The sequence below is a fragment of the Bradyrhizobium sp. genome (assembly GCF_052389815.1).
In the GTDB taxonomy this organism is placed as follows: domain Bacteria; phylum Pseudomonadota; class Alphaproteobacteria; order Rhizobiales; family Xanthobacteraceae; genus Bradyrhizobium.
In genome coordinates this window covers 1-49,914 of the sequence record NZ_JBQTHN010000098.1, presented here as the reverse complement: position 1 = coordinate 49,914, position 49,914 = coordinate 1, and the positions used below count along the sequence as shown (strand labels likewise).

Below are 49,914 nucleotides of genomic sequence, written 5' to 3'. Positions count from 1 at the left end.
AGCACGGGAATGTCGAGGCTTGCGCCGAGCGCCAGCACCGTGCGCACGATGGCGGCAGCCGCGGCATCCTCCGGCAGGCGCTTCACAAAGGACTGGTCGAGCTTGATCTTGTCGAACGGAAAGGCGTGCAGCGTCGCCAGCGACGAATAGCCGGTGCCGAAATCGTCCATCGCCACCGAAATTCCCCTCGCCTTCAGCTTGCGCAGGATGTGCAGGCCGCGGGTCTGGTCCGACATCACCGTGGATTCGGTGACCTCCACCTCGAGCCGCTTCGGTGACAGCCCGGTCTCCAGCAGGATGGCGTGAATGGTCTCGGCGAGGTCGTCGCGGGCGAATTGCAGCGGCGAAAGGTTGACGGCGACCGTGCCGGGGATATGGCCCCCGGCGGCGTCACGGCAAGCGGTGCGCAGCGCCCATTCGCCCATGCCGACGATGGCCTCGGTTTCCTCCGCGAGCGGGATGAACTCGGCCGGCGAGATCATGCCGCGCTTCGGATGATGCCAGCGCATCAGCGCCTCAGTGCCGCAGATTCTGCCGTCGTGCAGCGTGGTCTGCAACTGGTAGTGCAGCAGCAGCTCGCCGCGCCCGGCAGCACCCTGCAGGTCGCGCGCCAGCGCGCGGCGGGCGCGGGCCTTGTCGTCCATTTCCTTGACATAGCGGGTGATCAGACCGCGCTGCTTGCTCTTGCCGCGGTGCATGGCGAGCTTGGCATTGCTCAGCGCATGGTCGCGATCCCGGGTGTCGATCGGGAAGATCGAGTAGCCGATCGAGGCGGTCAGGCTGACAGGCTGGTCCTGCACGGTGAACGGGGCGACGAACACCGCCGCGATGCGCTCGGCAAAGGCCTGCGCGTCCTGCGAATGGTTGCCGGACATCTGCAGGCCAAGGAATTCGTCGCCGCTTTGCCGCGCCAGAAACTCGCCCGCGCGAAGTGCGCCACGCATCCGGTTCGCAGCTTCGATCAGCAGCAGGTCGCCGGCAGCGTGGCCGAACAAATCGTTGACGTCCTTGAAGCCGTCGATGTCGATGGAGAAGGCGGCAAGCTTGTGCGCCTTCTCGTGCGCTTCGGCGGCGTCGAAGGCGAGCCGTTCGTTGAAGGCGATGCGGTTCGGCAGCCCCGTCATGCTGTCGTTGAACGCGAGCTGGTGGATGCGGTCGGCCGATTCCGTGCGCGAGCGCAGGTCGATGACATAGGTCGAGAAGCCCGAGCCCATCACCAGCAGCACCGCGACGATCACGGCGACGCCGAGCGTCGATGCCGGGATCAGCCAGTGCGGCACCGTTACAGCCATGTCCGGCGTGACGGTGGCGGAGGCGATCATTGTGTAGTGCAGGGTGCAGACCATGAAGGCGAGCACGATCGCCGCGCCATGGCGGCACCAGCGCGTCACCGGGCGGTTGGCGCGGTTGACGGCCAGCGCACTGAGGCCGAGGCCGAACAGGAAGGTCAGCACCAGCCCGTAGGCATTCCAGCTCACGGTGCCGGCGACATGCCAGCCGCGCACCGCGACGAAATGCATGGCGAGGATGCCGGCGCCCATCACGAGGCCGCCGGCTTCCGGCGCCAGCGTGAAATGCCGGCTGCCGATCGTAAAGCCGATCAGGCAGGAGACGATGGCGATGACGAGCACGATAGCGGTGGCGACCGGCTCGAAGCCGCTGATAAGCTGCGGATCGAGCGCAAGAATGGAGATGAAGATGGCGGCCCACAGCGCTGCGCCGGTGCCGACGGAGGCCATGAACAGCCAGCCCGTGCGGGTCACCCCTTCGGTGGCGCGGGCACGGGCGAAATGGCGCATGCCGACCCAGGTGCCGAACAGGCAGACGCTACCCGCCACCGCCACCAGCAGCTGGTGATAGATGAAGGCGTAGGAGCCGATCTCACGCATGACGCTTCCCCCCGCGGACGTGGAAAGCTACGCGGGCGCGGTTAAAAGGGTTGTGCGGCGGCCCGTTTGCAAGCTGAAATGACGCAGGGCTTTGCCTGTTAGCGTTGAAATTGATTGAATGCGGCGATGGCCCGGCCGCGCCGGTTGCGCTGTTGTCGGTTTGTTAACGCTGTCAGAGCGGGAAAACGCCCATGAAATATGCGCTCTACTACTGGCCGATGATCCAGGGACGCGGCGAATATGTCCGCCTGGCGCTGGAAGATGCCGGCGCCGCCTATGACGACGTCGCCCGCCGTGGCGATGGCATGGCGGCGATGATGCGGATGACGGAGGCGCGCAAGGGCACGCCGCCCTTTGCTCCGCCGTTCCTGAAAGCAGGCAAGCTCGTGATCGGGCAGACCGCCAATATCCTGCTCTATCTGGGCAGCCGCCATGGCCTGGCTCCGAAGGCGGAGGGCGGGAAGTTGTGGGTGCACCAGCTGCAGCTCACCATCGCCGACTTCGTGCTGGAGATCCACGACACCCACCATCCGCTCGGGCCTTCGCTTTACTATGAGGACCAGCGGCAGCCGGCGAAGAAGCGCACCGAGGAATTCTGGAAGGAGCGGGTGCCGAAATATCTCGGCTATTTCGAGGGGCTGATGGAGGAGGGCGGCGGGTCCTACATCACCGGGCGCAGGGCGACCTATGTCGACCTCTCGCTGTTCCAGATCGTCGCCGGATTGCGCTACGCGTTTCCGAAGCGCATGAAGGCGTTCGAGCGCGAGGTGCCGCGGCTCGTCGAGTTGCACGACCGCGTCGCCGCGCGGCCGAACATCAAGGCGTATCTGGCAAGCGAGCGGCGGATTCCCTTCAATGAGGAGGGGATATTCCGGAGGTACAAGGAGCTGGATGGTTAAGCGTCATTGCGAGGAGCGAAGCGACGAAGCAATCCATAGTTCCGCAAGCGGAGATATGGATTGCTTCGCTGCGCTCGCAATGACGGTGGTTATCACCGGCTCCGTCCATCCACCGGCGTCATCTTGATCTTCGACAGATCGACGCCGTCGAAGCAGCTGACGTTCACCGCCACCACTTCTGTGCCGTCGGGCTTGCTGCCGCGCGCGAACACCTCGACGCCGCAGTCGATGCAGATCTGGTGACGGATGGCGTGCTTGTTGAAGAGATATTCCTTCAGATTCTCCTCGCCGGCGCGGAGCTGAAAGCTCTTCGGCGATATGAAGGTGAAGTGCAGGCCCTTCTTGGTGCAGATCGAGCAGTTGCAGGCGGTGACCATGGCAAGGTCGCTGGTGCACTCGAACCGCACCTGGCCGCAATGGCATCCGCCGGTGAACGTCTTGCTGTCGGCCATCGTCTTTCCTCATCACACTCCGGGCGGCGGACGATAGCGCACACGCACCGGATAGTCAGCATGGCCGCATAGGCGGGCGGCCAGGGCAAGCTCTTCGAGGCCGCGGTGGAACTCGCGGCTACTCGTCCTTGCCGCGGGTGATCGCGATCGAGGCCTCGGTCTTGGTGCGCTGGCATTCCATGTTGAGGCGGCGGTAGCGCATGGTGACCTTGTCGCCGCGCAAGATGCCCATGCGCTTGAGGCAGCGCGAGGAACCGGTCATGGCGTCGTCCTTGGGGATGGTGAAGACCACCGCGGCCATGGATCCCACAAGGGTGAAGAATTCCGGCTTCGGCTTGCGCTCGCCCTTGGCGTAGAGCTCGATCGAATATTTGTCGCCGCGGCAGGCGACCGACAGCTCCTTGGCGAGCGGATGGCTCATGTAGACGGTGTTGCGGGCCTTGAAAGCGACCTTGAGCTTGTCGACGTTGTTGGTCAGCTCCTTCGCGCTGTCGTCGCAGCGGTCGGCGCGGGCGGGGGAGGCAGCCAATGTCGCCAGCAGCGCCAGCGCCGCGGCAAGAAAGATCGGTCGGCGAAACGGTCGTCGTGAAGTCATGTGATGATGCCCCTTTGGGCCTATTGAAGCGTCGGAAAAGGGTGGGCGCAAGCTGTTGATCTTGGCTACAACGGCGCAGCTTTTGTCAAGGCAAAGGGATGATTTGTGGCGTGCGAACTGTTATATTGTTTTCCGAAGGACACGATGTAAGCGTGAATCCAACAATGCTGGATGAAAAGAAAATACGAGATATCGCCCGGCAGGTCGCCACGGCAAATTTGACCAGCGCCAATATCTCGTCGGTCTCAAGCAGTGCCGCCGTTGATTCGGAGGGGCATGATGCGCTTCGAATTACGATTGTGATCACGCCCGGCGCCGAGACAAAGATCACGGGCGACGCGGCCTTGGATACCCTTGTCGGGATAAAGGAGCGCCTGCGCCGAGAAGGCGAGGAGCGTTTCCCGATCGTGGAATACGCAACCCAGGAAGAGCTTGAGGCAGGTGGCGATCCTTAATCCAGATCACCTGTTTGAGCAGGCTGACAAATTGATAACCCCTCAAATAGGACGTCCGCGTCAAGTGGACATCAGACGAGCGATCTTGGCAGCGTATTACGCAATCTTTCACGCAGCCGTCGCGGCGGCGGCCGATTAGTTTGTCGGAAGCTCCAATCGTGACGAAAGCAGGTATGGTCTGGCCTATCGCAGTGTGGATCATGGCTGGCTTCGGAAGTTGTGCGAGGAGGTCCAGAAGCCGACACCGTCTAGCAAGTTCAAACGCTACACTCCCGCCGCAGGATTTGGCCCAAATATCACTTCGTTCGCCGCGGCCGTCGAGGATTTGCAAGAAAAGCGGCATTCCGCCGATTACGATGTCATGATCCGTATGAACAGATCGGATGCTGTGCTCGCGATATCCAAGGCCCGAGCGGCCTGGGGCCGGTTCAACAGCGCCACTCAGCCAGAGCGACTGGCATTTCTAAGTCTCCTGCTATTTCAGCCGCGGGGCTAGAGATCACTCGAGGGGAAGCCCGGACGTTGCTTTAGGGTCCATATCCCTTCCTTTTGTGACAAAAATGCTTAGAACGGCTCTATCCCCGGGGCCGGCTTTCGGTCCGCTCCGGCCCCAAAACCCCGAGAAGCCGCCATGAACGCCCCGACCGCCTTTCCCGACCAGTCCAAGCCCGTACCGCCGTATAAGCACACCCCGCTGTTCCCGCTCGGCAAGGATGAGACGCCCTACAAGAAGATCACCGGCGAGGGCGTGCGGGTGGAAAAAGTGCTCGGCCGCGACATGGTCGTGGTGTCGCGCGAGGCGCTGCGGGCGCTGTCGGAAGCGGCCTTCGGCGAGATCAACCATTATCTGCGGCCGGGCCATCTGAAGCAGCTGCGCGCCATCCTCGACGACAAGGAAGCCAGCGACAACGACAAGTTCGTTGCCTTCGACTTCCTGAAGAACGCCAATATCGCGGCCGGCGGCGTGCTGCCGATGTGCCAGGACACCGGCACCGCGATCATCATGGGCAAGAAGGGCTGCAACGTCATCACCGACGGCGACGACGAGGCCGCGCTGTCGCAAGGCGCCCGCGATGCCTATCTGCGCCGCAATCTGCGCTACTCGCAGGTGGCGCCGCTGTCGATGTATGAGGAGAGGAACACGGCCAACAACATGCCGGCGCAGTGCGAGATCTATGCCGAGGGCGATGATGCCTACAAGTTCATGTTCATGGCCAAGGGCGGCGGGTCCGCCAACAAGAGCTTTCTGTTCCAGGCAACGCCCTCGGTGCTGACCAGGGATCGCATGCTGGCGTTCCTGAAGGAGAAGATCCTCACCCTCGGCACCGCGGCGTGCCCGCCCTATCATCTGGCGATCGTGATCGGCGGCACTTCGGCCGAGCTCTGCATGAAGACGGTGAAGCTCGCTTCCGCGCGATATCTCGATGCGCTGCCGACCCAGGGCTCGCCCGACGGCAACGCCTTCCGCGACGTCGAGATGGAGCAGGAGATCCACAAGATGACGCAGTCGCTCGGCGTCGGCGCGCAGTTCGGCGGAAAATACTTCTGCCACGACGTGCGCGTGATCCGCATGCCGCGCCATGGCGCATCGCTGCCGATCGGGCTTGGCGTGTCCTGCTCGGCCGACCGTCAGGTGCTCGGAAAGATCACCAAGGACGGCGTCTATCTCGAAGAGCTCGAGCACAACCCGGCACAATATCTCCCCGCCGTGGAGCAGACGCTGGGCGGCGAGGTGGTCAAGATCGACCTCAACAGGCCGATGCAGGAAATCCTGGCGACGCTGTCAAATCATCCGATCAAGACGCGGGTCTCGATGACCGGCACCATGATCGTCGCGCGCGACTCCGCGCATTCCAAGCTGCGCGAGCGGCTGGAGAAGGGCGAGTCGCTGCCGGATTATTTCAAGAACCATCCGGTCTATTACGCCGGTCCCGCCAAGACGCCGGAAGGCTACGCCTCCGGCGCGTTCGGCCCGACCACGGCGGGCCGCATGGATTCCTTCGTCGACCAGTTCCAGGCCGCCGGCGGCTCGATGGTGATGGTCGCGAAGGGCAATCGCGCGCCTGCGGTGCGCGAGGCCTGCAAGAAGTATGGCGGCTTCTATCTCGGCTCGATCGGCGGGGCTGCGGCGAACCTCGCCGAGCACTGCATCAAGAAGGTCGATGTGGTGGAATATACAGAGATCGGCATGGAAGCGATCTGGCGCATCGAGGTGGAGGATTTTCCGGCCTTCATCATCGTCGACGACAAGGGCAACGATTTCTTCAAGGAATTGAACCTGGGGTGATGCGTTCCCCGGATGCTGCGCAACATGACATGTTGCGCTGCTGATCCGGGGGCCATCGTGGGACATGGGTCCCGGCTCTGCGGCGCGTCACTGCGTGCCGCACCGCGTCCGGGACACGAGAGGTCTTACGGCATGGTCGAGTGGTTCGAGGACCTGAAGGTCGGCATGCGCTTCAAGAGCGAGGCGGTGACGGTGTCGAAGGACGACATCATCCGCTTCGCCAAAGAGTACGATCCGCAGCCGTTTCACCTCGACGAGGAGGCGGCGAAGAACTCGATTCTCGGGGGGCTTGCTGCCTCCGGATGGCACACGGCAGCGATTGCGATGCGGCTTGCCGCGAGCACCCGGCCATTCGGCCCCCATCCGTTGTTCGGCGCCGGCGTCGATGACCTGCGCTGGCTGAAGCCGGTGCGTCCCGGCGACACCATTCATCTCGAAGGAGAGCTGGTCGAGCTGGTGCCCTCGCGCTCCAAGCCGCACGGCGTCGCCCGCATCAAATGGACGGCCTATAACCAGCATGGCGAGGCGGTCTACACCTTCAATCCGATTGGGATTGTGCCGAGCCGGCCGAAGTGAACGCGGAAGCGTGCCGTAGGGCTATCGGCCTCGATGGGTTCAGCAAGGGCTGGGTCGCAGTGCGCCTTGAGGACGACCGGCAGGAAATCTCCTTTCATCGTGATGTCAGCGAAGCGCTGTCGCGCCCATTCGACAGGGCAGGGATCGACATTCCGATCGGGATGACCGACGATGGTGGACGCGACTGCGATCTGCTGGCGCGCGCGAAACTGCGGCCGCATACCTCCCGCGTATTCACCGGTGCGCGCCGCTGGTTGTGGCTTGAGCACGGCGATCCCGACAGCGCGAACAGGGAAGCGTTACGGCGCCGGCAGAAGCGGGTTTCGCGCCAGCTCTGGCACCTCGGCGCGAAGATCATGGAAGTCGATGCGTTCATACGCGCAAATATCGCTCTCGATATTCGCGAGGTTCATCCCGAACTGGTGTTTCTACGGCTGAATGGCTACCAGCCCTTGCCGTCGAAGAAATCCATTGGCGGCATTGGGCTGCGTCGCGCGCTGCTCAAGCGATCAGGCATGCAGGATATCGATCGCTGGCTGAGCGATCGACGGATCGGCTCCGGCGCAAAGATCGACGATGTGCTGGACGCCTGCGCCGTTGCAATTGCGGCCCGCAAACCTGCGGGCAGCGTCCCCGAGGGGGCGCCGCCCATTGATGCGCACGGCTTGCCGATGCGGATCTGGTTCTAGCCGGATTAGGCCCGCGTCCCCGTGAACGGGAAACTTCCCATCGGGCCGATGCCCATCTCGCCGGACATGCTGTCGCCGGAAACCGCGCCGGTGAAGGCGAGCGTGAGCGGCATCGGGTTGGTGATGGAGACCTTCCAGGCGACGTTGTCGCCGCTGACGGTGCCTTCGAAGATTTCCGTCGAATTGCCGTCGGCGCCCTGGGTGCCCGTGAGCGTACCGCCCGAAGCCTTGATCGACAGCGACGCCTTGCGCTCGCCCATCGGCGTGCTCATCGTCAGGTTCCAGTTTCCGTCCACGGCCATTTCACGTCTCCCCGAAGGTGTGTTTTCCAGTCGCGGGGTTATATCCCATTACATCCCGCAAGCCCAACGGTCTGTTCCGAAAAAATCGATGCGGCCTTCCCGCGCGTCGATTCGATACGCCATGAATCAGGCACGGGCGGCAGCGCGCAGGCGGTTGCCCACCAAGAGGCGGAAGGCGACGTATTGGATCGCAAACGCCGCGACCTTCGCGCCGATCAGCACGACCGTCACATAGAACGCCCACAGCTTCATGTCGCCGGTCATGGCGACGCCGATCGTGCCGGCGGCGAGCGCGAAGCACAGCGCGGCCCAAGCATAACCGGCGAAGGTGACGTATTCAGGAATGGTCTCGCTGACGATCGGCGGCATGTAGCGCAGCATCCAACCGCGCTTGAGCATGATGAGGCCGATCGCGGCATGGCCGATCGCGGGTTTTGCCAGCACGAAGCGCGGATCGTGGGTGAGGAGGGTGGCGCCGCCGAGCACGATGACGAGGCCGAGGCTCGCCCAGGTCATGTAGCCCAGCGTCTGGCCCTTGTAGCGCGACCAGATCACCTGGCCGACGGCGCCGACGATGGCGATGGCGGTTGCGAGGATGACGTTGTCGGTCGTGAGATAGATGACCAGGAAGACGATGGTGGAGAGGAAATCGGAGCCGAGCCGGCGGAATACGTCCTTCATCGTCTGTTTCCTCATACCCTGTGGAAAATGCCGCGCCGAGGCGGCTTGGATAGGTGGTCCGCGTCGGGAAAGCAAATCCGGCGCGGTATCTCTTCAGGTCATTGCGGGCGGGGCAGCGCGCTTGCGGGCGGCGTGCCGTATTTGGCCCGAAGGCGTTGCGGATACCATCTGGTGAAATAGATCGCGCAGTTGCGGGCGGCGAAGGCGACCAAGAGGCCGCCCCAGAACGGCAGCCACGGCACGTAGATCATCGCCGCGTTGCCGATCATCATCAGCGCCATCGCCGCGGTCCACGCCCAGGTGATCGCGTAGTTGGCGCGGATGAAGCCGGGCAGCCTTGCGGTCTCGGCGTCGGTGACCTCGAGCGCATATTGCAGCGTGAAGGGGTAGCGGATCAGGATCGAGAACAGCGACACCAGGAAGATGCCGGTATCGACCGCGAAGCGCACGACGGAATCGCCGAGCGCGGGATCGACCAGCGCAACGTAGAGGCCGACGGCGCCGAAGGTTGCGACCGATCCGGCGCCGAGCATCTTGACCGAGCGTCCGCGCCAGATGTCGAAGGCCATCACTGCAAGGCAGATCGCGGCCGAAGCGAACAGGCTGACGGCCGCCGATGCGATCAGCATCAGGGCGGCGAAGGCGCCGTAGGGGGCGAGGATCAGGAAGATCATCATGGCAGCCTCCTGGGCCAAATCTTTACATCGTAAAGATACCGTAGGTGCACCGGATAGAGTCGTCAAGCCAAATCTTTACAGTGTCAAAATAAGGTGATCTTTGGAAAAACTGACAGTCAGACCAGATCCTTATAGATCGGATGTGGAGGCGCGCTCTTTCCAATCAGTCATTCCGGGGCAGCCCGTGGGGCTGAACCCGGAATCTCGATCAATCACCTCTGGATTCCGGGTTCATCGCTGCGCGATGCCTCGGAATGACGAGGGTGAGGCGCCGTCAGTTCGCGCCGACCCAGTTACCATGAAAACCATCCGGCACGCGGTGGCCGAGATGTACCAGCGCCGCGGGGCCGCTCTCGATATCCTGCGCATTGAACACCGCAAGATCGCTGCGATTCTCGCGGGCGCGCCAGACCACCGCCAGCAGCCAGCCGTCGCCCTCGGCGGCATCCTTGCCGCGCTCGACGAACACGGGCTCGGAGATGGTGTCGCCTGCGGGCAGCAGGTAATTCGCGAGCCGCTTGCCGGCGCCGTCGACATGCACGATGCCGGAGAGGGCGCCGAACATGGGCAGATCCGGATTGGCGCAGGCGTACCAGCCGTGCGACGAGGCGAAGCCGGCCCTGCGGTCGTCGACGCGCGGGAATTCGCCGGTGAGGTCGTCGAGCCAGGTTTGCGTGAAGCGGTCGGTATTTCCGGCGAGATCGAAGGTCCAGCGGCAATAGCGGGCGCGCGATTTCACGGGGTCGGTCGGCGTCCCGTCGGGATGGTTGAACAGTGGCGCCTCTTCGTACTGCATGACGTCGGCGATGATGCGGTCGCCTTCCTCCCACGCATTCATGACGTGGAAAACGTAACAGCTCTCGGTGCGGAACCAGACGATGTCTTTCGCCGAACCGCTGCGCTTCAGCACGCCGACATAGGCGCCTTTCTCTGGCTCCCAGGCGTAAGGCGCCTGGCCGCGCATCGCCCGCTCCATGCTGCCGGTGATGGGCAGGATGGGAAAGAGCAGGTGGTTCCCGGTAACGATGAAGTCGTGCACCATGCTGGCATAGGGCGCCTCGAACCGCTCGAAGCGCTTCACCGTGCCGGACGAAGCGACCGCGCCGAAGGAGAGCGTCGGCGTCAGGGGGCCGCTCGCATTATAGCCGAAGAAGACGAGCTCGCCGGTCACCGGATCGACCTTGGGATGTGCGGTGAAGGGCCCCTTGATGGCGCCGTCATAGTCGCAATAGCCGCGCCGGCTCAGCGTATCAGGCTCGATCTCGGTCGGCATATGGCCTTCCTCCAGCGCGAGCAGCCGGCCGGCGTGGAAGATGATGTTGGTGTTGGCGACGCCGCCATCGTTGGTGATTTCGGCCGGGGTGCCCGGCAGCTTGCGGCCGAAACCGCCGAACAGCGCGCGGCCGGCGTCATGCTCGGCCTGCCATTTCGGGGTGCGGACCCAGCGGTTGCGATAGCTGGCGCGGCCGTTTTCGAGATGGAAGGCGTGCAGCATGCCGTCGCCGACGAACCAGTGCGCGCCGGGAGCGTCGAATTGCGGGTTGGGGCCGTTGCGATAGAGCGTGCCGTTCAGCTCGCGCGGCAACTCGCCTGATATCTTGAGGAAGGGCGCGTCGCATTCCATCGGGATCGGCGCCAGATTGGTACGCGCAGCGTTGGTCGTCACCTGATCGTGCATGGCCTACTCCCCGAGCTGTTTATCTTTACATCGTAAAGATATAAGTAGCCCGCCTGCCTGTCGCCGTCAAGCAAAATCTTTACACTGTCAAAATGGCGGCATATAAGAGTCGCATGTCAAAAAAACCAAGAGAAAACAAAGCGAGCCGCCCACGCAGCCGTAGCGCGGCGAGGCCTGCAGTGGCGAAGCAGGCGGTGCGGCGAACCCGCGCAGCGGCGGATACGCCTTATCACCACGGCGCCTTGCGCGAAGCATTGTTGAAGGCGGCGGAAAAATTGCTGGAGCGCGACGGGCTCGCGGGGCTGACGCTGCGCGCCGTGGCGCGCGAGGCGGGCGTCTCACATGCCGCGCCCACCCATCATTTCGGCGATCTCACCGGGCTCGTCAGCGAGCTTGCGGCCATCGGCTATCGTCAGTTCAACGAGGCGATGCGGGCGGCGAACGCCTCCGGCACGCCGCAGGAGAGGGGGATGGCGAGCGCGAAAGCCTATGTCGCCTATGCGCAGGCCCATCCCGGCATGTACGGGCTGATGTTCCGCACCGAACGGCTCGACATGGAGCGGCCTTCGCTGCATGAGGCCGCCAGCGCCGCGTTCGCCGGCCTTGCCCGCGGGGTCGGCGCCAGCCGCCACGAACATATCGAGGCGGAGGCGCTGTCGCTCGAACAGGCCGGGGCGATCGCGCGTGCCTGGTCGCTGGTCCATGGCTTCACCATGCTGCTGCTCGACGACCGCATGTCCGACATTTTGCGGCGGCTGCCAGCGGGCACCACGATGGAGCAGTTGTTCGAAGCGATGCTGAAAAGCCCCCCTCCGCGGCCGCCGGTTTAGCCGGCGTGAAGCGCCGGCGTATCAAGGCATAGCCGGCGCGAAGCGCCGGCGTTATCAAGGAAAGTCAGCGGTGCGCCAGCTCCACGCCGCGGCCGCTGTTGCCAAGGATCTTCACCGCGTCCTTGCCGCATTTGAAGTTTCGCGCGAGCTCGTCGGCCGCCTTGCGCGCCAGCTCGTTGGCGTCGGGATTGGCCTGCACGTCGACATAGGCGACATGGCAGACCGGGCCCGGCGCCAGCCGCGTCACCGCCAGCATCTGTTTTGCGATAGGACGGCCGTCCTTGTCCTGGTCTGCATTGTCGGCGATGTGCCAGCGCTGGATGATGGCATAGGGCCTGCCGTTGGCGGCGCGCCATTCCACCGTGTTGGTGGTCGAATTGAACGGGCCGAACCAGGTCTGTGCCGCCGGTTCCTTTGAAGCCCCGAGGCGATTGCGCCCGACCGAGACCGTCTCGCGCAAATCGTCCTCGGCAATCAGCACGATGAGCCCGATCTTGCCCGGGCAGACCCTAATGGTGCCGTCGTCGACGCCATTGCCCGCGCTCCTGACGCGGCAATCCTTCGGCGCGGTCGAGGTGTAGCTGGAGCCGATCGTTTCGGCGTTGGAGTGCAGGACCATGGCCGCGCTGGCGGTAACCAGCGTCAGCGCGGTGACCGCGATTGTGACAGTGGAGGGAATGTACTGCATCGGCCGGCCCGTCATTGGAACGTCTCGTAGGTTTTGACGTTCGCAATCTGGGGACGGTTCAATCGCAATGCGGGAAACACCTGACAGCGAAGCGGAATCGTACTAGAAGGGTTGCTTCGCGACATCGCCATCAGCGTTCATTCAGTCGGTCATGCCTGCCATTTCGTCGAACAAGCCGTATCGTATCGGCCGCTCCCGCACCGGGCTCGGCCTCTTCGCCACCAAGCCGATCAAGAAGGGCACCCGGATCATCCGCTATTTCGGGCCGCTTCTGGACTGCAACAAGGAAGAGGACGACGCGATCGAGAACAAGTATTTGTTCCAGCTGACCAACCGCTGGACCATCGACGGCTCGGTGCGCGAGAACGTCGCCCGCTACATCAACCATGCCTGCCGGCCGAACGCGGAATCCGACGTTCGCCCGCGCAAGCGCAAGGTTTTCATCCGCGCCATCAAGGACATCGAGCCTGGCGAGGAGATCAACTACGACTACGGCACCGATTACTTCAAGGAATACCTCAAGCCGATCGGCTGCCTGTGCGCCGCCTGCGAGAAGAAGCGCAAGAAGAAGCGGGCGGAGGCGAGGGCGGAGAAGCAGCGCCTGAAGGCCAAGGCCGAGAAGAAGGCGCGCAAGGAAGCCGAGAAGCTCGCCAGGGAACAGGAAAAGCAGGCGCGGAAAGCGCGCGAAGTGGCTGAGAAAACGCGCAAGCAGGCCGGCCGCAAGCAGCTCAACGGCACGCATCTGAACGCACACGGTGCGTACGATGTGCGGGCCGCAAAGTCCGACATCTCTCAGCGCGTCGGGCGCGGACAGGACGGGGCGCAGCGCGTCCTGGCGTAACCTCAGGCGCCGGGCTTGCGCAGCGAAGGCGGAAGCCCTGCTTCCCCGAAATCGATCGCCGAGCGCTGGACAATCCTGCCGCGCTCGTCGACGACGACGCGAAAGCGACGGTGCTCCGAGAAGAAGGTCAGGCGATGCCTGCCGGCGTCCTCGCCGGTGCCGCGTTCCGAAAGACTCGTGACCCGGCCGGCGCGCATTTGCCGCCGGAGCTGCGCCAGGGTCAGGTCGAGCCCTTCCGCGATCACGGAAGCCTCGACCTCGATCACGCCGTCGCCGAGCAGGACGGGTTTCATGCCGGTCTCCTTGCGGGTGAATAGGCGCATTCGGCAAGCGTGGTGGAGTCAAGCTCGCGCATGAAGGCTTCGCGGGCCGCGGCGAGCTTGGCCTTCAGGCGGCAGCGCGGCGTCAGCACGCAATGGCCGCCATCCGCGGAAAAACATTCCACGAGGCCTTGCCGCCGCTCCAGCGTGCGCACGACTTCGCCGAGCGTGATCGACTGCGCCGGCCGCGCCAGCGAAAGGCCGCCGCCGGCACCGCGCTGGGTGGCAATGAAGCCGCCATCGGCGAGGTCGCGCACGACTTTCGCCAGATGATGGCGGGAGATGCCGAACTCGGCGGCGATCTCGCCGGTCGCGAAGGAGCGCGTCGGCTCGCCGGCGAGCCGCATCAAGGCGCGCAGCGCAAAATCCGTGAAGGTGGTCAACCGCATGTCAGGCCTCGCGATTTGCCCTTGCAAACATCCTGTATCAAGTTAAATAGGTATTTAAGATGCCTATTTAGAATAGGCAACGGTACGAGAGGGAATAGTGTCCATCCCGCAGGCAGTCGCGTCGGGCCCTGAACGGCGCGAGGAGATCACGGCGCAGATCGTCGCCCAGACCGGAATCACCGAGGTCATGATCGAGCAGCTCGTCCGCGCCTTCTACACGAAGGTGAGGGCGGACGAAGCGCTTGGGCCGATTTTCGCGGCGCGGATCCGGGATTGGGAGCCGCATCTGCAGCAGATGTTCGCCTTCTGGTCGTCGGTCGCGCTGATGACCGGGCGCTACCACGGCACGCCGATGGTCAAGCATATGCGTCTTCCGGTCGATGCCAGCCATTTCGATCGCTGGCTCGCGCTGTTCGAGCAGACCGCGCGCGAGCTCTGTCGGCCGGAGGCGGTGGCGCATTTCATGGAGCGCGCGCAGCGTATCGCCTCGAGCCTCGAGATGGGCGTCGCCGGCACGCATGGCGTGATCCTCGGCAAGGGCGAGCGGTTTGGCCGCAACAAAGCGGCCGCCGCGGAGTAACGCGACGGCCGTCAGGGCTGTCGGGTGCGGATCGAGCTTACGCCGTCACGGTGCCGCCGCTCCTGCGCAGGCCGATATATTGCAGCTCGGCGAACACGCCGGTGGCGATCGCCTGCGCCACCACCATGGCCGTGCCCATCAGGTTCGGCGAGACGGCGCCCGAAAACAGCAGCGCAATGCTGCCGAGCGTCCAGGCGGCGTTGCCGACAATCACGATCAGCACCAGCGCCTTCATCGCGGTCTGCCGCGAGCCGAGCCAGCCGACGAACGCCGCATAGGCGATCAGGAACAGGCCGACTTCACGCAGGAACATCTCCGGCAGGTTGAACAGCGGGGCGAAGGCCCCGGCGCCGAAGGTGAAGCCGAGCGCGGCAACGCCGCTGAAGATTGCGTCGGCGATCAGGGCGCGGCGCAGGAACGAGGACGGATTGATCATGGCAGTTCTCCTTGTGCTCTCGGGGTGGGGACTTCGAGTTCAGGCGGTGAGATCGCGGAACCAGGCGCGCAGCCGGCGGGCGTGGGCGAACGGGCATAGGGTCCTTGCGGCGCGGGTCTCGGCAGCCGCGACCTGGGCGTAGACGTAAGCGCCGGTCGAATGCACCAGCGGCTGCGGCATGTTGAGGGACCGGGCCACCAGCCAGGTCGCCATGTTCAGCGCCCATTCGGCGATGGCGGCGGGCTGAAGCGGGTTGTGCTGCGGGGTCATTGTCGTCTCCTTGTGCCCCCGAAGATGACCGCCCTGCCGCGCGGATTCGACTACCTCGCACGTAATGGAATGCGCGAATTTCGCATGGTAGGTTTTCCACCATGAACGCATATGCATCTGCGGCGCGAGCCGAACCCGCAAGACCCATCCATATTGGCGAGCACCTGCGCGAATGGCGGCAGCGCCGTCACCTGAGCCAGCTCGACCTTGCCGGCGAAGCCGAGATTTCCGCGCGGCACCTGAGCTTCGTGGAGACCGGACGCTCGGCGCCGTCGCGCGAGATGGTGCTCAAACTGGCGGAGCGACTGGACGTGCCCCTGCGCGAACGCAACGTGCTCCTCGTCGCCGCCGGCTTTGCGCCGGCCTTCCCGCAGCGCGCGCTGGACGATCCCGCGCTGAAGTCGGCGCGCGAGGCGATCGACCTCGTCCTGAAGGCACACGAGCCGAACCCGGCGCTGGCCTATGACCGGCACTGGAATCTGGTCGCCGCCAACCGCATGCTGGCGCCGATCCTGCAAGGCGTTCCGCCAAAGCTGCTGAGCCCGCCGCTCAACATCCTGCGCCTCTCCTTCCACCCCGAGGGCCTGGCGCCGCGAACGGTCAATCTCGGTGAATGGGCCGCGCATCTGCTGGAACGGCTGCACCGCCAGTGCGAGGCGACCGCCGATCCCGAGCTGGTCCGGCTCTACAACGATCTGAAGAGCTACCCGCTGCCGGCGCGCTCGGCTCCGGTCTCCGCCGACAATGTCGCCATCCCCTTCAAGCTTCGTCACAATGGCGAAGTCCTGAGCTTCATCTCCACGACGATGGTGTTCGGCACCCCGGTCGACGTCACGCTGTCGGAGCTGGCGTTGGAGACGTTCTTCCCCGCGGATGAGCTGACCGCGCAGCGGTTGAAGCAGATGCAGCCGCGCGACTAGCCGGCGTTTACAGCGGCGCCGCCCTTTCGCATAATCTGCGCATGGATACGCCGGCAAAGCACACTCCCTCGCACGGCAATCCCGTCGGCGATCTCCTGCGCGCCTGGCGGGCGCGCCGCGCCATGAGCCAGGCCGATCTCGCGTTCGAGGCGGGGATCTCGATCGAGCATTTGAGCTTCGTCGGCACCGTGCTGACGCTCGGCACGCCGCAGGACATCACCCTGCAGGAGCTGCGCGTCGAGCTGTTCATGCCGGCGGACGCGGCAACCGAAGAGACGCTCGGCAGGCTGGGCCGTTGAGCCGCCGGCGTGCAGCCATGGACGATGCCGCTTTCGCGCCGCCTCAGGCACGGAAGGATACGCCATCACACGATCAGTTCGTGCGCGCCGTGGCTTGCAGCTTGGGACGGAGCGACATGGGCGTGAGCGGCGGCCGGTTCCTCCGGTTGCGAGAGCTCGGCAATAATCTGCTGGATGGCCGCCGGCCCGACCGGACCGGCGCCATGTTCGTGCGTGACCGAACCGGGGGCGGGGCCCGCCTCCGTCAATTCGACGGGATCGGCGTGGTTAGAAGGAGTCGCCGCGTTGTTGAAATGGAATGAACCGCCTTGCCCGGGCTCCACCCCGTTCTGCAAGATACTGGCGGCGGGTTCCTGCGCCGGAGCGGGTGCTGCTGTCTTTGTCTCCACGATTGCTGCGGGCCCATCGGGTCCGGCCCCGTGTCCATGCGCAATCCCCGGAGCCGAGGCAGGGCTTGAGCTTCCCGGCTCGATGGGGTCGGCGTGGTTGGAGGAAGCCGCCGCGTTGTTGAAATGGGAGCTGCCTTTCCCCGGCTCCTCGATCTGTGCGTGACTGCCGGCGTGTTGCTCTGCTGGTCCGCCGGGTTCGGCCCCGTGCCCGTGAGCAAGGCCCTGGGCCGAGGCGGGGTTTGCCCCTTCCGGCCCGCCCGGTTCGGCTTGGTGCGAAGCAGCAGAGCCGTTGTTGAAGTGGGATGAATGTCCTTGCCCCGGTACTACCTCTGCATGACCGGGATTCACGGCGGCGGTTTGGTGGCCATTGCCGGCGGCCGGCGGGCTCGATGCCGAATGAGGGTTGTTAGGACCGGTTCCTTCGAGGGCGGCTTGCGGCTCATGCTGCGGGTGAGGGTTTGCACCATTGCCCGGGGTTACGCCCTGCTCGGCAAGCTGCGCCGCGGCGACCGCGTTCGCCATAGCCGCAGGCTCGTTTGGGTCGGACGGAGGCATCGCGGCTGCATGGCTCGCCGCGGTTGCGCCGGCGGCCGGCCCCGCCTGCAACGTGAAGTGCTCCTCCACCGGCGCAGCGGCGGGATCGTGCCAAAGCTCGATTGGCGGTCCACTCACTAGCGCGGTGACCGCTTCGCCATCGCTGGCTGCCGTCGCGTAGGCCGAAGCTTCGCCGAAGCGGGCGATCCTGATGGAGCCGATCGAATCGACACCGCGATCGAAATCGAACTTGAAGCTCTCCTCGGTTGCCTGCAGCGTCCAGCTGCCGGCATGGGCGCTTACACCATCTTCAGACTCCGCGGACACCTCGGCAATGGCCGACGTCAGAACGACGATTTCGGCTGCCGCAATTGCCGCGAGCGCAGGATCGATGGCTTCGCCGGCGGTAACGACGGTCGTGGCGGTCGCCTCCTCGTGGATGAAATCCGACTCGGCAACGGACACGACGCCCTGCAGGTGGATCTCCAGCAGGGCCGGATCGCCGATGTCCAGGACCTCATCCGTCGGGTTGACGTAGACGATGGTTTCATTGCTTGCGCTGTCGTAGATCCAGGCGATGGTGCGCGGCGGCACCGACGTGCTTGCCGAAGTCAGGTGCAGGAACGCCAGCGCGCCAAAGGCCGCCAGGTTGATCTTGTCCGAACCCGACGCGAAATCGGTGATCCGGTCGAACCCGCTCGAGTTGGAATCGGCAACGGCCAGGTAGACGAACACGTCATCGCCGTTGCTGCCCGTCAGATCGTCAGCGCCATATCCGCCGATGATGGTATCGCTGCCGTTATTGCCGTTGATGTCATCGCGGCCGGATCCTCCGTACAACGTGTCGTCACCGCCATTGCCCTTGATCGTATCGTTGCCTGATCCGGAATACAGAACGTCATCCACGCCAGTGCCATTGACGGTGTCGTCACCCGCGCCCGCGTAGACTGTCTGAGGCTCATTGCCGCCTCCCGCGATGGTTTCGCCGTCGGGAGTCCCGTAAACGAACGGCGGGTCGCTTACGACCTCGGTCCCCAGGGCAAGGTGGTCGAAATCGTTCGGGTCCGCATCGCTGCTGCCGTGGATGACGATCGTCACCACCTGCGTGGTGCCGTCGATGGTGGTGACCGTGAATGTATCGGTCAACGTCTCACCGGGATCGAGCGCCTCCACCTCGGCATTAGCGTTGTCGAGCATGTAGGTCCACGCGCCGGCCGCGGTCATCATGAAGGTCCCGTAGCCCTTGCTGCTCGCCGTCGGCGAGGTGACGGCGATGAAGGCGTTGTCCTCGTTGTCCACGTCGGTGTCGGTGAGCGTGCCGGTCGCAACGGGCGTGCCCGGATCGGCGCCGGCCTCAACGACCGATCCGGAGGCGGTGCCGGAGATGACCGCCGCGTCATTGCTGCCGGTGATGGTGATCGTCACCGCTTGCGCGGTGCCGTCGACCGTGGTCACGATGAAGCTGTCGGTCAGGGTGCCGCCGACGTTGAGCGCCTGCACCTCGGGATTGCCGTTGTCGAGCGTGTAGGTCCAGACGCCGGCTGCCGTCATGGTGAAGGTGCCGTAGCCGTTGTTGCTCGCGGTCGGCGCGATGACGGCGATGAAGGCGTTCGCGGCATTGTCGGCGTCGGCGGCCGAAAGTGTGCCGGTCGCGACGGGCGTGCCCGGCGCGGTGCTGCCGGCCTCGAGCACCGAGCCGGCCGTGGTGCCGGAAATGATCGCCGCGTCGTTGCTGCCGGTGATGGTGATGGTGACGATCTGCGCCGTGCCGTCCACCGTGGTCACGATGAAGGTGTCGATCAGGGTGCCGCCGACATTGAGCGACTGCACCTCGGCGTTGCCGTTGTCGAGCGTGTAGGTCCACACGCCGGCTGCCGTCATGGTGAAGGTGCCGTAGCCGTTGTTGCCCGCGGTCGGCGAGATGACGGCGATGAAGGCGTTGTCCACATTGTCCACGTCGACGTCGGTGAGCGTGCCGGTCGCAACCGGCGTGCCTGGCGCGGTGCTGCCGGCCTCGAGCACCGAGCCGGAGGTGGTGCCGGAAATGATCGCCGCGTCGTTGCTGCCGGTAATGGTGATGGTGACGATCTGCGGCGTGCCGTCGACCGTGGTCACGATGAAGGTGTCGATCAGGGTGCCGCCGACGTTGAGCGCCTGCACCTCGGGATTGCCGTTGTCGAGCGTGTAAGTCCAGACGCCGGCCACCGTCATGGTGAAGGTGCCGTAGCCCTTCTGGCTTGGTGTCGGCGAGTTGACCGCCGTGAAGGTGTTGGCGGGATTGTCGACGTCGGTATCGGTGAGCGTTCCCGTGGCGGTCAGCGTGCCCGGCGCGGCGTTGGCGACGCCGCCTGCTTCCGTGACGCCGCCGCCGGTAACGCCGGTTATGATCGCGGCGTCGTTGCCGCCGTCGATGGTGACCGTAAAAATCTGGCTGGCCGCGAGCGTTCCGTCGGAAACCGTGATGATGAAGCTTTCGATCGTGGGCGCCGCCAGCGCGTTGATGGCATCGTCGTCGGGAACGTAGATGTAGGCGCCGGTCGCGCTGTCGAGGTAGAGCGTACCGTAGGGGCCGGTCTTCGAGGTATCGTAGGTAACCCCGTCCAGGACCGTGCTGCCCGCGGTGCCGCCGTCGATGCCGAAGGTGAGGGTGGCGCCCGGGCGGGGACTGCTGGCGACGAAATTTCCACTCGACGCGGCGAAATCATCGAACGCGCCCGTGTCGATCAGCATCGGTCCGCTCGCCGCATTCAGCGACGGAGGCTCGGGCGGCAGCGGTGGCGCAATGAGCGGGTAGAATATCGGGTTCGGAGCGAACTCCAGCGGCGGCAGCGACCCCGGCGTCGTCGGGCCACCGGGCTGAACCTCGTCGAGCTGTTGCGCTCCCGGCAGGTTGAAAATGTGGGGAGGGCTGGACGAGCCGTTCGGGCCATATCCCTTCGCGACATTGGCGAGCACGGCCTGCTGGGCGGCTTGCAGTTCCTCCATGCGGGCGGCGGAGTTCGCGACTTGGCTCACGCTGACGGAGGAGCCTCTGCCGGTGAGTACGATTGTCTGGCCGGGATCATTGACGACGATGTGCCGAGGGACATCCTCCTTGGTCCAGAGCTCGAACGCGCCGTATTCGAGATCCTTGTAAGCAATGTTGTCGTCGTCCAGGATTGTTTCGCCCGGATCCGCCGCCTTTGCATCGGGCATCGTTGCGAAGGTCAGCGCGGCGAGCGACAGCATGCCAAACCCGCCATGTCGCTGCGACAAGACGAGCGCCGCCAGCACCGTCCGGCTGTTGATCTCGAGCTTCTGATATATGTGGTGGAGATGGACCTTGATGGTGCCGTCGGAAACGTTCAGCTGTCGCGCGATTTCCTTGTTCGACAAGCCTTCGGCTACCAGGCGCATGATTTCGCGCTCCCGGTCCGTCAGCACCGTCAGCAACTCTTCGATGTTGGCGCCGCTTTCCTTCTCGGGTGACGCTAATTCCGGGGATAGCTCCGGCAGCAGGCTGATGCCCTCCATCACCAGCCTCAGGGAACGCAGCAAGGTTTCGGGGCTCGCGTACTTCGAGATCCCGCTACAGGCACCGTCTGCGATGGCCGACGCGAGATCGCCTTGTTCGAGCGATGAGGTGAAGAAGACCAGCCGGGTGGGAAGATTCTCGGCATTGGCGATGGCGAGAAATTCGGATGCCGTCACGTCGGGAAGCGAGTCGCCCAGAAGTGCGACATCGGGCGCCAAATTGCGAAGCGCTTCGACCGAGCGTCTTCCGCTGGTGCAGGATGCGACGATCTCGAAGTCCTGCTGCGCTGTGATTACCGATATCAACCCGTGCAGAACGATCGGATGTCGATCCGCGATCACCAGTCGGGTGCGTCGCATTTGGGGCGCAACAAACATTGGCTTGACCTCGCTGCCAAGCGTGGCGCCGCCTTGTTCTGGCTTGCCAAGCGCCAGTGGGCCCAAATCTTCTGGCGCCGGCTAGCCCCAGGGCTGCCCGCCGAAACGTCCGACTGAAATAACCCAGCATCTTCAGGGAGAAGACCTGATCAGCGCGACGTCAAGCAACTTTCCGCCGCAAACGTGTCCGGCCCCCCTCAAGAACTATCGAATTGCCGGGGAGCATGCGCCCATTTTGCGACCGCGCAAGCCCCCGGGAGCGGGAAATAAAGAGGTACTGGTCGACAACGGCTGTCAGCACTAAGCTATCGCGCATTGGACACTACCGCATTCGGCGTGGCGCAGCATCCGGTTGTTGCCGGGCTCAACCGGCGGACTGCTGTACGAACGGGACCTTCTCGCGAAGGAAGGGGATCATGTGCACGCGCAGGGATTTGCGTTGGTGGCCGGTCTTGTCTTCTTGCTGACCGGTTTTTTCCCTGGTTGCTCCGCAGCCCAGATCGGGCCGCAGCGGCCGGCCGTTCTGGAGCTTCCGTCGAAACCTATCGGCAAGGTCGTGGTCGCCACGGGCTCGGTCTCGATTGAACGCGCGAACGCGGTGGTCGTGCAGGCCAGTGTCGCCGGACAGGAGACGAAGGTCGGCGACCTCGTCTATCGGGGCGACGTGGTCAAGACCGGCGCCGATGGCCGGATCGGCATCAACTTTGCCGACGGCAGCTCGTTCAATCTGTCGAGCAACGCGCGTATGGCGCTGGACGAGTTCGTCTACGATCCAAACGGCAAATCGAACTCGACCCTGTTCAATTTGACGAACGGAACGATGACGTTCGTGGCCGGCGGTATTGCGAAGACGGGCGATATGAAGGTCGACACGCCGGTCGCAACCATGGGCATTCGAGGCACCACGCCACATGTCGAGATTTCGAACGACGGCTCGGTGAAGTTTTCGACGCTCATCGAGCAGGGCAAGGGCAAACTTGCGAGGGGTTCCGGTCCGGCCGCGGCGCAGCGCCCGGAGCAATTGGACCGCGAAAAGCTCAACTTGAGGATCTGCCGGGGCTGCTAGGTGATCTTCTCGGGCGCAAGCCGCGCCCGCGGACCGCGGCCGCCTTCGCAAGGTAGCAAAGGACTTCAGGACGCCTGAGCCTGAGCCTCGCGCCGCTCGAAGCTCATCGCCTGCATCACTTCGGCGAACGGTCCCTGGCGGTCGCTCAACGTCGCGGTGGTGAGCCCGGCGCCGCCGGCGCCGACACGGGTGCGCGAACGGATCAGAATCCATTCACCCTCCGGCTCGCGGAAGAAGTACAGGCTGATCTCGGGATTGATGAAGGTCCATTCGCGTATGTCGACGATCTGAGCGACGCCGCTGGAGAAATCCGCAGCCTGCACCGCCTGCAGCAGCGGCGTGTTGGCCTCGCCCTCGACCACGGGCACGTCGAGCCGCATCCACGCGGCAGCCGGGCCGGGTTTCTCCAGCGCGCCCTCGATCAGCCGCACCGAGACGTTCTGGAAGTATCTGCTCCAGCGCTGCGCGAAGCCGGGCGGCGGCGTGCCGCTCTCCGGCGGCGCATCGGCGGCCGACGTCCTGGCGAAGGGATCGGCGGGCGACTCGCTGCCTTGCGCGGTCAGCAGCGCCGTGCAGCGGCCGATCTCGGTCTCGCCGTCCATCAGGCGCACCTGCAACGTTTTTGCTTTTCGGCCGTCGCGCAGCATCTCGCTCGCCACGCGGAAGGCGCGCAGACCCGCAGGGCGCCAGAGGTCGAAAGTGAGCGGCGCACGGCAAAGCCCGACGTCTTCGCCAGCCGCTCCACCTCGCGCGTCATCAGCGCGGTGGTGGCGCTGTCTTGCAGCATGTCTGATGACCACGGTCCGCCGGCATGTTCGGTGGCGCGGAACAGGGGGCCTTCGGGCTTGAAAATGGCGGTCATGGGCGTCTCCGCTGGCAAATCGACGGCCGATCGCTACGGCCACCCGGCGAATCCCGCAATAACCGCGGAGGTTATGTTGGATGAGGCATGCCGCTTCCGGCCTTGTCCGGGACCCCGATCGGCTTATCTTCAGCGCTTGCGTGACAGCAGGAGAAGCCCAGGAGAACCTCATGAGCGACCTGAAGCCCCTGAAACTCGACATCGTCTCCGACGTGGTCTGCCCCTGGTGCTACATCGGCAAGCGCCGCATCGAGAATGCTTTGGCGCTGGTGCCCGACGTGCCCGTTGAAGTGCGCTGGCGGCCGTTCTTCCTCAATTCATGGGTACCGCGCGAGGGAATCAGCCGCGAGGAATACCTCACCGCCAAGTTCGGCTCGGTCGAGGCCTACAAGGGCATCGCCGGCCGCGTGGTGCAGGCCGCTGGCGAGGAGGGGCTCACGTACCGGCCCGAGCTCGTCAAGCGCCAGCCCAACACCATCGATTGCCATCGCCTTATCCATTGGGCCGACCAGCAGGGCAAGGCCGCCGAAATGAAGCAGCGGCTGATGGAGCTCTATTTCCGCGACGGCGGCGACCTCACCGACGCCGGCGTGCTGGTGCAGGCGGCCGCCGATGTCGGCCTCGACGCCGAGGATGTGAAGAGGCGCCTTGCCACCGACGAGGACGTGGAGCTGATCTCCTCCTGGGCGCAGGAAGCTTCCGACAAGGGCATTTCCGGCGTGCCGACCTTCGTGTTCGCGCAGAAATACGCGGTGTCCGGCGCGCAACCGGCCGAGCAGCTGGCGCGCGCCATCCGCCAGGTGTCGGCGGAAATCAACGCGCAGGCGGCGGAGTAGGACAACGCTATGGCCGGTGGAAAGCGAGTCTTGGGAAGCGACCTGAAAAGCGTCGATCGACATATCTTGCAGGAGCACGAATACGACGAAATTCCTGAGTTGACCGAGGAATGGTTTGCCATCGCGGAACATCGTCGAGATGGCAAATTGGTTCAGCGCGACGGTCGAACTGCTCAAATGTTCGAGCGCAAGAAGCCGTAGGCCTAAGCCCCCTTCAAATAGTAGTTCGCCTTCTTGCCGAGCGCGATGCGGCGCAGCGCCTTGCGCATCGCCATGGAGCTGCGCAGCGGCGTGATGGCCGTCGTGACGGTGCGGTAAAGCGCGAGCTTCAGCGCATCCAGCGCCGGCTGCCTGCCCGGCGCCTGCTGCGGCAGGCCGATGCCGCGCAGCCACGAATTGAAGAAGTGCAAATCGTTGTTGCGGCGGACCTCGCGCGTCTTCCAGGTGATCGCCATCGAGATCGAATAGCTGCCGGCGGTGCGCACCCAGTGCGGCCACTGATAGGGCACGTAGCAGCCTTCGCCCGCGAACAGATGGAATTCAGTCGCGCGTGGTGCACAGCGCTCGTCAAATTTCAGGTTACGGTGCTTGGTCATCGAACGCTCGATCTCGGCATCGTCGATGATGGCGCGGTCCGTGTTGTCGTAGATGGTGAAGAATTTTTCGCCGTGGATGTGGACGAAGAAATTGTCCTCGCTGTCGAGATGGAACGGCGTCGTCGAGTTCGGCGAGGAGACGAACAGGAAACCCTCGATCTGCTCGAAGCCGGCATCGGCCACGCTGTTGAAGCCGCGAGCGCGGGCGACCGACAGCAGGGTATCCTCCAGCAGCTGGCGGTATTCCGGCGAATTCTCCACGCGCTTGAGCACCATCCAGGCGCCGGCGGTCTCGATGCGCCGGACGATCTCGACCGGATCGAGATCGACCGCGGGGATCGCGTCCGGGTCCTGGCTGATCGCGACCTTGCCGGAATTGTATTCGATGAGGTCGCGCGGCAGCTCGGCGGCGAGCTGCGCGATACGCGGCAACGTCAGCAGCGGATGGCCGGAAAGCTTGTGGCGGATCGCGAACGGCCTCAGCGGAAAGTCGCGGCGCAGCGAGTCGTTGGAAGCGGTGATGACGGGCGCAATCGCCGTGGTCGTATTCATGTGGACTTCTCCTGACGGCTTTCCCGGCGTCGCCGGAGGAAATGAACGGCGCGGCGGGCCGGCTCGCGGATCGCCTGGCGCAGCGCAAGCGCGGCGCGGATCAGCGGCACGACGACGTCGTGGCGCTGCAAGGGAACGAGCACGTCGCCGATGGCAAGACGGGACCGCCAGATCGGATTGATCATGGGATGATCGGGCGCCGCGGTGGAATCGGCGAAGCGGATCAGCGGATCGGCGCAGAGGTGCCGCGTCAGCTCAAGCGTGAGCTGCACGCCCGGCGAATACTTTGCAAAGCGCTCGTCGACGCCGAGCTTGAAGAAGAAGGCGCGATCGCCGTGGCGCAGCACGACGCCGGCCGCAACCGGCGTGTCGCCGGCCCGGAGCGAAATGATCTCGCACTGGCCGCGAGCCGCCATCGCCACGGTGGCGCGGCGGATGAAAGCGGCGTCGCCCTGGTCCTGCGCAAGCGCCGTGCCGCGCCTGGCCTTCCAGCCGCTGGCTTCGAGCGCAAGGAATGTCTCGACCGCCGGCGCAACCTCGTCCGGCGTTCGCGCGACGTCGAATTGCACCGCGCCGTGGTCGGCGAGCCGGTTGCGCTGACGGCGCAGCTCCTTCAGCTTCTTCGCGCCCAGCGCTTCCTGCAACACTTCGTCGGCGTCGCGCGTGGCATCGAGCGCGGCGCGCAGATGCGATTGCAGCAGCCTGACGCGCAGGCCGTCGCGGCGCAGTTCCTCGCGAAAGGCCTTCATCGCAGGACCGTCGAGCGCGACTGCGCGCAGCAGCAAGGCATGGGCGCCGGCCGCGCGGGCCTGGCGCATCAGTTCGAGCGCGGCGGCCTCGGCCTGTTCGCGGTCGAGCAGCGGCGTGCACAGCGAGCCATAGGGGTCGGCGCTGACCAGCGCCGGCAGCGGAATTCCGTAAGCCCGCCACATCGGGACGACCGGCAACAGTCCGGTCAGCCTTGTATCGCTGAAGGCGCAGATCGCTGAAGCGTTGGTACGGCCACGCGCGGAGGCGTCTACCGCCATTTCCCAGTCGGGCAGGTAGTAGCCGTTCGGCTCGACCGTCCGCTCGGCAAGCCCGCGCCAGGCATCCGCACCAACGCTTGCGAGCGGCACCGGCGCGGCGCGCGTTGCCGCTTCATCCCGCATGGGTGCGCGGTGAACCAGAGTTGTATCGGCAATGTCGGCCACGTCCTCAAATCCCCGTGCGCGACGGGCGGACGCCGTTGACCCCTGTCGTCCGTCTTCCTCGCGCTGATGGAGGCCAAGCTAGCCGAAAAGGTTGGAGAAACCCGTTGGTCGCAGCATCGAAGTTGAGCGATAATGTTAACGCTTCATTAGGCATAAGCATGGACTACACGCTCAGTTGCCGCCCCGCAGTTTCCCGTCCGTTACGGTCAGGAACCGACGTGCGAAAGCTGCCGCATGTCCGTGACAGCTGGCGCAATTCCTGTCCCAGTATCCATGAAGATCGACTTCCGCTGCGTTTCCCGCGCCCGCGGCCGTGAGCGCGATCGCCATGATCAACAGCAATCTCATCATGCATCACCGGCCGGGAGACACGAAGTGGTCCCGCGCGGCCACGGTTTGGCCCGTCGTGAGGTCGGTTGCCTCGATCGAGATGTCGACCGGCTTTGCCGGCACCGCTCCCGGATCGACCTGCACCGATATCCGCACTTCGCGGGTCTGGTCTTGCCCGACGTCGATGGCCAGCTTGCCGTCCGGCCTGCGCGAAACGCCGGCGGCCTGAAGCTTCGCGCCCGGCAGGCCCGAGACCTCCAGCGCGAACGAGCGCTCCGCGCCCTTGTTGAGCAGGCGCAGCGAATAGTCGTTGCGCACGCCGCCATCCGCCAGCTGGACGAACAGGGGATTGCGCTCATGCAGCACGTTGACGTCGATCATGCTCCGGGTGAGCAGCGAGTACAGCATGATGCCGCCGACGATCGCCATGGCGGCGGCGTAGACGAGGGTGCGCGCGCGCGCCGGCCGGTAGATCGGCGCCTTGCCCTCGCGCCGCCGCTGCATGTTGACGTCGGTGTCGTAGCCGATCAGGCCGGTGGGGCGGTCGATCTGCTCCATGACGGTGTCGCAGGCGTCGATGCACAGGCCGCACTGGATGCAGCCGAGCTGAATGCCGTCGCGGATATCGACGCCGGTCGGGCAAACGTTGATGCACTGGTGGCAGTCGACGCAGTCGCCGGCCGTCTCGCCGTGGGCGCGCGCCTGCTCGGCCTTTTTGACCGACATGCGCGGTTCGCCGCGGTCGCCCCGGTAGGTGACGTTGAGCGCCCATTCGTCGGTGAGCGCCGCCTGGATGCGCGGCCACGGGCACATGTAGATGCAGACCTGCTCGCGGGCGTGGCCGGCGAAGATGTAGGTCGTGGCGGTCAGGATGCCGATCCAGAGATAGGCGATGAACGGGGCCTGGAAGGTCGCGAGGTCCTTCACCAGGGTCGGCGCGTCGGCGAAATAGAGCACCCATGCGCCGCCCGTCCACCAAGCGATCATGAGCCAGAGGAAATGCTTCAGCGCAACCTGCCGGACATGCGTGAACGTCCAGCCGCGCTTGTCGCTCATCATCCGCTCGCGCCGGTCGCCCTCCACCCAGCGCTCCACGGCATAGAACAGGTCGGTCCAGACCGTCTGCGGGCACATGTAGCCGCACCAGATGCGGCCGGCGACGGCGTTCATCAGGAACAGGGCCATAGCGGCGAGGATCAAGAGGCCCGTGAAATAATAGACCTCCTGCGGCCACAACTCGATGAAGAAGAAATAGAAGCGGCGGTGCGGGAAGTCGACGAGCACGGCCTGGCTCGGCAGGCCGGGCCCGCGATCCCAGCGGACGAACGGCAGCAGATAATAGACCCCGAGCGTGATGCAGAGGATCACCCACTTGATGCGGCGGAATCTGCCGTGCACCGCCTGCGGATAGACCTTGGCGCGAGGCGCATAGAGCGGGCCTTCGATGAAGGTATCGTTGCTCATGGACGGGATTCCTCGCGATGGGCGCCGTCAGGCGCGGGATTTCCGCGCCGCTCAGTTGAACGCGCAGCCGCCCCGCAGGCCCAGCTTCCTGAAGACCATAGCGGCCGGGCAGAACCCCGTGAACGACGCCTGCAACATGTTGACGCCGGCGAACGCCGTCAGCAGGTACCAGTAGGCGTTGACGTAGTAACCGAGCGCGAGGCCCAATAGGACGACGAAGCCTGCAAAGGCGAGAACTGCTTTATCGACATTCATGGATGTACTCCTTCAGTTGGCTAATCAGGAACGGGCCAGGCCGGATTCGGTCCAGGCGACGATGTTGCGCACGTCCATTGCTCCGGCGTGACGCGCGATTTCCCGGCCGCCTTGCATCAGCAGCAGGGTTGGAATGCCGCTGATGCGAAGGCGCGAGGACAGGGCAGGGGCGGCATCGGAGTTGAGTTTCAGCAGCCGGACTTTCGGCTCGAGCTGTTGCGCCGCGCGCTCGAACATCGGCGCCATCGCGCGGCACGGACCGCACCACGGTGCCCACACGTCGACGAGCAGGGGAATATCGCTGTTGGCGACGTGGCGTTCGAAGCCTCGCTCGTCGACTTCCAGGGGGTGTCCGGTGAAGATCGCCTGGTGGCAGGCGCCGCAGCGCGCGCCCTGCGCGGCGCGCTCGGCCGGCAGGCGGTTGATCCGCCCGCACTGCCCACAGACGATTTGCCGCATCTTGCTCATGTGCCGGTCCTGACTTCCTTGATCTTGGCGATGTTGAGCTTGTCGAGGAGGAAGCGCTCGTAGATCGGCTCGCTCTCGCCGCGCCGCATCTTGCGCAGGAAATACTTCTCGAACGCCACCTTGGCGTAGTGGACCCATTCGCCCTTGGATGACCAGTTGACGTTGCGCGGCGGGATCTGCGGCTGCGCCAGGAAGGCGACGCCGGAATCGCCGAAGTCGGCAAGGCAGATCGCGTTCCACGTCGGCTGGGCCGCCGGCGGCTTGCCGCGGAGCAGGGCGCCGATGTTGAGGGCGGTGGCCGTCACCATCGATTCGATCATGAAGCCGGTCTTCGGTACGCCGACGGGGACCGGCGTCGCGCCGAGCGGGGCGATCGCGACGCAAACGCCGACCGCGAACACGTTGGGGAATGCCGGATTGCGCTGATGCTCGTCGACGATGACGAAGCCGCGCGGATTGGTCAGCTTCTCGAGGCCGCGAACCGCACCGACGCCGCGGAAGGCCGGCAGCATCATCGAATAGGCGAACGGCAGTTCGTGCGTCTTGCGCACGGTGCCGTCGTCGGCGAGCTCCTCGACATGCATCTTGCCGTCTTCGACGGCCTTGACTCGCGCATTGGTGATCCACTTGACGTGCTTCTCGCGCATTTCGCTTTCGAGCAGGCCCTTGGTGTCGCCGACGCCGTCGAGGCCAAGATGCCCGATATAGGGCTCCGAGGTGACGAAGGTCATCGGCACGCGGTCGCGCAGCTTGCGGCGGCGCAGCTCGGTTTCCAGGATGAAGAGGAATTCGTAGGCCGGACCGAAGCAGGAGGCGCCCTGGACGGCGCCGATGATCACCGGTCCCGGATTGGCTGCGAGCTTGTCGAAGGCCTCACTTGCGTGCGCCGCATGGTCGACATGGCAGACCGACTGGGTGTGACCCTGCGGGCCCAGCCCCGGAATTTCGTCGAAGGCGAGCTCGGGTCCGGTCGCGACCACCAGATAATCGTAGTCGATGGAAGCACCGTCGGCGAGCTCGACGCGGTTCTCGGCAGGATGGACGCGCTGGGCGCCCTGCGTGAGCAGGCGAATTCCCTTGCGCTTCATGATATCGGCAAGATCGATTTCGATCTCGTCGCGCTTGCGCCAGCCGACCGCCACCCACGGATTCGACGGGACGAAATGATAGACCGCGCCCTGCGAGATCACGGTGAGGCGATCCTCCTTTCGCAGCTGCGGCAGCAATTCATAGGCCATCAGCGTTCCGCTCAGACCGGCTCCGATTACGACGACTTCCGCCATGGGCACACCTCCGTTGGTTGGCCGCGTCGCCGGTTCAGCTCCGGCCGTCGTGCAGCGCTTGACTATATATGCGAACTCTCGTATATACGCAAGTATGAAAATAAATAGCGAAATGATGGAGCGGGCGGCCGACCAGGCGAGCGATCTGCTCAAGGCGCTCTCCAACCGGCACCGGCTCCTGATCATCTGCCAGCTGATCGACGACGAACGCTCGGTCGGCGAACTGGCCGAATTCCTCGATCTGCGGGATTCCACCGTTTCCCAGCATCTGGCGCTCCTTCGCAAGGATGGCCTGGTATCGGCGCGGCGCGAGGCGCAGACGATCTTCTATTCGATTGCCAGCGAACCCGCGCGCGAGATCCTGAAGACGCTCTATCAGGTCTTCTGCGCGCCGAAGTCCGCAAGGACGAAGTGAAACTTATGAGCGTCCGCGCGGCGGTGCGTTGAGCGAGATCAACGACGCCTTCGCCATTGCCGGTGAAGTGAACAACAGGACACCGCGGCGCGGTGAAAGGTTCCCATGACTGCACGACCGATCGAGTTGTTGCGACCGTTGCTGGTCGTCTTGGCCGCTGCGCTGCCTGCCGGCCTCGCGGCGGCGGAGACGCTGACCGTTGAGCAGCGGTCGGTGGCCGACGAGAAAGCGGTTTTCGCGACCGTGGAAAGCATCAGCGTGGTCCCGGCGCGCGGACGCATCGGCGGCACGGTCGTCCAGCTCAACGTCAGGGAAGGCGACCGCGTCACCCGGGGCCAGGCGATCGCGTCGATCGGCGACGAGAAGCTGGGCCTGCAGATGAAGGCGCTGGACGCCCAGATCGAAGCCTTGCAGGCGCAGGCCAACCAGGCGCAGATCGATTTCACGCGCATCGAGGGGCTGGTCGAGCGCGGCACGCTGCCGCGCGTCAAGCTGGACGAGGCGCGCACCGCGCTCAACGTGGCGGAGAACGGGTTGCGCGCACGTACTGCCGAGCGGGCCGTCGTCAATCAGCAGCTCAGCGAAGGCCAGGTGCTGGCGCCGTCCGACGGGCGGGTGCTGAAGAAGCTGGTGACCGTCGGCTCCGTCGTCCTGCCGGGCGACCCCGTCGTCACCGTCGCGCAGCAGAACTTCAAGCTGCGCCTGCGGGTGCCCGAGCGGCACGCCCGCTTCCTGAAGACCGGCGATCGGATTCGCATCGATGGCGCCGAGCTCGGCAATGGCGCTTCCAGGTCCGGCGTCATCGATCTCGTCTACCCGCAGATCGAGGAAGGCCGGGTCATTGCGGACGCCACTGTCGAGGGGCTTGGCGAGTATTTCGTCGGCGATCGGCTGCGGGTGTGGGTTTCCGCCGGCTCCCGTCCGGCTTTCGTGATTCCCGCGAGCTATGTGAAGACCCGCTTCGGCATCGACTATGTCCGGCTCGTGCAGGCGGGCCGGACCATCGACGTCCCCGTGCAGCGCGGCCGCGAGCTGCCGGGTCCGTCGCTTCCGGACGGCCTCGAGATCCTGTCGGGCGTTCGCGCCGGCGACCAGCTGGTGCGGCCATGAACCTCGGCCTTTCCGGCCGGCTCACCAGGGCGACGATCGGCTCGCCTCTGACGCCGCTGTTCCTGCTTGCCGCGCTGGTCGTCGGCCTGATCGCGATCGTCGTCATTCCCCGCGAGGAGGAGCCGCAGATCAGCGTGCCGATGGTCGATATCCGCGTCAGGGCCGACGGGCTGCGCGGACCGGACGCGGTCGAGCTCGTCACCAAGCCGCTGGAGTCCATCGTCAAGGGCATCGACGGCGTCGAGCACGTCTACAGCCAGACCGAGGACGACCGGGTGATGGTCACCGCCCGCTTCCTGGTCGGCACCAAGTTCGAGGACGCGATCCTGCGCGTCCACGAGAAGATGCGCGCCAATCTCGATCGCATCCCGGTCGGCATCGCCGAGCCGTTGATCGTCGGCCGCGGCATCAACGACGTCGCGGTGACCGTGTTGACGCTGTCGCCGAAACCGGAAGCCGCAGAGCGCTGGGCCGACAAGGATCTGTACGAGCTGGCCGACAAGGTGCGATCGGAGCTGATGAAGGTCGACAATGTCGGCCTGACCTACATCTCCGGCGGCAGCCCGCAGCAGATCCGGGTCGAGCCGGATCCGGAGAAGCTGTCGCTGTTCGGCATCACGCTGCAACAACTGGTCGCCAAGGTGAAGGATGCCAATCGCTCGTTCCTGGCGGGCCAGGTCCGCGATGCCGGAACGGTGCGCAACGTTGCCGCGGGCCAGACGCTCGCAGGCATTCCCGACATCGGATTGCTGCTGATTACGACGCGGGACGGCCGCCCGGTCTACGTCAAGGACGTCGCGTCCGTCGTCATCGGCCCGAGCGCCACCGAGCACCGGGTCTGGAACGACGCGCGCGACGACAAGGGACAATGGACGCGCGTGCCGGCGGTCAGCCTCGCGCTCGCCAAGCGCGCCGGCGCCAACGCGGTCGTGGTCTCGGAGGACATCTCGCAACGCCTGGAAGGGCTGAAGCTCCGCCTCATCCCGGAGGACATCCAGGTCACGATCACCCGCGACTACGGCGAGACCGCCAACGAAAAGGCGAACGAGCTTTTGTTCCACCTCGGTCTCGCGACGATCTCGATCGTCGTGCTGATCGCGATCGCGATCGGCTGGCGCGAGGCCGTCGTGACCTTCGTCGTGATCCCGACGACGATCCTGCTGACCATGTTCGCCGCCAACCTGATGGGTTACACCATCAATCGCGTCAGCCTGTTTGCGCTGATCTTCTCGATCGGCATCCTGGTCGACGATGCCATCGTCGTGGTCGAGAACATCGCGCGGCACTGGGCCATGCGCGACGGCAGGCCGCGGCTGCAGGCCACCATCGAGGCGGTCGCGGAAGTCGGCAATCCCACCATCGTCGCGACGCTCACCGTCGTCGCGGCGCTGCTGCCGATGCTGTTCGTGTCCGGGTTGATGGGGCCGTACATGGCGCCGATCCCGGCGAACGCGTCGGCCGCGATGCTGTTCTCGTTCTTCGTCGCCGTTGTGGTGGCGCCGTGGCTGATGCTGCGACTGGCGCCGAAGGGCGAGCCGGCGGCTGCTCATGCCGGTCACGATCACGAGGAGGGCCTGCTCGGCGGCGTCTACCGGCGCATCGCCGGCCATGTCGTCCGCAGCAAGCGCTCGGCCTGGATCTTCCTGATCGGCGTCGGCATCGCCACGCTGCTGTCGATGGTCCTGTTCGCGACCAAGTCGGTGACGGTCAAGCTGCTGCCGTTCGACAACAAGTCCGAAATTGCGGTCGTGGTCGACCTCCCCGAGGGAGCCAGCCTCGAGGCGACGGAGCGCACGCTGTTCGCTGCGGCCGGGATCGCGCGCCAATTGCCGGAGGTGACCACGCTGCAATCCTATGCCGGCACCCCGGCGCCGTTCAATTTCAACGGCCTCGTTCGGCACTATTACCTGCGCGAGCGGCCGGAACTGGGCGAGCTGCAGATCAACCTGACCTCGCGAGGCGAGCGCAAGCGCGCCAGCCACGACATCGCGCTCGATCTCAGGCAAAGGCTCAAGGCGCTCGGCGCTCCCGCCGGCACCAGCATCAAGGTCGTCGAGGTGCCGCCGGGGCCGCCGGTTCTGGCGACGCTGCAGGCGGAAATCTACGGCCCGGATGCGGCGACGCGCCGCGCGGTCACCACTGAACTGAAGAAGCTGTTTGCCGAAGTGCCGTTCATCGTCGACATCGACGATTCGATCGGCGAAAGCCGGCCGCGGCTGCGCCTGTCGATCGACCAGGACCGGCTCGAGTTCTTCGGCGTCGAGCAGCGCGACGTCTACGATACGATCCAGGCACTGTTCGGCGGCATTTCGATCGGGTACTCGCACCGCGGAGAAGACCGCAATCCGATCGAGATCGCGGTGCGATTGCCCAAGCGCGGCCTTTCCTGGGACGAGGCGCTCGCCTCGACGCCGGTGCCGGCCAATACGCTGCCCGGAAGCAAGACCGTGGTCGAGCTGGGCCAGGTTGTGAAGGCGACCGTCGAGGACGGCTCGCCGGCGATCTTCCGCCGCGACGGCCGCTTCGCCGACATGGTGATGGCGGAGCTCGCCGGCCGCTTCGAGGCCCCGTTGTACGGCATGCTGGCGGTCGCCAACCGCATCGACGCCCACGATTGGGGCAAGCTGCCGAAGCCTGCGATCGGCCTGCATGGGCAGCCCGCGGACGAATCGCGCCCCACGCTGCTGTGGGACGGCGAATGGGAAATCACCTATGTCACCTTCCGCGACATGGGCGCAGCTTTCGGCGCGGCCATCCTCGGCATCTACGTGCTGGTGGTCGCCCAGTTCGGCAGCTTCCGCCTGCCGCTGGTGATCCTGACGCCGATCCCGCTGACCCTGATCGGAATCCTGATCGGCCACTGGCTGCTCGGGGCGCCATTCACCGCCACCTCGATGATCGGGTTCATCGCGCTGGCCGGCATCATCGTCCGCAACTCGATCCTGCTGGTCGACTTCATCCGCCACAGCGGCGCCGAAGGAAAGTCGCTGCGCGAGATCGTGCTTCAGGCCGGCGCCGTCCGCTTCAAGCCGATCCTGCTCACGGCACTGGCCGCCATGATCGGCGCCGCCACCATCCTGCTCGATCCGATCTTCCAGGGCCTTGCGATCTCGCTGTTGTTCGGCCTCGCCTCGTCGACGCTGCTGACCGTGCTGGTCATTCCCGCCATCTACGTCGCGCTGCGGGCACCTCCCGAAGCGCAGCTCCCTGCCGAACCCACCTGAAGAGGAAGCGATGAAGAAGAACTATTCCGAAGTCTGCGCCGACATCTCCGCCAACCTGAAGAAGCTGCGCACCGGCGTTCCCGACACGATGCAGGCATTCTCCGCGCTTGCCAAGGCGGCAACCCGCGACGGCGCGCTCGACAAGAAGACCAAGGAGCTGATCGCGCTCGCGCTCGGCGTCGCCGCGCATTGCGACGGCTGCATCGGTTTCCATGCCGAGGCGCTGGTTCGGCTCGGCGCCACGCGTCAGGAGATCGAGGAGACGCTCGGCATGGCCGTCTATATGGGCGGTGGTCCCTCGCTGATGTACGCCGCCGACGCCATCGCCGCGTTCGAGCAGTTCGAGAAGGCGTTGGTCCCCGCCTGAACGCCGCGCCTTACGCCGCGTGCTCGGCCGCCGGGACCTTGTCCTGGACGCCGAGGAACTGCTCCTCCAGCGCCGCGACCGGCATCGGCTTGCCGAAATAGTAGCCCTGGCCTTCCTCGCAGCCCATGGTCGCGAGCAGGTCTGCGGTAGCGCGGTTCTCGATGCCTTCGGCGATCACCGAAAGCCCGAGCTGTTTGCCGAGGGAGACGGTCGAGGAGACGATGGCGGCGTCGTCGGAGTCGGTGAGCAAGTCGCGCACGAAGGAGCGGTCGATCTTGAGGCCGTCGAGGGGGAATTTCTTCAGGTAGCTCAAGCTCGCATAGCCGGTGCCGAAATCGTCGAACACCAGGCGCACGCCGAGCTTCTGGATGCGCAGGAAGGTGTCGAGCACGCGCTGCTCGTCCTTGAGCAGGATGTCTTCCGTGACCTCCAGCTCGATCAGCTGCGGTGTCACGCCGGTCGCCGCCAGCACTTCCGCGACGGTCCTGGCGAGGTCGCCGGATTGCAGTTGCGACGGCGACAGGTTGATGCCGACACGCAAGGGATGACCGGCGAGCTCCCAGGCGCGCGCCTGCCGGCAGGCGGTCCGCAGCACCCAATCGGCAATGCGGTCCGAAATTCCGGATGTGTTGACCACGGCCATGAATTCGCCCGGCGGGATCAGGCCGCGCACCGGATGACGCCAGCGGATCAGCGCCTCGGCGCCGACCAGCTCGGTATCGCCGAGATGGACCTGCGGCTGATAGAACAGCTCGAACTCGCCGCGCTCGGCGGCGTGCGCAAGCTCGTGCTCCAGCGTGAGGCGCGCCTCCAGCTCCTGGCGGATCGAGTTCTCGAACGCCACATAGCCGCCGCGCTTGATCGCCTTGGCCCGATAGAAGGCGATATGACCGTTGCTGAGCAGCTCGTCGGCGGAACGGCCGCCGGCGGGAAATACTGCCGCACCGATGGAAACCTTGACGCGGTGAGGCCGCGAAGCCGCCAGCACCGGCTCGTCGAAGGCGCGGCGGATGCGCTGGGCGAAGGAAGCCACGCTTTCCGCCATGTCGGCGCAGCGGAAGGCGATTGCGAATTCATCGCCGGAGAGTCGTGCGACGAGAGCATTCGATCCGACATGCAGGTTCAGCCGCTCGGCTACCGAGCGCAGCACCAGATCGCCATTGGCATGGCCCAAGGTGTCGTTGATCTGCTGAAAGCCGTCGAGACCGGCGACAAGGAGCGCGACTTCGCCATGCTCCGCTTCGGCGCGCGCGATCATCGCCGCGAGCCTGGCATCGAGCGTGTAGCGGTTGGCGAGCCCCGTCAGCGCGTCGTGTTCGGCGAGATGGCGTATCTTTTCCTGCTCGCGCTTGCGCACCGAGATGTCGCGCAGGATCGCGCCATATTGATAGCCCTCGGTGCCTCGCCAGCCAAAGAGGCTCGCCTCGATGGGAAACTCCTCGCCGTTGCTGCGCCGGCCGTCGAACTCGATAACGTCGCCGGTCGAGCGCCGGCCGGCTTCGCGGATCGACAGCGCCGAGCCGGCGCCATTAGCGCAGATCATGTCGAACGGCTTGCCGATCATGTCCTCGGGCCGATAGCCGAAGATCGCGGCGGCGCCGGGGTTCCACACTGTGATGAAGTAATTGGAATCGACGCAGATCAGGCCGTCGCCGAGCGACTTCGCAATGCGCTGGAAGCGGCTCTCGGCGACACGGCCGAGCAGGGCGCGAATGTCGATCTCGTCGAGCGCGACGGCTGCGATATAGACCACGATCGCGATGTGGAACAACGCGGTGTCGAGCACGATCGGATAGTGGGCCTGCAGCACGAAGCCGGCACCCTCGACCACGAGCGCGGTGAACGCGAGGGCGACCGCGCGTGCGCCGGCGGAGAAGCGCCGCCAGGTCAGCATCGTCGCAAGCGCCAGCGCCAGCAGGCCGGCGAAGGTCACGGCCGCGGAGGTCCAGTGCAGCACGCGGTTCTGCAGGATCGATTCGGCCGCCACGGCCTGCAGCACCGGCCCTGCGACGATGCCGCCGTTCGGCGTCGAGAAGCGGTCGCCGAGCTCGAGCGCGGTGCCGCCGATGACGACCTTCTTGCCCTTGAGCCGGTTCAGCGTCGCCTCGTCGCCGCGCAGCACGTCGATGAACGAGACTCGCGGGATCGTCGCGGGGCGGATGCTGAAGTCGATCAGGAACGACGGGCTCTTGTCGTCGAACTGTCCGGCGAGAACCGCGCCCATCGAGGGCAGGAACTCGGCGTCCAGCTTCTGGCCGAAGCTGTAGCGCCGCACCAGCCCGTCAGGCTCGACCGCGACGTTGACGACCGCCGTCCATGCCTGGTCGCGGAACTGCGGCAGCGGACGGTTGAAATAGGTGCCGCCGTTGGTGCCGGGTTGCTTGAAGGCCGGCAGCACGGTCGATCCGCCGGCGCCGCGCAGCGCCTCGACGAAGGCGCGATCCGAAGCCGGATCGGACGGCGTGGAGAAGTCGACGTCGAAGGCGACGTCGCTGATCCCCGCGGCATCGAGCCGTTGCAAGAGTTCGGCGTGAAGCCGGCGCGGCCACGGCCAGATGCCGATCCGCTCGATCGAGGGGGCATCGATCGCGATCACGACGACGTCGCCGCTCGCCGCGCGCGACTGCCAGGCGAAGCGTAGATCGACCAGCACGTTGCGTAGCGCGCCCGGCCAGTTGGTCAGCAGCGCGATCGCCAGCATCGCGGCGACCAGCATGTGTGGCCGATAGTTCTTCACCTTGTGCCCCCGTCCCCGCAGCGGATTCAGTTCGCCGTGCGTCCTTTGTCAGCGATGACCGCGGCCGTTGCCGTTGCCGTTGTTGCCGTTGCCGTGGTTGCCGTTGTTTCCGTTGCCATGGTTGCCGTTATTGCCATTGCCCGTGCCGGAGCCCACGACGCTGGCAACGGTGGACGCCACGGACGAATTGCCGTTGCCGCCGCCGTTGCCGTTCCCACCGCCATTGCCGCCGGCCGAAGAGCCGCTGTTGCCACCATTGCCGTTGCCGTTGCCGTTGCCGTTGGCGTTGGCGTTATTGCCGCTGCCCGCGCCGGCTTCGCCGGAGCTCCAGACGGTGGTTTCGCGGCTGGCGACGCTACGCGCGCCGTGCACGGAGCCAGCATTGCGGGCGAGGCCGTGGGTCACGCGATGGACGTTGAGCCGCACCTCGCCAAGGGAGGAGGAAATCCGGGTGGCGGCATGGCGCGGGCCGCCGATGGATTGGCGCGGCTGCAGCGAGGCCGATGTCGGTTTGCCCGGCGCGGAAAGGCCGTTACGCGGCACCGGGACGCGCTCGATCGTGGAAGCGCGCGGCGGGCCGTGCTGGATCGGCTGCAACGCGCCCGCACCGCCAAGCGACAGGCCGGCATTGCCGTGCGCGAAAGCGGTGGCGTGCTGGCCCGGCATGACCTGCGCGATCTGGCCCGTCCTGAAGTCGGCAACCTGGACCTGGCCGCGAACGACGTCGACGGTGGCGCCGGAGGCATTCACGGTGACGCGGAACTGCGTGCCCTTGACGACGGCGGCGAGGTAGGGGGTCTCGACCTCGAAATGCTTGACGTTCTTTTTCTCGACCTCGAGCAGGATCGAGCCGGCCTGCTGCTTGATGGTGGTCGAGAGCCCTTCCTTCTTTTCGGCGGGCAGGCCGACCACCGAGTTCGGCGCGATCAGGATGCTCTCTTCACCGCGCACCAGGAGAACGCGGCCGTTGCGCCCCGTGCGGATGGTGTCGCCGGGCTTCAGCACCTCGTCCGCCTTCACCGAGGCCTGCTGCACGCCGGATGAGCCCATCCAGACCTCGCCGGACGATTTCTTCACCGACCAGGTGCCGTTGTCGGCGGCGAATGCGCTCGAGGCGATGACCAGCGCAAAGGCAGCAGTAACGGCGCGAGCAACTTCCTGGGTACGCATGACACTTCCCTCAGCTCGAAAATTCGAGCCTCAGGCTAGGAGGAAAGTTTCAAAATTGAGTGAGTTGAAGCTGCCGGTTAACGCGCGCGCCGTTAACCGTTCATTGACCATAAAAAAGCTATTAGAAATCATGGGGCTAAGGATGCATGAACGGAGCGCTGCGCTTCCTCCGTGGAACTACGGGGTCGCGTTCGCTCTTGTGCTCAGCCTGTTCGCAATTTCGGTATCTGCCCACGCCCAGCAGACCCCTGGCGTCGACGTTCGCCAGCTGGAACGCCGCTTCGACGCTCAGGAATCGGACCAGACCCCCGATGGCCGGCGCGGTGCGGCGGTGCCGCGCGTCGAACGATCGGAGACATCGGCCGACCCGACTCCGATCGTCGTATTGCGTAACGTTTCGTTAACCGGTGCGCGCGCAATCCCGCCCGCTCGACTTGCCGGCGCCTGGCAGCCCTTCATCGGCCGCAAGGTGTCGCAGGCCGATCTCGTCAGGATCGCCGCTGATATCGGCGAGGCCTACCGCGGCGCCGGCTTTCATCTCAGCCGCGCCATCGTGCCGCCGCAAGATATCGCGGGCGGCACGGTCCGCTTCGAGGTCATCGAGGCCGCGATTTCCGAGCTCGCATTGAAAGGCGAGGGCGCCGAACGGTTCGGCATCCGCGCGTTGCTCGATCCAGTGCTCGCCGAGCATCCGTCGCGGCTGGCGACGCTGGAGCGGCAGCTGATGCTGGTCAATGGCCGGCCCGGCGTGCGCATCACCGACACGCAGATCGAGGAGATCGGCACCGCGAGCGGACATTTCCGCCTCGTGCTCTCGGTCAAGACCTGGCACGTCTATGCGTTTCTCGGTGTCGACAATCTCGGCTCCTCCGCAGTCGGGCCGTGGCAGAGCTATGCGACCGCCGCCTACAATTCGATGCTGACGCCGGGCGATACGCTCGCGCTCAATCTCTCCACCACGCCCGGCGATCCGCGCCAGCTTCGTTTCGCGCGATTGTCCTACGACGCGCCGGTCGGTGTCGACGGCCTGCGGATCGGCGCTTCCGGCCTCTACAGCGAGGTGTGGCCCGGCGACTGGCGCAGGCTGTTTGCCGACAACACCAAGACCGAGGCGTTCGAGCTGCGCGCCAGCATCATTCCGCTGCAGTCGCAGAAGCAGACCTTGACGCTGACCTTGACGGCGGGCTTTTCCAACGTGGCCGAGCGCGATTTCTTCGGGCCGTTCTACAGCGATGCGATCCGCACCCTCAGCCTGAACGGCGACTATCGACTGCAGGACAATTTCCGCGGCACCAACTATCTCACCGTGAACTGGCGGCAGGGGCTCGACATCCTCGGCGCTTCCGGCAACAACGACCCTTGGGCGTCGGTATCGGGAGCCTCGCCGAGCTTCTCGGCGCTGAACTACTGGTTCACGCGCTACCAGACGCTCAGCGATTCCTGGTCGGTGAAGCTTGCCTCCGCGGGGCAGGTCGCCTCAGGGCCGATGTACCTGTCGCAGCAGTTCTATCTCGGCGGGCTCGCGTTCGGGCGCGGCTATGGCGCCGCGGAGATCAGCGGCGACAACGGCATCGCCGGCTCGCTCGAGCTGCGCTTCGACCACAAGCTGAACTACAAATACCTGACCGGCTTCCAGCTCTACAGCTTCGTCGACAGCGGTCTCGTCTGGTGGGACGGCCTTAGTCCCTCCGACGGCACCGCGCTGACCTCGGCGGGCGGCGGCGTGCGCCTGTTCCTCGGCCGCGACCTGCAGGCCGATCTCGGCGTCGCCGTCCCGCTCGGCTACCGCGCGCCGGACAATTTTGCGCGGCACCCGCGCTTCCTGTTCACGCTGTCGAATGCCTTCCGGCTCTGTCCGGAGCGCGCCACGACGCGCTGCCTCTAACGCGTCCTTTTCCCTAGGGGCCGCGAGGCCTGCGAGTTTGAAGCAACGGGCACGGCTTGTTCTCGCTCATGCGCCAATGATTCGGCGCCATCCAGATCGCCCACAACGCAAGCCATTCAGCAAATCGTTGGCATTAGTCGCCGAACCTCTTCCTGCAATTCAGGAATGGCGCCATCGTCGTTCGACAAGAACCTTAGCAGGGCATTCTGAAACAGCCCGTCGAACAGCGCGTAGAGCACACCAGCAGAGACCGCCGGGCGCTTGCCGCCGAGTTCAGCATAGCGCGAGGCGATCCGCCAGATCATGTTTTCGAGGCTCTTGTCGATTTCGACGACGTCCTTGCGGAAGGCGTCCTCGAACAGCGCCTGAGCGCGCAGATCATACCAGAGGCGGTGCATGCGTGCCTCTTTGCGGAGGGTTTCGGCGAGCTTGGCGAGAAATCCCTCCATCAGTTCCTCGCGACTTTGCGCACTGGCCGTGACCTGATCGTAGCGGGTCACACACTTGGCCTTATAGTGGCCGACGCAGCAGCAGATCAGATCCGTCTTGTCACGGAAGTAGTAGTGAAAGACCCCATGCGTAAACGCGGAATTCTGCGCGATTTCACGCAAGGAGGTGCGTGCGTAGCCGAGCTCGCCCAGCGTCTCTAGCGCGGCTTCGGCGAGTTCGAGCCGGCGCGCATTGAACTTCTCTTCCTTGAGCGCTTCGGTCGCGTCCAAAACGCGCTTCCTCGCACTCGCCATCTGTTGCGCCATCGACGTCCGTTCTTCGTCTTGCTCTGCCGTTGGGAAGCGAAGACGATTCGCGCCTCCTCCAATGCGGTCGACCTTAGCCACGCCAAAAATGTTTGACAATCGTCAAACAAAATCTTGACAATCGTAAAGATAAAACTAAACAACTGTCAAAACAAAATTTGACAGTCGTAAAGAAAATCGGCCAACGGAGGAGACGTCATGAGTGTGAAAACCCTTGCGGGTAAGAAAGCCCTGGTGACCGGCGGCGCGCGGGGTATCGGCGCGGCCATTGCACAAGCCCTGGCAAATGCGGGCGCGGCAATCATGATCGCCGATATCCTCGAGGACGTCGGCAAGGACACCGCCGCGACGATCGCGAAATCAGGCGCCAAGACCGGATTTGTGAAGCTCGACGTCACCGACGACCAGCAGTGGGAAAGGGCGGTCGCAACCACCGTTTCCACGCTCGGCGGCTACGACATCCTCGTCAACAATGCTGGGATCGAGATCACGTCGCTCGTCATCGATGTGCGCCCCGAGGATCTGCGTCGCATGTGCGACGTCAATATCGTCGGGGTCGGGCTAGGCATGAAGCACGCGTTCCGTGCGATGCGTCCCGGCGGCGCGGCAGGGGCCGGCGGCGCGATCGTCAACATTGCCTCCGTCGCCGCGACGATCGCCTTTCCGGCCATCGCCGGGTACTCGGGGACCAAGTCTGCAGTCGACCGCATGACGCGAGTTGCGGCCATGGAGGCCGGCAAGCTCGGCTACGGCGTGAGGGTCAACTGCCTCTATCCGGGTCTGGTGCCGACCGACATGGGCATGCAGCTCGCCGGCGACATCGTCAAGGTGGGGCTCGCGCCGGACCCCAATGCCGCGGTCGCGTCGGTCGTCGAGCAGACGCCGCTTGGCCGGCTCGGCGAGGTCAGCGACATCGCCGACGCCGCGGTTTTCCTCTGCTCCAATGAGGCACGCTTCATCACCGGAGCCGGACTGCCGGTCGACGGCGGTATGGGCATGTAGTGCCGCTCGTTTCGTCCTGACCGACGTTGCCGGGGAGGTGCAGTCGCCTCTCGGAGCGGAGACGCTTGGTCAGGTCCGGACAGCAGTTGAACTGCGATCAAAATCAAAACGCGAAATCATCAGGAGGATTCAACATGAGTGAGAAGCGCCCCGTCGTCGTCTATGGCGTGTCCGGGTACACCGGGCGGCTGGTCTGTGAATATCTGCGGGAATACAACGTTCCCTTCATCGCCGCCGGCCGCGATGCTTCGAAGGTCAAGGCCGTGGTCGAGAGGATCCCCGGCATCGAGACCGCCGACTACGAAGTCGTCCAGGTCGAGCACACCGTCGAGGCGCTGACCAAGCTGTTCAGGGGCGCGAAGGCGGTGAGCAACACGGTCGGCCCGTTCATCAAGTACGGCAGCGAAGTCGTGGAAGCCTGCCTGAATGCCGGCTGCCATTACAGCGATACGACCGGCGAACAGGACTGGGTGCTGAAGTGTCAGGAGACCTGGGGCAATCAATTTGCGGCAAAAAACCTGCTGCTCGCGCCGAACGTCGCGCAGATGTATACGACGGGGGAAATCGCCGCCAACATCTGTCTCGAACACCCCGGCCTCGACACGCTTGACATCCTGGTGTTCTGGAAGGGCTTTCCGACCTACGCCTCGACGCAGACGATCTTCACGATCCTGAAGGCAAACTGGTACTATCTCGAGCAGAACAAGTTTGTCGAATGGGACGTCACCACTCGGGCCGACGTCGTGGTTCCGGGCCAGCACGAAACCGCCATTGCCGTGCCATGGGGCGGTACCGCACATCCGGTCTGGTTCAGGAACGATCCGCGCGTTTCGAATTGTCGCGTGCTCGGCGGCGTTCTCGCGCGCCCCGTCATGGAGGGAGTGGTTCAGACCACTCAAATGGTGAAGGAGAAAATCAAGCCGCTGCCGCCTGATCAGCAGGAGAAGGCTCTCGCCGACATTGCCGCAACCGTTCAGGCGGCTATGCCGCCACGGGAGAATCCACGCATCAACACCTCGATCGATTCGGTCTACGCCTCCGGGCCGCTTGGCCGCGCGCACTGTGTGATCCACGGCAACTGCAACTACAAGCAGACCGGGATGCTGCAGGCCTATGCGGCTTTCTCACTGCTGCAGACCCCACCGAAGAAGGTCGGCTTCGCGTCGGGTTGCCAGGCGTTCGGTCACCGCGAATTGCTCGGCCAGCTGCGTAGCTTCGGCCTGGTGATGAACCCGATCCTGACCGTCCATAATTGACGGCTGCGCCGGCGCGGCATGGTCCGCGCCGGCCTCTTTCCGCGCGGAGACGGCCATGCGGCTGATCGACTATCTCGACAAAGGTGCATCGCTCGGCGCGGACGCGCCGTGCCTGACCATGGATGGCCGCGACCTGAGCTACGCCGACGTGCAGCGGCTGAGCTACCGGATCGCTCGCAGCCTGGTGCAGACCGATATCGCCGCCGGCGACAAGGTCGCCATCCTTTCGGGCAACGACCCTATTGCGTTCGCCTGCGTGTTCGGCATTTCGCGCGCGGGTGCGGTCTGGTGTCCGGTCAATCCGCGCAACGAGGCGGCGGAGAACCAGCTCATCCTCGATGACTTCGACTGCAGCCTGCTGCTGTTTCATTCCAGTTTCGCCGGCATGGTGGAGAAGATCCGCCCGAATCTGCCGAAGCTGCGGGCGCTGGTGTGCCTCGACGCTGCATTGCCGTTCGCCGTATCGTTCGACGCCTGGCTGTCCGATGACGTCGGATTTTTCCAGCGCGAGCCGGTCGATGACCTCGTCATGTTGCCGGGCACCGGCGGCACCACCGGGAAACCCAAGGGGGTGATGCTGTCGGGTCGGAATATCGAGACGATGACGGCGCTCACCTTGATGAGCTACCCGTTCAAGGGGCGTCCGACCTACCTCGCGCTGGCGCCGCTGACGCATGCCGCGGGCGTGTTGTGCTTCCCCGTGATGGCGCTCGGCGGGCGGATCGTCATCATGCATCACCCCGATATCGGCGAGTTCCTCGCCCTGATCGGGAGCCATCGCGTCACCCACACGTTTTTGCCGCCGACCGTGATCTACATGCTGCTCGATCATCCGCAGCTCGACAGCGCCGAGCTCGGAATTACGGTGACAGTGCACTCAATTGCCGCCGCCGCATCGGATCGCGCACAGGCATTCCGCGGAACTAGATCGGCTCGTAGGTTTCGGAGCTGCAGTTGTCGTCATCCTCGACGCGCCGGCGGTCGATGATGGCGCCGGCGTTGACGGTGAGGCGATAGGTCTGGGTGCCCAGCGGCTTGCCGATCACCGAGTTGAGGTCGGCCCGGACGCAGGCGGTCCAGTTCGTGCCGGCGGGTTCATGCCGCGGCGCGGAGACGCGCACGTGCGCCGGCTGCGACGCTGACGTGAAGACCCGCTCCAGATTGTCGCGCATCAGCTGCTTGACGTCGGGCGGCGGATCCGGCGGCGCCGGATCGGGCGCCTTGGCGCGCATGAATTCCGGCAGCGGCGCGCGCATGTCGGCGAACCCGCAACCCGAGAGCAGCAACGCCGCTCCTGCCATCGTCGCAAATCTTGTCAGGAACCGCCGCATCCCGCCCGTTCTGTCCCCATGCGGACTGCATATTTAAGCGATCTGCCGCCAATTTGCGCAACCTCCGGGCGTCACTGTCGATCAACAATTGCTGAAGGCTGCGACAAATTGGCTGCGCGCGGGGGTGCGTGACCTGGCGCACAGTTGAACCATTGCATGCTGCGCTATGACCAAATGACAGCCTGCAAAGCGGGAGGCCGCCCCATGTCATATCGCAAGCTCCTCAGAGCCATTATTCCTGCCACGATCCTTCTCACCGCCGCACCGGCATGGGCCGAGAGTCGCCTGGCGCTGGTGATCGGGCAATCCGCCTACAAATCGGTTACGGCGCTGCCCAATCCCGGCAACGACGCCAAGGCGATGACGCAGCTTCTCACCGCGTCCGGGTTCGAGGTGTCGTCGGCGTCCGATCTGACGCAGAGCGAGATGCGCGGCGCGTTCTCCGATTTCGCGGGCAAGGTCGCGGCCAAGGGATCCGACACGGTCGCGCTGGTGTTCTATGCCGGCCACGGCATCCAGGTCGACGGCGAGAATTTCCTGATCCCCACCGACGTCGATCCCAGGCGCGAGGCCGACATTCCGATGCAGGCGGTGCGGCTCAACGACGTGCTCAACACCTTCGCCTCGGTGCCGAGCCGGATGCGATTCTTCCTGCTGGATTCCTGCCGCAACAATCCGTTTCCCGCGGTGAGCAGGAGCACCGGCAGCGGGCTTGCGATCGTCGATGCCAAGGTCGGTGCGCCCGGCACCTTCGTGTCCTTCTCGACATCGCCCGGCGCGGTCGCCGAGGACGGCAGCGGCGCCAACAGCCCGTACACCACGGCGCTGCTCGAAGCGGCCAAGCAGCCGAACATTCCGATCGAGGAAACCTTCAAGCGCGTGCGGGTTGCCGTGAACAAGGCGACCGACGGCCGGCAGACGCCGTGGGATTCCTCGTCGCTGACGGAGGATTTCAAGTTCATCGGCGCCGCGGCGCCCGGCCCGAAGCTCGCCGCCGCGAAGAAGACCGTGCAGGAGTGGACGCGCGAGCTGAGAGGCAAGCCGGTCGAGGCCGCCAACGAGATCATGGTCGCCGACGGCAGCGACGAATCCTACGAAGCGTTCGCCGCCCTTTATGCGGGCACCACGCGCGGCCTGCAGGCCAGGGACTGGCTCGACCGCCATCGCCGCCTGGTGGCGTGGAATCGGGCCGTGCTGATCAACACGGCGGCCGGCTACAGCGCGTTCCTCGCGCAATATCCCGATAGCGATCTCACCATCACCGCGCGCAAGATGATCGAGCGGCTGCGCTACCGGCCGGAATTCGTCGCCGCGGTGGCCGCGCCAGTGCAGAACGCCTCGCTCAACACGTGCCCGTGCGGCCCGCAGCCCGCACCGCAGCTGCAGCCGACGCAGAAGAAGGTCGACGTCACCCCCACGAAGAAGGTCGAGCCCAAGCCGGCCAAGCGCGCCAGCAAGCCGAAGCCGACCCGCGAGCCCGAGGAAGTCGTCGTCGTCCGCCGTCCGCCGCCCACAGTGGTGTATCAGGCCGCGCCGCCGCCGCCCCCGGTCTCGATCGGGATCGGCATCGGCATCGGCGGCGGGTATCGCCGTGACCCCGGCTATGGCGGCGGTCATCCCGACGGCGGCGGCTATAGCGGCGGCAACTACCGCCGGTACTAGCAGAACGCCATTCCGACGCGCCGCTGGACGCTCCACACCGGACGGCAGCGGCGCGCGAACCGGTCGCGCTCGATCACGAGCGTGAACGTCGGCGGCAGGTCTACGGCTTGCGCGAAGTCGGCGGCCACGCCGGTCGACGACGTGTTGCGCACGGTACAGGGAATGCTGCCGCCGTCGATCGCGACAACCCCGCCCTTGAGCACCTTGAAGCGCGGTGCGGCGCGTTTCTCGATCATCGTCATGGTACGAAACTTTCACTCGAAGACACCGACGTTACGGTTGCCGAATTACGAACGGTTGAATCCGACCGCGGACCCGGCAGGCCTGCCCGTTCAGCTTTCGTTTACGATGATGCACGCGAGCCTGGCGACGATCACAGCATCGCAAACGCGCTTGAGACCATGGCCACCGGCTTGTTGTCGGCGGCGCCGGTCAGGGTGACGCGGCCGAAGCTCATGGTGCGGCCGAGGCGGACGATTCGCGCGTCCGCCAGCACGTCGCTGCCGGCGGCGGCGCGCATGAAATGCGTGGTCTGGTCCACCGTCGTCATTGGGCGATAGCCGCGGTTGGCGGCGAGGTTGGCGATCACCATCGCGGTGTCGGCGAAGGCCATCAGCGCCTGTCCGGAGATCACGCCGCCATGACGGCAGATCCGGTCCGAGAAGGGCAGGCGCAGCACCGCGCCGGGCTGCCAGTCGGCGCCGCCCGACGGCTCGAACTCGAATGCCTCGACGGAAAGGTTGAGGTCCTGGACCCAGGGCGCGAACACCTCGCCCAGGATGCGCCGTGCCTCAGCGATGCCGAATTCGGCCGTTTTTCGTTGCTGCATGTTCCCTCGCTGGAATGTGAGGCGCATTGTACGGGCGGACGGGCCGAAGGGAACAGCGCGCCCGCTTGAAAGTGCCCGGCCCAAGGCCGTATCTTGGCCGTCGAAAACGCGAGGAGTTCCCGATGAGGATGATTGGCGCTGTTGTGGTGGGCGCGGCGATGGCGCTGCTGGCTGGACCGGCGGGGGCGCAGATGTCTCCGCCGACGGTGAACCTGCTGGCGGACCAGCCGGGCAAGACGCCGGAAGAGAAGGAAGCGGACGCGATCAAGGACAAGGCTTACCGCGAATCGCTGAAGAAGATTCCTGACGCCAAGGCTTCCAACGATCCCTGGGGCAACGTGCGCAGCGAGGCGCCGAAGACGGCCGCGCCCGCCAAGCCGAAGACCAGGACCGGCAGCACCTCGAACTGACTCGGAAAGCCGCTTCCGCAGTCCTATATTAGGCTGTCGTTTCCTGGTCTGGAGCTTTCGGCATGGCGTTTCGCCCGCGCGATCTCGCAAGCCGCATGGCGGACCGCCGTCCCGCCGCGGACGGCTTCGTGCGCGAGACCTTCACGCTGCCGCGCGAGGCGGCGCGGCGGCGGGCGCGCGATTTCCTCGACCGCTATCCCAAGCAGGCCTATATGAGCTCGGTGGAGAGCTGGCGCGAGCTGCCGGACGGCGCGATCGAATTCACCATGCGGCGGCTGTCGAGTGCGGATTAGCGGTTGCCGGGCCGGCTGCGGCTACTCGACGTCGGGGGCCACCGGGCTCTTGTCCTCGGCCCGCGGCTGCGGTTCGGCCTGCGCCTTCAGGTCGGCCGCCTTCTCAACGAGGACCGCTGCCAGCTCTGGATTGGATGTGGCCCTGGCGAATTTGAGCAGGAATGCCGCCTGACGCTTTACGTAAAGTCGACCCACCACGATAGAGATTCCCCACGCCGGATTTGCTCTGGCTTGACGACGCCCGAACCGCCCGTTCGTTCCCGAAAATCTGTATCGAAGTGCACAAAGGCGAGAAGTTTCAGCGGCATCCCGCTGAAGGTGCCGGCCAGCCTGCGGCCGTCAAGCATCAACCACGCCCGGGGTATCTTGAGCGGCCGACATCGCAAGAGCTGCACCCGTATCCGTCTTGTCCGCCTTAGGCTAACGGGGAACCGGCGGCAGCCTCATTTTTCGCCCAGCAGCTTGCCGGTCTCGCGATGGATGAAGTGCGTCAGCGTGCAGGCCGGACAAGCGACTGACTTGTACTCATCGTCGGACTGCTCCGGCGGCACCTTGTCCAGCCAATGCTGCACCTTCATGCCGGTACGCGGGCATTTGAAGAGAATATGACGGCCCATCGCCGCAATTAGGGGTCGGGCGAGCCTCCGGGCAACTACGGATGATACCGGAGGTGGGCCGGCTGCCGCCGGTGCGGGCAGGGAATTGGCCGCCGGGCGGACGGGCCGGAAATCCCCAACCGGCAACCGGTCCGGCGTACCCGCGGTCGAGGGCCGCCCCGGGGCCGGCCGGCCAAGGCAGGGGAATCGGCCGTCCCTTGTTCATATAGTCGGAAGTTAAATTCAAATAATCAGAAAGAGTCTTGACAATTGCGCAAATCAGAACTATACGTCTCCCCAGCCCGTGCCACCGTGAGGGACGTTTCGCGATCGTCACGAAACGTGGTGCGGGTTGCGATGGGCCGCTTGCTGCGTCAGGTGCTTGCACCGGGCGAAACGC

The 49,914-nt window shown here is 65.1% G+C and carries 53 protein-coding genes; 24 read left to right on the top strand and 29 right to left on the bottom strand.

The genetic code is table 11. The features are described 5' to 3' along the window. On the bottom strand, positions 1 to 1,889 hold a 1,889-nt coding region (locus ACT4OC_RS17430; protein WP_444840261.1), incomplete at its 3' end, for a putative bifunctional diguanylate cyclase/phosphodiesterase. A 191-nt stretch (positions 1,890 to 2,080) separates the two neighbouring features. Here ACT4OC_RS17430 and ACT4OC_RS17425 point away from each other — a divergent pair. Beyond that, positions 2,081 to 2,788 (top strand): glutathione S-transferase, encoded by a 708-nt coding sequence (locus ACT4OC_RS17425; RefSeq protein WP_444840260.1) that lies wholly within the window; start codon positions 2,081 to 2,083, stop codon positions 2,786 to 2,788. A gap of 92 nt (positions 2,789 to 2,880) precedes the next feature. Here the strand turns inward: ACT4OC_RS17425 and ACT4OC_RS17420 are convergent, their stop codons facing one another. Beyond that, positions 2,881 to 3,240: a GFA family protein gene (locus ACT4OC_RS17420; RefSeq protein ID WP_444840259.1), complete on the bottom strand. Its 360-nt coding sequence runs from the start codon at positions 3,238 to 3,240 to the stop codon at positions 2,881 to 2,883. Between the two features lie 118 nt (positions 3,241 to 3,358). Then, the gene (locus ACT4OC_RS17415; RefSeq protein WP_444840258.1) at positions 3,359 to 3,835 is read right to left on the bottom strand and encodes a hypothetical protein; all 477 of its coding nucleotides are present in this window, start codon (positions 3,833 to 3,835) and stop codon (positions 3,359 to 3,361) included. Positions 3,836 to 3,999: 164 nt separating this feature from the next. On the opposite strand from ACT4OC_RS17415, the gene ACT4OC_RS17410 reads away from it, so the two are divergent. The 4 genes from ACT4OC_RS17410 (at position 4,000) to ACT4OC_RS17395 (ending at position 7,842) form a co-directional block, all read left to right on the top strand. After that, on the top strand, positions 4,000 to 4,290 hold the full coding sequence (locus tag ACT4OC_RS17410; protein ID WP_444840257.1) for a hypothetical protein: 291 nt from the start codon (positions 4,000 to 4,002) through the stop codon (positions 4,288 to 4,290). A gap of 631 nt (positions 4,291 to 4,921) precedes the next feature. After that, complete coding sequence (locus ACT4OC_RS17405) at positions 4,922 to 6,577, top strand: fumarate hydratase (protein ID WP_444840256.1); 1,656 nt, start codon at positions 4,922 to 4,924, stop codon at positions 6,575 to 6,577. Between the two features lie 132 nt (positions 6,578 to 6,709). Next, on the top strand, positions 6,710 to 7,153 hold the full coding sequence (locus tag ACT4OC_RS17400) for a MaoC family dehydratase (protein WP_444840255.1): 444 nt from the start codon (positions 6,710 to 6,712) through the stop codon (positions 7,151 to 7,153). Continuing rightward, positions 7,150 to 7,842: a DUF429 domain-containing protein gene (locus ACT4OC_RS17395; RefSeq protein WP_444840254.1), complete on the top strand. Its 693-nt coding sequence runs from the start codon at positions 7,150 to 7,152 to the stop codon at positions 7,840 to 7,842. The genes ACT4OC_RS17400 and ACT4OC_RS17395 overlap by 4 nt, the downstream gene beginning before the upstream one ends. A gap of 5 nt (positions 7,843 to 7,847) precedes the next feature. Here ACT4OC_RS17395 and ACT4OC_RS17390 read toward each other — a convergent pair whose 3' ends face one another. From ACT4OC_RS17390 to ACT4OC_RS17375, 4 genes are all read right to left on the bottom strand, one after another. Beyond that, entirely contained in the window at positions 7,848 to 8,144 is a 297-nt protein-coding gene (locus ACT4OC_RS17390) for a hypothetical protein (protein ID WP_444840253.1), read from the bottom strand. Between the two features lie 126 nt (positions 8,145 to 8,270). Then, positions 8,271 to 8,825: an inner membrane-spanning protein YciB gene (locus tag ACT4OC_RS17385; protein WP_444840252.1), complete on the bottom strand. Its 555-nt coding sequence runs from the start codon at positions 8,823 to 8,825 to the stop codon at positions 8,271 to 8,273. Between the two features lie 98 nt (positions 8,826 to 8,923). Next, positions 8,924 to 9,502: a hypothetical protein gene (locus tag ACT4OC_RS17380; protein ID WP_444840251.1), complete on the bottom strand. Its 579-nt coding sequence runs from the start codon at positions 9,500 to 9,502 to the stop codon at positions 8,924 to 8,926. A 274-nt stretch (positions 9,503 to 9,776) separates the two neighbouring features. Continuing rightward, entirely contained in the window at positions 9,777 to 11,180 is a 1,404-nt protein-coding gene (locus ACT4OC_RS17375) for a carotenoid oxygenase family protein (RefSeq protein ID WP_444840250.1), read from the bottom strand. Positions 11,181 to 11,293: 113 nt separating this feature from the next. Between ACT4OC_RS17375 and ACT4OC_RS17370 the strand changes: the two genes are divergently transcribed. Next, positions 11,294 to 12,010, top strand: coding sequence for a TetR/AcrR family transcriptional regulator (locus ACT4OC_RS17370; protein ID WP_444840249.1), 717 nt, complete (start codon positions 11,294 to 11,296; stop codon positions 12,008 to 12,010). Positions 12,011 to 12,074: 64 nt separating this feature from the next. On the opposite strand, the gene ACT4OC_RS17365 is transcribed toward ACT4OC_RS17370, so the two are convergent. Next, entirely contained in the window at positions 12,075 to 12,629 is a 555-nt protein-coding gene (locus tag ACT4OC_RS17365; RefSeq protein ID WP_444840263.1) for a hypothetical protein, read from the bottom strand. A gap of 220 nt (positions 12,630 to 12,849) precedes the next feature. Here ACT4OC_RS17365 and ACT4OC_RS17360 point away from each other — a divergent pair, with 220 nt between their 5' ends. Next, positions 12,850 to 13,539, top strand: a complete 690-nt coding sequence (locus tag ACT4OC_RS17360; protein WP_444840248.1) for an SET domain-containing protein — start codon at positions 12,850 to 12,852, stop codon at positions 13,537 to 13,539. 2 nt (positions 13,540 to 13,541) lie between these two features. Here ACT4OC_RS17360 and ACT4OC_RS17355 read toward each other — a convergent pair whose 3' ends face one another. Both ACT4OC_RS17355 and ACT4OC_RS17350 read right to left on the bottom strand, forming a co-directional pair. Further along, complete coding sequence (locus ACT4OC_RS17355) at positions 13,542 to 13,832, bottom strand: DUF6522 family protein (RefSeq protein ID WP_444840247.1); 291 nt, start codon at positions 13,830 to 13,832, stop codon at positions 13,542 to 13,544. Next, positions 13,829 to 14,248, bottom strand: a complete 420-nt coding sequence (locus ACT4OC_RS17350) for an RrF2 family transcriptional regulator (protein WP_444840246.1) — start codon at positions 14,246 to 14,248, stop codon at positions 13,829 to 13,831. Before ACT4OC_RS17350 ends, ACT4OC_RS17355 begins: the two co-directional genes overlap by 4 nt. A gap of 97 nt (positions 14,249 to 14,345) precedes the next feature. Here ACT4OC_RS17350 and ACT4OC_RS17345 point away from each other — a divergent pair, with 97 nt between their 5' ends. Next, on the top strand, positions 14,346 to 14,828 hold the full coding sequence (locus ACT4OC_RS17345; protein WP_444840245.1) for a group III truncated hemoglobin: 483 nt from the start codon (positions 14,346 to 14,348) through the stop codon (positions 14,826 to 14,828). 37 nt (positions 14,829 to 14,865) lie between these two features. Here the strand turns inward: ACT4OC_RS17345 and ACT4OC_RS17340 are convergent, their stop codons facing one another. Together ACT4OC_RS17340 and ACT4OC_RS17335 are read right to left on the bottom strand one after the other, a co-directional pair. Further along, positions 14,866 to 15,264, bottom strand: a complete 399-nt coding sequence (locus ACT4OC_RS17340; RefSeq protein ID WP_444840244.1) for a hypothetical protein — start codon at positions 15,262 to 15,264, stop codon at positions 14,866 to 14,868. Positions 15,265 to 15,303: 39 nt separating this feature from the next. Next, positions 15,304 to 15,534 carry a hypothetical protein gene (locus ACT4OC_RS17335; protein WP_444840243.1) on the bottom strand — a complete coding sequence of 77 codons (231 nt, stop codon included), beginning with the start codon at positions 15,532 to 15,534 and terminating at the stop codon, positions 15,304 to 15,306. A gap of 101 nt (positions 15,535 to 15,635) precedes the next feature. On the opposite strand from ACT4OC_RS17335, the gene ACT4OC_RS17330 reads away from it, so the two are divergent. Together ACT4OC_RS17330 and ACT4OC_RS17325 are read left to right on the top strand one after the other, a co-directional pair. Next, positions 15,636 to 16,454: a helix-turn-helix domain-containing protein gene (locus ACT4OC_RS17330; protein WP_444840242.1), complete on the top strand. Its 819-nt coding sequence runs from the start codon at positions 15,636 to 15,638 to the stop codon at positions 16,452 to 16,454. Positions 16,455 to 16,495: 41 nt separating this feature from the next. Next, entirely contained in the window at positions 16,496 to 16,753 is a 258-nt protein-coding gene (locus tag ACT4OC_RS17325) for a hypothetical protein (protein ID WP_444840241.1), read from the top strand. Between the two features lie 65 nt (positions 16,754 to 16,818). Here ACT4OC_RS17325 and ACT4OC_RS17320 read toward each other — a convergent pair whose 3' ends face one another. Next, positions 16,819 to 21,567: a VCBS domain-containing protein gene (locus ACT4OC_RS17320; RefSeq protein ID WP_444840240.1), complete on the bottom strand. Its 4,749-nt coding sequence runs from the start codon at positions 21,565 to 21,567 to the stop codon at positions 16,819 to 16,821. A 355-nt stretch (positions 21,568 to 21,922) separates the two neighbouring features. On the opposite strand from ACT4OC_RS17320, the gene ACT4OC_RS17315 reads away from it, so the two are divergent. Beyond that, entirely contained in the window at positions 21,923 to 22,633 is a 711-nt protein-coding gene (locus tag ACT4OC_RS17315) for a FecR family protein (protein ID WP_444840239.1), read from the top strand. A 65-nt stretch (positions 22,634 to 22,698) separates the two neighbouring features. Here the strand turns inward: ACT4OC_RS17315 and ACT4OC_RS17310 are convergent, their stop codons facing one another. Then, positions 22,699 to 23,235 carry a thioesterase family protein gene (locus ACT4OC_RS17310; protein ID WP_444840238.1) on the bottom strand — a complete coding sequence of 179 codons (537 nt, stop codon included), beginning with the start codon at positions 23,233 to 23,235 and terminating at the stop codon, positions 22,699 to 22,701. Further along, on the bottom strand, positions 23,235 to 23,495 hold the full coding sequence (locus ACT4OC_RS17305; protein WP_444840237.1) for a hypothetical protein: 261 nt from the start codon (positions 23,493 to 23,495) through the stop codon (positions 23,235 to 23,237). Before ACT4OC_RS17305 ends, ACT4OC_RS17310 begins: the two co-directional genes overlap by 1 nt. 170 nt (positions 23,496 to 23,665) lie before the next feature. Between ACT4OC_RS17305 and ACT4OC_RS17300 the strand changes: the two genes are divergently transcribed. Together ACT4OC_RS17300 and ACT4OC_RS17295 are read left to right on the top strand one after the other, a co-directional pair. Beyond that, positions 23,666 to 24,331 (top strand): DsbA family oxidoreductase, encoded by a 666-nt coding sequence (locus ACT4OC_RS17300; protein WP_444840236.1) that lies wholly within the window; start codon positions 23,666 to 23,668, stop codon positions 24,329 to 24,331. A gap of 9 nt (positions 24,332 to 24,340) precedes the next feature. Continuing rightward, positions 24,341 to 24,532: a hypothetical protein gene (locus ACT4OC_RS17295; protein ID WP_444840235.1), complete on the top strand. Its 192-nt coding sequence runs from the start codon at positions 24,341 to 24,343 to the stop codon at positions 24,530 to 24,532. Positions 24,533 to 24,534: 2 nt separating this feature from the next. On the opposite strand, the gene ACT4OC_RS17290 is transcribed toward ACT4OC_RS17295, so the two are convergent. From ACT4OC_RS17290 to ACT4OC_RS17265, 6 genes are all read right to left on the bottom strand, one after another. Further along, positions 24,535 to 25,479, bottom strand: a complete 945-nt coding sequence (locus ACT4OC_RS17290) for a cupin-like domain-containing protein (protein ID WP_444840234.1) — start codon at positions 25,477 to 25,479, stop codon at positions 24,535 to 24,537. After that, positions 25,476 to 26,672, bottom strand: coding sequence for a GNAT family N-acetyltransferase (locus tag ACT4OC_RS17285; RefSeq protein WP_444840233.1), 1,197 nt, complete (start codon positions 26,670 to 26,672; stop codon positions 25,476 to 25,478). The genes ACT4OC_RS17290 and ACT4OC_RS17285 overlap by 4 nt, the downstream gene beginning before the upstream one ends. Before the next feature lie 354 nt (positions 26,673 to 27,026). Further along, complete coding sequence (ccoG, locus tag ACT4OC_RS17280; protein ID WP_444840232.1) at positions 27,027 to 28,466, bottom strand: cytochrome c oxidase accessory protein CcoG; 1,440 nt, start codon at positions 28,464 to 28,466, stop codon at positions 27,027 to 27,029. Positions 28,467 to 28,517: 51 nt separating this feature from the next. After that, positions 28,518 to 28,721, bottom strand: coding sequence for a YgaP family membrane protein (locus ACT4OC_RS17275; RefSeq protein ID WP_444840231.1), 204 nt, complete (start codon positions 28,719 to 28,721; stop codon positions 28,518 to 28,520). Between the two features lie 24 nt (positions 28,722 to 28,745). Continuing rightward, positions 28,746 to 29,189: a thioredoxin TrxC gene (gene trxC, locus ACT4OC_RS17270; RefSeq protein WP_444840230.1), complete on the bottom strand. Its 444-nt coding sequence runs from the start codon at positions 29,187 to 29,189 to the stop codon at positions 28,746 to 28,748. Continuing rightward, on the bottom strand, positions 29,186 to 30,472 hold the full coding sequence (locus tag ACT4OC_RS17265; RefSeq protein ID WP_444840229.1) for an NAD(P)/FAD-dependent oxidoreductase: 1,287 nt from the start codon (positions 30,470 to 30,472) through the stop codon (positions 29,186 to 29,188). Before ACT4OC_RS17265 ends, trxC begins: the two co-directional genes overlap by 4 nt. Before the next feature lie 115 nt (positions 30,473 to 30,587). Between ACT4OC_RS17265 and ACT4OC_RS17260 the strand changes: the two genes are divergently transcribed. The 4 genes from ACT4OC_RS17260 to ACT4OC_RS17245 all read left to right on the top strand — a co-directional run bounded on the left by ACT4OC_RS17260 (position 30,588) and on the right by ACT4OC_RS17245 (position 35,588). Beyond that, positions 30,588 to 30,887 (top strand): ArsR/SmtB family transcription factor, encoded by a 300-nt coding sequence (locus ACT4OC_RS17260; protein WP_444840262.1) that lies wholly within the window; start codon positions 30,588 to 30,590, stop codon positions 30,885 to 30,887. Positions 30,888 to 30,992: 105 nt separating this feature from the next. After that, positions 30,993 to 31,997: an efflux RND transporter periplasmic adaptor subunit gene (locus ACT4OC_RS17255; protein ID WP_444840228.1), complete on the top strand. Its 1,005-nt coding sequence runs from the start codon at positions 30,993 to 30,995 to the stop codon at positions 31,995 to 31,997. Continuing rightward, on the top strand, positions 31,994 to 35,221 hold the full coding sequence (locus ACT4OC_RS17250; RefSeq protein WP_444840227.1) for an efflux RND transporter permease subunit: 3,228 nt from the start codon (positions 31,994 to 31,996) through the stop codon (positions 35,219 to 35,221). Before ACT4OC_RS17255 ends, ACT4OC_RS17250 begins: the two co-directional genes overlap by 4 nt. A gap of 10 nt (positions 35,222 to 35,231) precedes the next feature. After that, positions 35,232 to 35,588 (top strand): carboxymuconolactone decarboxylase family protein, encoded by a 357-nt coding sequence (locus ACT4OC_RS17245; protein ID WP_444840226.1) that lies wholly within the window; start codon positions 35,232 to 35,234, stop codon positions 35,586 to 35,588. Between the two features lie 10 nt (positions 35,589 to 35,598). Here ACT4OC_RS17245 and ACT4OC_RS17240 read toward each other — a convergent pair whose 3' ends face one another. Next, positions 35,599 to 38,325 carry an EAL domain-containing protein gene (locus ACT4OC_RS17240; RefSeq protein WP_444840225.1) on the bottom strand — a complete coding sequence of 909 codons (2,727 nt, stop codon included), beginning with the start codon at positions 38,323 to 38,325 and terminating at the stop codon, positions 35,599 to 35,601. A 48-nt stretch (positions 38,326 to 38,373) separates the two neighbouring features. Beyond that, on the bottom strand, positions 38,374 to 39,495 hold the full coding sequence (locus tag ACT4OC_RS17235; RefSeq protein ID WP_444840224.1) for a FecR domain-containing protein: 1,122 nt from the start codon (positions 39,493 to 39,495) through the stop codon (positions 38,374 to 38,376). 130 nt (positions 39,496 to 39,625) lie between these two features. On the opposite strand from ACT4OC_RS17235, the gene ACT4OC_RS17230 reads away from it, so the two are divergent. Then, on the top strand, positions 39,626 to 41,380 hold the full coding sequence (locus ACT4OC_RS17230) for a ShlB/FhaC/HecB family hemolysin secretion/activation protein (protein ID WP_444840223.1): 1,755 nt from the start codon (positions 39,626 to 39,628) through the stop codon (positions 41,378 to 41,380). Between the two features lie 116 nt (positions 41,381 to 41,496). Here ACT4OC_RS17230 and ACT4OC_RS17225 read toward each other — a convergent pair whose 3' ends face one another. Next, positions 41,497 to 42,099, bottom strand: a complete 603-nt coding sequence (locus ACT4OC_RS17225; RefSeq protein WP_444840222.1) for a TetR/AcrR family transcriptional regulator — start codon at positions 42,097 to 42,099, stop codon at positions 41,497 to 41,499. Positions 42,100 to 42,333: 234 nt separating this feature from the next. Here ACT4OC_RS17225 and ACT4OC_RS17220 point away from each other — a divergent pair, with 234 nt between their 5' ends. The 3 genes from ACT4OC_RS17220 to ACT4OC_RS17210 all read left to right on the top strand — a co-directional run bounded on the left by ACT4OC_RS17220 (position 42,334) and on the right by ACT4OC_RS17210 (position 45,381). Beyond that, complete coding sequence (locus tag ACT4OC_RS17220; protein ID WP_444840221.1) at positions 42,334 to 43,137, top strand: SDR family NAD(P)-dependent oxidoreductase; 804 nt, start codon at positions 42,334 to 42,336, stop codon at positions 43,135 to 43,137. Positions 43,138 to 43,271: 134 nt separating this feature from the next. Continuing rightward, positions 43,272 to 44,393, top strand: a complete 1,122-nt coding sequence (locus tag ACT4OC_RS17215; protein ID WP_444840220.1) for a DUF5938 domain-containing protein — start codon at positions 43,272 to 43,274, stop codon at positions 44,391 to 44,393. 55 nt (positions 44,394 to 44,448) lie between these two features. Further along, positions 44,449 to 45,381: an AMP-binding protein gene (locus tag ACT4OC_RS17210; RefSeq protein WP_444840219.1), complete on the top strand. Its 933-nt coding sequence runs from the start codon at positions 44,449 to 44,451 to the stop codon at positions 45,379 to 45,381. On the opposite strand, the gene ACT4OC_RS17205 is transcribed toward ACT4OC_RS17210, so the two are convergent. Further along, on the bottom strand, positions 45,317 to 45,694 hold the full coding sequence (locus tag ACT4OC_RS17205; protein ID WP_444840218.1) for a hypothetical protein: 378 nt from the start codon (positions 45,692 to 45,694) through the stop codon (positions 45,317 to 45,319). The genes ACT4OC_RS17210 and ACT4OC_RS17205 overlap by 65 nt on opposite strands. Before the next feature lie 234 nt (positions 45,695 to 45,928). On the opposite strand from ACT4OC_RS17205, the gene ACT4OC_RS17200 reads away from it, so the two are divergent. Further along, the gene (locus ACT4OC_RS17200) at positions 45,929 to 47,386 is read left to right on the top strand and encodes a caspase family protein (RefSeq protein WP_444840217.1); all 1,458 of its coding nucleotides are present in this window, start codon (positions 45,929 to 45,931) and stop codon (positions 47,384 to 47,386) included. Here ACT4OC_RS17200 and ACT4OC_RS17195 read toward each other — a convergent pair. Together ACT4OC_RS17195 and ACT4OC_RS17190 are read right to left on the bottom strand one after the other, a co-directional pair. Continuing rightward, a complete protein-coding gene (locus ACT4OC_RS17195; protein ID WP_444840216.1) occupies positions 47,383 to 47,628 on the bottom strand; it encodes a PilZ domain-containing protein in 246 nt (81 codons plus the stop codon). The genes ACT4OC_RS17200 and ACT4OC_RS17195 overlap by 4 nt on opposite strands. 131 nt (positions 47,629 to 47,759) lie before the next feature. Continuing rightward, complete coding sequence (locus ACT4OC_RS17190) at positions 47,760 to 48,215, bottom strand: PaaI family thioesterase (protein ID WP_444840215.1); 456 nt, start codon at positions 48,213 to 48,215, stop codon at positions 47,760 to 47,762. Between the two features lie 122 nt (positions 48,216 to 48,337). On the opposite strand from ACT4OC_RS17190, the gene ACT4OC_RS17185 reads away from it, so the two are divergent. Both ACT4OC_RS17185 and ACT4OC_RS17180 read left to right on the top strand, forming a co-directional pair. Next, on the top strand, positions 48,338 to 48,625 hold the full coding sequence (locus tag ACT4OC_RS17185) for a hypothetical protein (RefSeq protein WP_444840214.1): 288 nt from the start codon (positions 48,338 to 48,340) through the stop codon (positions 48,623 to 48,625). 62 nt (positions 48,626 to 48,687) lie between these two features. Further along, positions 48,688 to 48,918: a hypothetical protein gene (locus tag ACT4OC_RS17180; RefSeq protein WP_444840213.1), complete on the top strand. Its 231-nt coding sequence runs from the start codon at positions 48,688 to 48,690 to the stop codon at positions 48,916 to 48,918. A 21-nt stretch (positions 48,919 to 48,939) separates the two neighbouring features. On the opposite strand, the gene ACT4OC_RS17175 is transcribed toward ACT4OC_RS17180, so the two are convergent. Continuing rightward, positions 48,940 to 49,116: a hypothetical protein gene (locus tag ACT4OC_RS17175; RefSeq protein WP_444840212.1), complete on the bottom strand. Its 177-nt coding sequence runs from the start codon at positions 49,114 to 49,116 to the stop codon at positions 48,940 to 48,942. Between the two features lie 245 nt (positions 49,117 to 49,361). Further along, positions 49,362 to 49,496 (bottom strand): hypothetical protein, encoded by a 135-nt coding sequence (locus tag ACT4OC_RS17170; protein WP_444840211.1) that lies wholly within the window; start codon positions 49,494 to 49,496, stop codon positions 49,362 to 49,364. Positions 49,497 to 49,914: the final 418 nt, after the last annotated feature.

Excerpts from the sequence above, each read along its gene's own strand:
- ACT4OC_RS17265 (WP_444840229.1), bottom strand. The coding sequence starts at position 30,472 with ATGGCGGAAGTCGTCGTAATCGGAGCCGGTCTGAGCGGAACGCTGATG.
- ACT4OC_RS17390 (WP_444840253.1), bottom strand. The coding sequence starts at position 8,144 with ATGGCCGTGGACGGAAACTGGAACCTGACGATGAGCACGCCGATGGGC.
- ACT4OC_RS17320 (WP_444840240.1), bottom strand. The coding sequence starts at position 21,567 with ATGTTTGTTGCGCCCCAAATGCGACGCACCCGACTGGTGATCGCGGAT.
- ACT4OC_RS17405 (WP_444840256.1), top strand. The coding sequence starts at position 4,922 with ATGAACGCCCCGACCGCCTTTCCCGACCAGTCCAAGCCCGTACCGCCG.
- ACT4OC_RS17245 (WP_444840226.1), top strand. The coding sequence starts at position 35,232 with ATGAAGAAGAACTATTCCGAAGTCTGCGCCGACATCTCCGCCAACCTG.
- ACT4OC_RS17220 (WP_444840221.1), top strand. The coding sequence starts at position 42,334 with ATGAGTGTGAAAACCCTTGCGGGTAAGAAAGCCCTGGTGACCGGCGGC.
- ACT4OC_RS17355 (WP_444840247.1), bottom strand. The coding sequence starts at position 13,832 with ATGAAACCCGTCCTGCTCGGCGACGGCGTGATCGAGGTCGAGGCTTCC.
- ACT4OC_RS17180 (WP_444840213.1), top strand. The coding sequence starts at position 48,688 with ATGGCGTTTCGCCCGCGCGATCTCGCAAGCCGCATGGCGGACCGCCGT.
- ACT4OC_RS17425 (WP_444840260.1), top strand. The coding sequence starts at position 2,081 with ATGAAATATGCGCTCTACTACTGGCCGATGATCCAGGGACGCGGCGAA.
- ACT4OC_RS17310 (WP_444840238.1), bottom strand. The coding sequence starts at position 23,235 with ATGGACGGCGAGACCGAGATCGGCCGCTGCACGGCGCTGCTGACCGCG.
- ACT4OC_RS17210 (WP_444840219.1), top strand. The coding sequence starts at position 44,449 with ATGCGGCTGATCGACTATCTCGACAAAGGTGCATCGCTCGGCGCGGAC.
- ACT4OC_RS17250 (WP_444840227.1), top strand. The coding sequence starts at position 31,994 with ATGAACCTCGGCCTTTCCGGCCGGCTCACCAGGGCGACGATCGGCTCG.
- ACT4OC_RS17260 (WP_444840262.1), top strand. The coding sequence starts at position 30,588 with ATGGAGCGGGCGGCCGACCAGGCGAGCGATCTGCTCAAGGCGCTCTCC.
- ACT4OC_RS17350 (WP_444840246.1), bottom strand. The coding sequence starts at position 14,248 with ATGCGGTTGACCACCTTCACGGATTTTGCGCTGCGCGCCTTGATGCGG.
- ACT4OC_RS17190 (WP_444840215.1), bottom strand. The coding sequence starts at position 48,215 with ATGCAGCAACGAAAAACGGCCGAATTCGGCATCGCTGAGGCACGGCGC.
- ACT4OC_RS17295 (WP_444840235.1), top strand. The coding sequence starts at position 24,341 with ATGGCCGGTGGAAAGCGAGTCTTGGGAAGCGACCTGAAAAGCGTCGAT.
- ACT4OC_RS17235 (WP_444840224.1), bottom strand. The coding sequence starts at position 39,495 with ATGCGTACCCAGGAAGTTGCTCGCGCCGTTACTGCTGCCTTTGCGCTG.
- ACT4OC_RS17305 (WP_444840237.1), bottom strand. The coding sequence starts at position 23,495 with ATGACCGCCATTTTCAAGCCCGAAGGCCCCCTGTTCCGCGCCACCGAA.
- ACT4OC_RS17275 (WP_444840231.1), bottom strand. The coding sequence starts at position 28,721 with ATGAATGTCGATAAAGCAGTTCTCGCCTTTGCAGGCTTCGTCGTCCTA.
- ACT4OC_RS17215 (WP_444840220.1), top strand. The coding sequence starts at position 43,272 with ATGAGTGAGAAGCGCCCCGTCGTCGTCTATGGCGTGTCCGGGTACACC.
- ACT4OC_RS17300 (WP_444840236.1), top strand. The coding sequence starts at position 23,666 with ATGAGCGACCTGAAGCCCCTGAAACTCGACATCGTCTCCGACGTGGTC.
- ACT4OC_RS17195 (WP_444840216.1), bottom strand. The coding sequence starts at position 47,628 with ATGACGATGATCGAGAAACGCGCCGCACCGCGCTTCAAGGTGCTCAAG.
- ACT4OC_RS17415 (WP_444840258.1), bottom strand. The coding sequence starts at position 3,835 with ATGACTTCACGACGACCGTTTCGCCGACCGATCTTTCTTGCCGCGGCG.
- ACT4OC_RS17410 (WP_444840257.1), top strand. The coding sequence starts at position 4,000 with ATGCTGGATGAAAAGAAAATACGAGATATCGCCCGGCAGGTCGCCACG.
- ACT4OC_RS17200 (WP_444840217.1), top strand. The coding sequence starts at position 45,929 with ATGTCATATCGCAAGCTCCTCAGAGCCATTATTCCTGCCACGATCCTT.
- ACT4OC_RS17365 (WP_444840263.1), bottom strand. The coding sequence starts at position 12,629 with ATGGTCCTGCACTCCAACGCCGAAACGATCGGCTCCAGCTACACCTCG.
- ACT4OC_RS17335 (WP_444840243.1), bottom strand. The coding sequence starts at position 15,534 with ATGACCCCGCAGCACAACCCGCTTCAGCCCGCCGCCATCGCCGAATGG.
- ACT4OC_RS17420 (WP_444840259.1), bottom strand. The coding sequence starts at position 3,240 with ATGGCCGACAGCAAGACGTTCACCGGCGGATGCCATTGCGGCCAGGTG.
- ACT4OC_RS17340 (WP_444840244.1), bottom strand. The coding sequence starts at position 15,264 with ATGATCAATCCGTCCTCGTTCCTGCGCCGCGCCCTGATCGCCGACGCA.
- ACT4OC_RS17325 (WP_444840241.1), top strand. The coding sequence starts at position 16,496 with ATGGATACGCCGGCAAAGCACACTCCCTCGCACGGCAATCCCGTCGGC.
- ACT4OC_RS17400 (WP_444840255.1), top strand. The coding sequence starts at position 6,710 with ATGGTCGAGTGGTTCGAGGACCTGAAGGTCGGCATGCGCTTCAAGAGC.
- ACT4OC_RS17360 (WP_444840248.1), top strand. The coding sequence starts at position 12,850 with ATGCCTGCCATTTCGTCGAACAAGCCGTATCGTATCGGCCGCTCCCGC.
- ACT4OC_RS17375 (WP_444840250.1), bottom strand. The coding sequence starts at position 11,180 with ATGCACGATCAGGTGACGACCAACGCTGCGCGTACCAATCTGGCGCCG.
- ACT4OC_RS17290 (WP_444840234.1), bottom strand. The coding sequence starts at position 25,479 with ATGAATACGACCACGGCGATTGCGCCCGTCATCACCGCTTCCAACGAC.
- ACT4OC_RS17185 (WP_444840214.1), top strand. The coding sequence starts at position 48,338 with ATGAGGATGATTGGCGCTGTTGTGGTGGGCGCGGCGATGGCGCTGCTG.
- ACT4OC_RS17330 (WP_444840242.1), top strand. The coding sequence starts at position 15,636 with ATGAACGCATATGCATCTGCGGCGCGAGCCGAACCCGCAAGACCCATC.
- ACT4OC_RS17380 (WP_444840251.1), bottom strand. The coding sequence starts at position 9,502 with ATGATGATCTTCCTGATCCTCGCCCCCTACGGCGCCTTCGCCGCCCTG.
- ACT4OC_RS17385 (WP_444840252.1), bottom strand. The coding sequence starts at position 8,825 with ATGAAGGACGTATTCCGCCGGCTCGGCTCCGATTTCCTCTCCACCATC.
- ACT4OC_RS17255 (WP_444840228.1), top strand. The coding sequence starts at position 30,993 with ATGACTGCACGACCGATCGAGTTGTTGCGACCGTTGCTGGTCGTCTTG.
- ACT4OC_RS17205 (WP_444840218.1), bottom strand. The coding sequence starts at position 45,694 with ATGGCAGGAGCGGCGTTGCTGCTCTCGGGTTGCGGGTTCGCCGACATG.
- ACT4OC_RS17230 (WP_444840223.1), top strand. The coding sequence starts at position 39,626 with ATGGGGCTAAGGATGCATGAACGGAGCGCTGCGCTTCCTCCGTGGAAC.
- trxC (WP_444840230.1), bottom strand. The coding sequence starts at position 29,189 with ATGAGCAAGATGCGGCAAATCGTCTGTGGGCAGTGCGGGCGGATCAAC.
- ACT4OC_RS17370 (WP_444840249.1), top strand. The coding sequence starts at position 11,294 with ATGTCAAAAAAACCAAGAGAAAACAAAGCGAGCCGCCCACGCAGCCGT.
- ccoG (WP_444840232.1), bottom strand. The coding sequence starts at position 28,466 with ATGAGCAACGATACCTTCATCGAAGGCCCGCTCTATGCGCCTCGCGCC.
- ACT4OC_RS17170 (WP_444840211.1), bottom strand. The coding sequence starts at position 49,496 with ATGAAGGTGCAGCATTGGCTGGACAAGGTGCCGCCGGAGCAGTCCGAC.